Origin of the sequence: Mycobacterium sp. (assembly GCF_032159775.1) — a bacterium.
In the GTDB taxonomy this organism is placed as follows: Bacteria; Actinomycetota; Actinomycetes; order Mycobacteriales; family Mycobacteriaceae; genus Mycobacterium.
The window spans coordinates 1-55,895 of record NZ_JAVHWK010000180.1; the positions used below are offsets into that span (position 1 = coordinate 1).

Consider the following 55,895-nt stretch of genomic DNA (forward strand, 5'->3'; position numbering starts at 1 on the left):
GCGGCGATCGCGTCGGTCGGCAGGGCCCGCATCGCCGTCGCCGAGGCTGTGCTGGCCGTCGACAGGGCCCGACGTGACACCACCGGAACACCGGCCGTTGCGGGTCATCCGCTTCGTGCCGTCGTCACCTCACCGGTATGAAGCGCTATGACCTCAGCGGCCTGACCCTCTACCTGTTCTCCGTTGTGGTCGGCAGCGTCGTGTGCACCAATTCTCTGTGCTTTGAAGCCGAGCGAGTTCGCACCGCGCTGGCCGTCGGCCAACGGGTATGGCGCGTCCTGGTGGTGCAGAACATCGCGATGGCGGTTCTCATCACCATTGCCGGTCTCCCCGTCATCGCGGCCCTGACGTGGACGCGGGAAGCCAACCCCGTCGCGCTTGTCGACCAACTGGTGACGATGGTCTTCATCTGGCTGGGCGTCGGCAACGTGCTCTCGGTCCTCTACCCGTTGCGGCACGAACCGATGGCGGCGCGGTTGAAAGACGGTACGTGGAAGCCGTTCCTGTTCTCGTTCGTGTTGTCCTACGGCGTGGGGCTGACGGTCAACCTGATGATCTACTGGCGGCTGTGGGCGCGTCAAACAGCAAATGCCCAGATCACCGGTGGCGCCTGGGTGGCATTCATGCTGGTGCTCGCCAGCGCCATCCTCAGCTGGATGCTGCTGACGGTATTCGCTGTCGCGTGCAGCCAGCAGCCCATCGTTCGCCGCAAGCTGTCCCGCGAAATGATCGCCTACCGACAACCCGCTGACAGCTGAGTCCACTGTGGGGCACAGTGGTCGTTATGACCAGCCGAAGGACGCCGGGGCCCAAGGACATCAAGGCCGCCGGACGGGCAGCCGCAGAGACCGCGCAGTCGCTCGTCAGCGACGCTATGCGCCTCCCGCCGGCGAGCATCCAACTTGCCAGCCAGCTACCGGATTTGATCGAGAACATGGCGACCGCCACCGCACGCCTGAACGACGCGATCGATCGTGCCGAACGCTACCTGGCGCTTGCCGATCCGATGATTCGGACAATGGATCACCTGCTCCCCCAGCTCGAGAGGCTGGTCGCGACAGGCGACGAAGTGTTCAAAACCGTTTCGTCGCTTCCCGGTGTCTCGACGATCGGTCGATTCGCCGGTGGCCCGACGTCGTCAACACGAAAGCGTCCTCGCGCGAAGGGCACCGAGCCGCGCTCGAAGTGACTTTTCCACCGCCTGGGCCACGGGCGATAAAGCCCCTGCGCCCGTTCGTTGCCGCCGCCTGCGGTGCCGGTTACCTGGTCGCCGGAGAATGGCTGATTCGGCGGCTGTTCTCCACCTACGGCCCCATTGTGTCGATTCCGCTACCGGGCACCCCGGTGGTTCTCATCAAGGACCCCGATCTCGTCAAGCAGGTCTTCACCGAAAAGCCCGACATCTTGCTCGGCGGCAAAGGCGTGCGACCGTCAGCGCTCATCTACGGCACCGGCTCGATGTTCGTTCAAGAAGAGCCGGAACATCTTCGACGGCGAAAGCTTCTGACGCCGCCACTACACGGCAAAGCTCTCGAGAACTACCGACCGGTCATCGAGGACAGCACGCGCGAAGCCCTTGCGGGTTGGCCGAAGGACGAGCCGTTCACGATGATGCGGGCGGCGCGCGACCTCGCCCTCGACGTGATTGTCCGCGTGATGTTCGGCGTCGAGGACAAAACCGACCGGACCCGGCTCGGCCGCCCCTTCGAGGAGCTTCTGGATCTCGGGTCGTCGGAGCAACTGATCCTGCGCGTCGCCATGGCCTCGGTGGGCGGCTTGAAACGGTGGCCCAAGCTCGACCGCGCGAATCAGGGCATCGATGACCTGCTGTCGCCGATGATCGCCGCCAGGCGTCAGGACGCCGATCTGCACGAGCGCACCGACATCATGTCGCTGTTGCTGACCGCCCGCAGCGAGGACGGTGAGTACCTCACCGACAAAGAGATTCGCGACGACCTCGTCACCCTGGTGCTTGCCGGTCACGAGACGACGGCCACCACGCTGGCCTGGATGGTCGACTTGGTGCTGCACCATCCCCGCGTACTGGCCGAGGTACAGGCCGAGGCCGATGCGGGCGAGTCGACGGCCTACACGCAGGCAGTGATCAACGAAACGCTTCGCATTCGGCCGCCCTCCCCCTTTACCGGGCGCTACACCGGGGCCGACTATCGAATCGGCGGGTACACGGTGCCCGCCAGGACACGGATCGTGCCACACATCGGCGAGGTCAATCTCAACCCGCAGACATACGACCGCCCGCACGAGTTCCGACCCGAGCGGTTCTTGGACTCCAACCCGCCGACCTATGCGTGGATCCCGTTCGGCGGCGGTATCAAGCGTTGCCTCGGCGCGAGTTTCAGCCTCCTCGAGCTCACCGTCGTCCTCCAAACGCTGCTGCGCTGCGGCTCTTTTGAGGCCGTCCACGAGAAACAGGACAAGCAGGTTCGTCGCGGGATCGTGTTGCTGCCGCATCGGGGGGTTCCGGTCCGCTACCACTCCTAGCGGGTCATAATCTTGCGAGCGCTCGCCACACGACAAAGGAGTCCTGGATGGAGATCGACCCTGCCGCGACCGCTTGGGTCCTTGCCTGTACGGCGATGGTCCTGTTGATGACGCCCGGCCTGGCCATCTTCTACGGCGGCATGGTCCGCTCCACCGGCGTGCTCAACATGATCATGATGTGCTTCATCTCCATCCCCGTGGTGACGATCGTGTGGTTGCTCGCCGGATATTCGCTGGCGTTCGGCCCCGATGCCGGCGGCGGCCTGATCGGCAACCTCGATCACTTCGGACTGCTCGGCATCGACCCGACCACGGTTCGGTCCAACATTCCCGAATTGCTGTTCCTGACATTCCAGCTCGGCTTCGCCATCGTGACGGCGGCATTGGTGTCCGGCGCGATCGCCGATCGCGCCCGGTTCTCGGCATGGATGATCTACATCGCCGTCTGGACCGTTGCCATCTATGCGCCTGTGGCGCACTGGGTGTGGGGACCGGACGGATGGCTCGCATCGTTGGGCACTGTCGACTATGCCGGCGGGCTCGTCGTCGAGATCGTCTCCGGGGCATCGGCACTGGCGTTGGCACTCGTGCTGGGTCCGCGGATCGGCTTCAAGTCCGAGGCGATGCGGCCGCACAATCTTCCCTTCGTCTTGCTGGGTGTCGGCCTGCTGTGGTTCGGCTGGTTCGGCTTCAACGCCGGTTCTGCGCTCACCGCCGACGGCAAGGCGTCGGTCGTCTTTCTCAACACGTTGATCGCCGGGTGCCTCGGGATGCTGGGCTGGATATTCGTCGAACGCCTCAGAGACGGTAGGCCAACGACATTCGGCGCTGCCTCCGGCGTGGTGGCGGGCTTGGTGGCGATCACGCCATCGTGCGGATTCGTTGCGCCGCTCGGCGCATTCGTCGTCGGGTTGGCAGCCGGCGTGGTGTGTTCGTACGCGGTCGGCTGGAAGTTCCGGGCCGGCTACGACGACTCGCTCGACGTCGTCGGCGTCCACTTCGTCGGCGGCGTCGTCGGCACCTTCCTGATCGGACTGCTCGCCGCCGAAGTGGTGTCCGGAGGTGTCGAAGGCCTCTTCTACGGTGGCGGACTGTCACTGCTCGGCAAGCAGACCCTCGCCATCCCGGTGGTCGCGATATTCGCCTTCGTCGTGTCCTACATCATCGGCAAAGTCATCGACGTGACCTTCGGGTTCCGCGTCCAACGCGAAGATGAGATCTCTGGAATCGATTTTGCCCAGCACGCGGAAACCGCCTACACCGAAGGTGTGCACGGCGCACCGCAGAAACGTCCGGGGCTGAACTGATTCGTCACAGTGACATATCAGGCGCCACTGTCCGGTCCGTAAGTCCAATCATGCAGTGGCGACGGCCTTTACGGCCTCGATGCGCGCCGGCACGTGCTTGTGCCACGGTGTACCGGCATAGGCGTCTCGCCACTCGGTCGACGTGAGCGCATTCGGTGCGACACCCGGCACATGCGTCAGGCCATCGTCGTCGACGAAGTCAAGCCCGAGCCCGTTGGGCAACGACGCATGGCCGGCAAGCATCGTCTCGCTGATCTCGACGCTCGCCTCGGCGCTACCCGCCGCAGTGGTGATACGCGCACGTCCGCCTGCGACCAGGCCGAGAACCTGTGCGTCCTCGACGCTGACACGCAGTGCGCCTTCGGCATCGCGTTTACGCCAGCTGGGGTCTCGGAAGATGTCGTTGGCCGTATAGGCGCGGCGCTCACCCGCCGACAGCACGATCGGGAACTCCGGCGTCGTCAGCGCCGACGGGGCACCGGCCAATTTGCCTATCTCCTCAAGCATTTCGGGCATTGCCAGGGCGATCTTGTGATCGGCGTGAGCGATGAGCTCGAAGTCGTCCTCGTACTCGTGCACCGTGAATGTCACACCTGAGCGGCCCTGCAGGATCGCCTCGAACAGCGCATTGCCGTCGGTGTGGCCGGCACGCCGTACGGCCTCGGGGTACTTCATGGCCGCCTTCTGGGCCAGCCCCCACAACGCCGCGGCACCCTTGAGATGCGGGGGAAGCGTCGGGCCGAGCGTCTCGTAAAGGACATACGGTAGGGCCCGACTCATCGCTGCATTGGCGGTGACGGCCGCGAGGAACGCCTGTGTGTATTCCTGCAGCCCGAGATCGGCGGCCTCACGCAGCGGCGCGAGGTCGGCGTCGTCGACGACTCCGAGCGCCCGTACCAACCGCGCCCAGATCTCCGGTTCGGGCAACGTCCCCGGCAGCGGATCGAGAAGCGGATGACGTAGCTGGAATGTGTTGTGCGGGAACTCCAGATTGAAGAACGTTGCCTCCGGTTTCTCGAACTGGCTCGCCGCAGGCAGGACATAGTGGGCAAGGCGGGCCGTCTCCGTCATCGCAACATCGATGACCACCATCAGCTCGAGTGACTCAAAGGCCTTGCGGCAGGCAGCCGAGTCCGCCAACGAGTGAGCAGGGTTGCTGGTCTCGACGATCATCGCCCGAAACCGGTCAGGATGATCGGTCAAAATCTCCTGCGGCACAACGTTCGACGGCACAAGGCCGGAGATGACGGGCGATCCGGTCACTGGCGATCGCCCGACGCCGCCGAATGTGAACAGCGGGGCGAAGGCCGAATGCAGGTGCTGGCCACCGCGTTTGGCGAAGTTGCCGGTCAGAATCCACAGGAGCTTGTTCAGGTACGAGCACAGTGTGCTGTTGGGCGCCTGCTGAATGCCGAGGTCCTCGAATACCGCGACGCTGTCGGCGCGGGCGATGCGCCTGACCGCCGCCCGGATCAACTCCTCATCGACACCGCAGCGCTCCGCATAGTCGGCCACCGGCACCGCGCGCAGCACATCCCGAACGGCGTCGACACCGTGGACGTGTTCGGCCAGAAACTCTTCGTTGCAGAGGTTTTCCTGTACCAGCACTGCCGCCATCGCCGCCAGGCACCATGCGTCCGTGCCTGGCCGAACCCGCAGATGGAAGTCGGCCATCTTGGCCGTATCGGTGATCACCGGATCGATGACGATCATCGAGCGCCCCGGGTCCTTGGCGATCTCGTTGAGCACTGTGCGGGCACGCGGAAAGCTCTGCGACATCCACGGGTTCTTGCCCACGAAGACCGACACCTCGGCGTGCTCGAACTCGCCGCGGGTATGCCCGCCGTAGAGATACGCGTCGACCCAGGCTTCCCCGGTTTTCTCCTGCGCCAACGCATTCGAGCGGTACCGGGAACCGATGGACTTGAGGAACGCGCCTGCGTATCCGCCGCCCAGGTGATTACCCTGGCCCCCGCCACCGTAGTAGAAGATCTTGTCCCCGCCGTAGGCGTCTCGAATCTGTGTGAACCCCTCGGCGATCTCGGTGATGGCAGTGTCCCAGTCGATCTCCTCATAGCTGCCGTCGGGGCGCCGTCGCAGCGGCGAGGTCAGCCGGCCTGGATTGTTCTGGTAGTGATCGAGCCGCAGCGCCTTGTTGCAGGTGTACCCCTGCGACGCCGGGTGCTCTTTGTCGCCGCGGATCTTGGCGAGCGTGCGGTCCTCGAGCTGCACGATAATGCCGCAATTGCATTCGCAGAGGATGCAGGCCGTCGCTTGCCATTCACCGGTCATCGGGCTTCCTTTCGGGCGTCTGCACGGCCAGCAGCGAGCGCAGCTGACGCTGGACAAGGTCGATAGGTTTCACGTCGCGCGATGCCCGGGCGACGATGATCGCCCCCTCTATCGAGGTCGTGACGAGCATCGCGAGCTCTTCGGCTCTCGAGGCCTCGACACCTTCGGCAATCAGTCGTCGGCCGATCAGGTCGGTCCAGAGTGCGAAGGCGGCCGCGGCGCGCTCGATGACCTGGGTCGTGCGCTCGGCCTTGTCGGGATCGCCGGCTTCGACCGTCACCGCGACGATCGGACAGCCCGCCCGGAAGTCACTGCGGATCAACTGCTGGCGATACAAACCCGTCAGCTCGTCCAGCAGCTCCACAGCGCTCTCGGCGGCCGAGATCTTGTCCGCGATGAAGGCGCCCGCGTAGTCGGTCGCCTCTTCCAACAGCTGCATCCGACCGCCGGGGAAATAGTGATAGGCCGATCCGCGCGGCGCGCGGCTGTGCTTCAGCACATCGGAGATGGCAGTTGCCCGGGCGCCGCGTTCACGAATCAGCAGCGCTGCGGATATCACCATCCGCTCCCGCGGGTTACCGACCACGCTATATATGATGGCATACATAACGCCGGCCCGCGCGATCATGGCCCAATGTCATCCGGTCAGGATTTGGCTGGTTGCTTCTCGTGGTCTTCCTCGCCCGCCCGCTCCCCGGCATCTTCGGTATCCCGGCGACGCTCACGCAGCACGAATGCCGACAAGGCCAGGGCGAGGACCACCCCGGCCAGCACACCGATCTCGACGACCGCGCGCGAAAAGGCCGGACCCTTCTCCAGCAGGGTCGCCGCCTCGACGGACAACACGACGATCTCCTTGATGCCCGCCAGGATGCCGACGATCAGAAACGGCTCGGCGACGATCTCGTGCGACCGCAGACAGGCTCGCACGGCGTAGAGCAACTCCACGAAAATGAAGATGAGTAACAAACCGTCCAGGACCTCGAGCATCACAATCTTCGCGGGTGAATTGCGCAGCGTCAGCAGCGAGTGGAACTGGGAGATCAGCAGCGCGCCCGACCCAATGATCAGTACTAGCGCAATTCCCCAGTAGACCGCGTCTTCAAGCCTGCCCAGCACACGGTCGGCGAGGCGTTGGCGTTCTTCGTCCCCCTCCGATTCCGACTGCTGTGCCATCAACGGTTGGTCCAGATTCGGGTGCGGGGCATGGACGTTATTTAACCCCTCTGTCGCCGATGGTGTAGCGCGCCGTTGAGCTAGCGTGACACCGATGGCGGCTGCGTGGCGGGTGCGGGTAGGAAGCGTCGACGATCTGGACCTGATCGGACCGTTATGGGTCGCGGTGCATCACCGCCACTGCGAGAGCATGCCCGAACTCGCGCCCTACGTGGACGACGCCGAAACGTGGCGCGCCCGCAGAAAGCTCTACGAGGAGCTGCTGACCAAACCGGACACCCTGTTTCTGCTCGCCCTTGTCGATGGCGCGCCGGTCGGATACGGGTTGACACACGTGATGCCCGTTGCGGAGTCCTGGATTGAGGACACCTGGCAGACGGGCGGCCGGATCGGGGAAATCGAATCGCTCAGTGTGCTGCCCGAATACCGCGGCAGCGGGCTCGGATCCGAACTGCTCGACCGGCTGGAGACGCATCTGCGCGAGCGCGGCGTCGACGACTTCATGCTCGGCGCGCTCGCAGGCAACGCCGACGCGATCCGGTTGTATCAGCGGCGCGGTTACACACCCACGTGGCTCTACCTGTCCAAATTCGCGGGGCGAGAGCGCGACAGCCGATAGCCGCCGTAGAGCACCGCCGCGACGAGGAAGTTGACGAAGTAGGCGACGTCGGCGCCGTGCCATGCCTCGGCGATGGGACCGGTGAACAGCGAGGTGTTCATGAACGGTACGGCTGCGGTGTAGGCGAGCACGAATGCGACCACGGCCGCGACGGCGTCGCCGCGGTCGGTGTGTTCCTCGGCGGGGTTGATGGTGGGACGACCTCGTGCACGACGCGCCCAGTCGATGACGACCACGGCGACGAACGCCGGAATCCAATAGCTCACCAGCAGAAGGACGTGCTCGAACCGGGATGCGGTCTCGCCGGCGTGCAGCCACAGGATCAACGCGAACGCGGAGGCGGTGACGACGATCGCCGAGATCGGCCTACGCACCTGCACGCCGATGGTCTGCAAAGCGAGAGACCCGCTGTAGTCGTTCATCACCCCCGAGCCGATGGAGGCCAGCGCGATGACGAGCAGTGCCAGTGCCCCCAGGATGCCGCCGCCCATCACCGACCTGACGCCGTCGGCTGTATGTTCGGAAACCAGATCGCCCGCCGCGATGCCGATTCCCTGAACGAATATGTAGGCCAACACGATTCCGGCGAAGGTGAATCCGAAGACCCGGGCGCGCGACGAGTCGGCCGGCAGATAGCGGCTGAAGTCTGCCGCGTAGCTGGCCCATGAGATCGACAGGCTCAACGCAATGGTGACCTCGAGGACGAATGCGCCGACCAGGTCGGCACCCTGCACGGTCGCGGGCGTCACGACCTGGTGTCCGGCGGCGAGCTTGATGGCGAACACGACAAAGGTGACCAACAGGACCACCGTCAGCACGGCCTGGATGCGGTGGATCATCTCGTAGCCGAAGAAGCCGACCACACCCTGCACGCCCAGCACGATGATGACCGCGCTCCAAAACGGAATGCCGAGCAGCGTGGCGAGTGCCTCACCGCCGAACAAGCCGACCAGCGCGTCCCACGCGATCGACGAAAGCCATTGCAGCGCACCGGGAAGCACCACCCCACCGCCGAACGCCATCCGCGAGTTCGGCAGTTGGGCCGCACCGGTGCGCGGGCCCCATGTCGACAGGTAGCCCACCACCAGGGAGCCGAGCACCGTTCCGATCACCATCGCGAGCATGCCGAGCCAGAAACCAAGCCCCAGCGCGATCGCCAGGGCTCCGGTGAAGACACCCGTCATGTTGACCTGGGGCGCGAACCACACCGTGAACAGCCGCCGCGAGCTGCCGTAGCGCTGGTCTTCCCGGATCGGTGCGATGCCGTGCGTCTCGACGGATAGATCCCCGACGCCTGACGGCGTACGGCCACTGAACGTCGGCGACGTGAGCGCACTACCCGCTTGGCCCCCTGGTGTCATGGCCCCATTCGATCATGGCGACATAATCGGGTAGAACCGAAGATGGGCTAACGATCGGAGCGTGGAGTGGTCAGGGCGGAACCGACACGCTCTACGGCGAGCCATCGGCCGGTTCGGCGACCCGCGACATTGATCGTCAGCCTGAGCATCGTCGTCCTGACCGTCGCCATCCTGCAGACCGCCGTCGTTCCGGTGCTCGGAATCATCGCCGACCAACTCGACGCGTCGATCGTCGGTGTCAGCTGGGCGGTCACCGCGAACCTGCTCGCCGCCGCCGCGGCCACGCCGCTGATCGGTCGCCTCGCCGACCTGCACAGCAAGAAGCGCGTGTTGTTGTGGGTGCTCGCCATCGTGTTGGTGGGTTCGGTCCTCGCGGCCACCACATCGTCTCTGGCCCTTCTGATCCTGGCTCGTGTTCTGCAGGGTGCCTCGTTCGCGCTCTATCCGATCGGCGTCGCGATCCTGCGCGAGGAGCTCGCAGAGGACCGGATGGTGTCGGCGATGTCGGTGCTGTCGGCGACGCTGGGCTTCGGCGGCGGAACCGGACTGGTGGTCGTCGGCCTGCTGATGAACCACGGCGCCAACTACCACCGTGTCTTCTGGCTGACCACCGGCTTCACCGTCGTCGTCATCGCCGTCGTGGTCTTCGTGGTGCCCGCCCGGCCGCGCAGCACGACGGGTTCGATCGACTGGCTCGGCGCCGCGGGCCTCGGGGCCGGACTGTCACTGGTGCTGCTGGCCATCACCCAGGGCAACACCTGGGGCTGGACATCGCCGAGGACACTGGCGTGTGCGGCCTTGGGCATCGCCGTCGCGGTGGGCTGGTGGTTCTGGGAACGACGGGCCAGCCAGCCGCTGGTGTCGACGACGATGCTGAGCCGACGCCCGATCCTGCTCACCAATCTGGCCACCGTCTTCGTGGGCATGGGCCTGTACTTCGCGTTCCTCGGCTTGACGCAATTCGTCCAGATCCCGCGCGAGGCAGCCGGTTACGGCTTCGGGGCGACCGTGCTCGAGGCCAGCGTCGTCTACCTGTTGCCCGGTGCGATCACCGGATTTCTCGTTGCGCTGATCAGCGGTAGGTTCATTGACCGCTATGGCGCCCAGCCGGTGCTCATCGTGGCGGCCGCGGCAGGTATCACCGGCTTCGGTTTCATATCCTTTGCGCACTCCGCGCCGTGGCAGGTCATCGCGGCCAGCATCCTGGCCAACGTGTACATCAGCCTGGGCTACGGCGCACTGCCTGCGTTGGTGGTCAGCGAGGTCGCCGCAGGCGAAACCGGTGTCGCCACCGGCATGAACGCGATCGCCCGCACGATAGGCAGCTCAATCGCCGCCGCGCTGGTCGCCGTGGAGTTGGGGCGAACCGCGAGCGGCACCTCTGTGCCGATGGAGGGCAGCTTCGTCGCGGTCTTCATCGGCGGGGCCGCGACCGCCGCGTTGGCGATGGTGCTGATCGCACTGTCCCGGATCCGGGCCCGGCGCATCGATACCGTTGAGGCGCGGTACGAATCCCGCGCCATGAACCACGAGTGGGGTTAGCGCAACGCGGCGAGGTTGGTCACCGACTGCTGAACCTCTGACTTGACGAATCGAGCCACCAGCCGACCTACCGGCGTGCTGAGCACACCGCCCGAGAGGTCGGCGACGACACGAAACCGGGCGCCCTCCTTCTTGGCCTGGACCTCGATCGTCAAGCTGATCCTGATTCCGCCGCGGCCGGCACCGCTCATCTCGATCAGCTTCGGCTCGTCGTATCGGGTCACCCGCCAGTGGATGACGTTGCGGACGCCCTTGAGTCTGATGCACGCGGAAACACAGGTCCCGACCTCGATTGCAGGCGGCACGTCGCTGCGCCAGCCACCGAAGATGGTCAGCCACTCGTCGAAGCGGCGTAGATCGGAGGCCAGCTCCCAGGCGCGCTGGGGCGCCAAGTCGGTTGATACCGCAACATCGGTTGTCGCCATGTCGCTGTCGTACCCCCGACAGAGGGGTGACGAAACTAAGCTGACAGGTCTCGCGCCATCGGCAGCGCCAAACCGGCTGCCGATAGTCAGCCGCGGCCCAGAGCTGGCCCCTGCCGCGAAATCTGCCTGTAGGTGGCCGCTGAGACGAGCGATTCCATTGTCGATATGTAAATTCGTTGCGGAATCGCTTGCGAAGGACGACGGAATCCGCGATTGTTTACCCGAAAGCTACGGGGGCTTTAGGGAGGACTCGCCCTGACCGGCACACATACCACCGCCGCAGATCAAGCGACGGGACGAGACGAGGCCGCTAGCGCCAAGGGCGGTCCGGTTGTCGAGATCGACAACGTCACGAAGCGTTTCACCGACTACGTGGCGGTCAACGAAGCAGACTTCTCCATTGGCTCCGGCGAGTTCTTCTCGCTGCTGGGACCATCGGGCTGCGGCAAGACCACCACCCTGAGGATGATCGCTGGATTCGAGACCCCGACCGAGGGCGCCATCCGGCTCGAGGGCCGCGACGTCTCGCGGGTGCCACCGCACAAGCGCAACGTCAACACGGTTTTCCAGCACTATGCGCTGTTTCCCCACATGACGGTATGGGACAACGTCGCGTACGGTCCGCGCAGCCTGAAGAAGGGCAAGGCTGAGGTCACAAGGCGCGTCGACGAACTGCTCGAGATCGTGCGCCTCACCGATTTCGCGAAGCGCAAGCCCGCACAGCTCTCCGGAGGCCAGCAGCAGCGCGTCGCGCTGGCCAGGGCGCTGGTGAACTATCCGAGTGCGCTCCTTCTCGACGAACCGCTCGGGGCGCTGGATCTCAAGCTCCGGCAGGTCATGCAATTCGAGCTCAAGCGAATTCAACGCGAAGTCGGAATCACATTCGTCTACGTGACGCACGACCAAGAGGAAGCGTTGACGATGAGCGACCGCATCGCGGTCATGAATGCGGGCAACGTCGACCAGATCGGCACCCCGACCGAGATCTACGATCGGCCTGCGACCGTGTTCGTCGCCAGCTTCATCGGCCAGGCCAACCTGTGGGCGGGTCGCCAGAGCGGCCGCGCCAACCGAGATTTCGTTCAGGTCGACGTTCTTGGCACCTCACTGAAGGCCAGGCCGGGCGACACCACCATCGAACCCGGCGGCCAGGCGACCTTGATGATCCGGCCGGAACGCGTTCGGGTGTCGATGGACCCACCGACAGGCGATGTCGCGACCGTGGCCGCAACAATCACCGACCTCACCTTCCAGGGGCCTGTCGTCCGGCTGTCGCTCGCTGCTCCGGACGACTCGGCGATCATCGCGCACGTGGGACCCGAGCAGGACCTGCCGATGCTTCGACCGGGCGACCAGGTGCACGTCAGTTGGGCGCCCGACGCCTCGCTCGTGCTTCCGGCCGCCGACATACCCACCACCGAGGACCTCGAGGAGATGCTCGACGACTCGTGACGGAGCGTCTGTCAACCCGTCCTCTCTCCCCCAGCAATCCAACGAAAGGCACAGTCGCCATGCCACGAGAAATCGACCCCCGGCTCTTCGCACGACTCGCGTCGAATCCAACGTCTCGCCGACGCTTCATCGGTGGTGGCGCCGCGGTTGCGGCCGCCGCTGTCCTTGGGCCGTCCTTCCTTGCCGCCTGTAGCAAGAGCGACAGCGGCGGAGGCGAGCAAGCCGCGTCCGGTTCGCTGCGCATCTCCAACTGGCCGGCTTACATGGCCCCCGATTTCGTCAAGGGGTTCCAGGACAAAGAGGGCATCACGGTCGACTACAAAGAGGATCTCAACGACAATGAGGAGTGGTTCGCCAAGATCAAGGAGCCGCTGTCGCGCAAGCAGGACATCGGCTCAGACCTCGCCGTGCCGACCACCTTCATGGCGGTCCGGCTTCAACAGCTCGGTTGGCTCAACGAGTTGAACCACGGCAACATCCCGAACATCGAGAATCTGCGGCCCGATCTGCTGGAGGCCAGCGTCGATCCCGGGCGAAAGTTCAGCGCGCCCTACATGTCCGGGTTCGTCGGTCTCGGCTACAACCGGGCGGCGACCGGCAGGGACATCAAGAGCATCAACGATCTCTGGGATCCCGCCTTCAAGGGCCGGGTCAGCATGCTCTCCGACACCCAGGACGGGCTCGGGATGATCATGCAGTCGCAGGGCGCGTCGCTCGACAAGCCAGACGAGGCGAGCGTCCAGAAGGCCGTCGACCTGGTCAAGGAGCAGAAGGACAAGGGCCAGATCCGCCGCTTCACCGGCAACGACTACCTCGATGATCTTGCGGCAGGCAATCTTGTTGTCGCCCAGGCATATTCGGGCGACGTCGTGCAGCTGCAGGCAGACAATCCCGACGTGCAGTTCGTGGTTCCCGAGTCGGGCGGAACGACGTTCGTCGACACCATGGTGATCCCTTACACCACCCAGCACCAGGACTGGGCCGAGAAGTGGATCAACTACATCTACGACCGCGCCAACTACGCGAAGCTGACCGCGTTCGTTCAGTACATCCCGGTGCTGTCCGACATGACCGACGAGCTCGCGAAGGTCGATCCGGAGGCCGCAAAGAACCCCTTGATCAACCCGTCACCGGAAGCGTTGAAGGCAGTGCACGGCTGGCCGCCGTTGTCAGACGAACAACTGCAGAAGTTCAACACGATCTACGCCACGGTCACCGGCGCCTGACCGATGGCCGGTGTAGCCGCCAGCAGTCGACAGCGGAGCAAGATCGCCCCGTACCTGATGATCGCGCCAGCGCTCATTTACCTCGGGATCTTCTTCGTATGGCCGGTCATCTCGCTGGCGATGACGTCTTTGTCGACCGCCGGCGGCTCGGTATTCCTGCCGACGATGGAGTTCGCCTGGAAATTCAGCAATTACAGCGAGGCGTTCAGCAAGTATCAGGACCAGATCCTGCGGTCGTTCGGATACGCCATCGTCGCCACAATCGTGTGTCTACTGTTGGCGTACCCGCTGGCGTATGTCATCGCATTCAAGGCGGGTCGGTACAAGAACCTCATCCTCGGGCTGGTGATTCTGCCGTTCTTCGTCACGTTCTTGATTCGCACCATCGCGTGGAAGACGATCCTCGCGGACGACGGCTGGGTGGTGAGCGCCCTCGACTCGGTCGGCCTGCTGCCCAGTGACGGCCGGCTGCTGTCCACCAGTTGGGCGGTGATCGGCGGCCTGATCTACAACTGGATCATCTTCATGATCCTGCCGCTGTACGTGAGCCTCGAGAAAATCGATCCCCGGCTGATCGAGGCGACGAAGGATCTGTACTCGTCGAACACGCGCAGCTTCACCAAAGTGATCATGCCGCTGTCGATGCCGGGCGTCTTCGCAGGCAGCCTGCTCGTGTTCATCCCCGCCGCGGGCGACTTCATCAACGCCTCATACCTTGGCAGCACACAGACCACGATGATCGGCAATGTCATCCAGCAGCAGTTCCTTGTCGTCAAGGACTATCCGGCGGCCGCCGCGCTTTCCATGGTGCTGATGGTGATCATCCTCGTCGGTGTCTTGGCGTATACCCGCGCGCTCGGCACCGAGGACCTGGTATGACAACCCAAACGGGTGCCGCGGTGTCGCCCGCGGCCAAAGATGCCGACAAAGCGCCGAAAACCGTTAAGGGCAGCCCCAAGTGGGGCGACCTCGTACTGCGGATCGTCGCCGGCTTGGTGCTGCTCTATCTGTTCCTGCCGATTTTCGTGATCATCCTGTTCTCGTTCAACAACCCGAAGGGCAAGTTCAACTACAGCTGGCAGGGCTTCACGCTGAAGAACTGGCTCGACCCGTTCAAGTATCCCCCGCTCACCGACGCACTGCTACTCAGCATCAACGTCGCTGCCGTCTCGACCGTTATCGCCCTGGTGCTGGGTTCGTTGGTGGCCGTCGCCCTTGTCCGGCAACGGTTTCGGGGCAGTCAGACCGTCGACACATTCCTTGTGCTGCCGCTGACCGCTCCCGAGGTCGTGATGGGTGCGTCCCTTCTGGTGCTGTTCCTCGACCTGGGCTGGGCCACCGGGTACGTCACGATTCTGCTGGCGCACATCGCCTTCGAGGTGAGCTTCATCGCGATGACCGTACGAGCCCGTATGCGCGGTTTCGACTGGACGCTCGAGGACGCGTCGATGGATCTCGGCGCGAATCCGACGCGCACGTTCTTCAAGGTGACGCTGCCACTGATCGTCCCCGGCATCATTGCCGCGGGGATGTTGTCGTTCGCCCTCTCGCTCGACGACTTCATCATCACCTATTTCGTGAGCGGGTCCTCGGTGACGTATCCGCTCTATGTAAACGCGTCAGTGAAAGCCTCGGTGCCACCGCAGATCAACGTGCTCGCCACCGCGATCCTGCTTATCAGCCTGCTCTTGCTCGGCGTGGGAACGCTCTACCGGCGCAAGAGGTTAGACGCCTGATCGGCAAACCGTCACAAGCGCCCTGACCGGCTGTTAGGCTCGCGCCGTGGCAAATTCCGGTGGTCGAATGTCCTGGTGGCAGATCGTCGCGATCTTGATTGCGGTCGGGGCCGTGGTGGGTCTGGTCATCGGCCTGCTCAGCGCTGCACTGGGCTTTTCGACCTCGTGGAGTGCCGCCGGTATCGGCGCCGCCATCGGCGTTGTCGGCGTGGCTCTTGTCAGTCGGCGCAACCAGGCAAACCCCGAAGCGCCGAAAGCCCGCTAGCTCACTGGCGACCGTCGAGGCGTACGGTTACCGAAACCCGGCCTCGGGCATCCCGTTTCGCGACCGCGTGGCCGTTGCGATCCTTGCCGTTGAAATTCACGAAGGTGATCGGTGCGCCCTCTCCGAGGAAATTGCGCCACCAGTTCTTCGCGTCCGGCGCGCTCACACCGATGACGAAGCTGCCGCCGGACCGCCGGTAACCGACCGGAATCTCGAACGTCGTCCCAGAGCGCCTGCCGACGTAGCGGATCACGACCAACCCTCGGCCGATCAGCCGGCCGACCACCGGCGCGTTGATCAGGAACACCGCGGCGTCGTTGACGATGCGGACGACGGGCGAATTGAACACACCTCGACTCATCAGCCGAGAGTAGCGACCTCAGCCGATCTCGGCGGGGACGGCCGTTGGCCTGCGCGCCCCGGTGCGCGCGGCGCCGACACCCGCGGCGACGACCAGGCAGATGCCGACGACGCCTGCCGAACCCGGCACCTGATCCAGGATGATCAGACCGACGATCATCGCGAATGCCGGTTCCAGCGCCATCAGCGTCCCGAACGCGGCCGTCGTTAGCCTGCGCAGCGCCAGCATCTCCAGCGCGAACGGCACAACCGGCAACATGATCGCCAGACCCACGCCGATCAGCAGGATCTCCGGCGTCATTCGCTCGAACACGCTGGGGCCGACGACGATCGTGGCCACCACACCGGCGACCGGCATCGACACCGCCAGGCCTTTGATGCCGGCGACCTCGTCGCCGACGCGTTGAGTCAGCAGGATGTAGCACGCCCAGCATCCGGCCGCGGCGAGCGCATAGAGCACTCCGACCGGATCGACCGTGCCCTGCCACGGCTCGGTGAGCAGGATGACACCGAGCGCCGCAAGCCCGGGCCACACCAGACGGGCACTGCCCTTGCCGTGCACGACCGCAACGCCCAACGGCCCGAGGAACTCCAACGCGCTCGCGGTACCCAACGGAATTCGATCCAGCGCCGCCATGAAGAGCATGGTGACCGACGCGGTCACCACCCCGAGCGCCACGCAGGCCAGGAAGGTCGACCGGGTGAACGCGGCCGGCCGGGGCCGGACGATGATGAGCATGAGGACCCCGGCCCAGGCCAGTCGCAGCCAGGCGGCGCCCTCGACGCCGACGCGGTCGATCAATGTCACCGCGATCGCGAGCCCGACCTGTACGGACAGCATCGACCCCATCGCCATGAAGGCGCCGGTGCGGGCCTGGTTCTCGCTCACATCTGCATTGAACGCGACGGTGACCGTTCACGTCCACGTGACTTTTGTGGACATACCGTTCGGTAATCATGAACGATAGACGATATGGAGATGTGGGAACCAGTCGTTCGGGAGTCGGTCCGGCAGACGCTGGCCGACTACACCGCGGCAACCGACCGCAACCGAATCGCCGACGTCGCGGCCTGCTTCGCACCGGGCGGGACTCTCACGTTCACCGGCGGCGACCCGATGGTCGGCCCCGAGGCCATCGAGGCGGCGCTGCGCACACAGGTGAATCGGTTCGCAGCGGGCCCGGTTCCCCTGACCCATGTGCGCCACCACGTATCGAGTGTCCGGTTCGGCGCGGTGAATCCCGACCGAGTCGAGGTGAGCAGCTACTTTCTCGCACTGACAAACATCGGCGTAGACCACTGGGGGCGGTACCGCGACGTGCTGGTGCCCGTGACCGGCCGCTGGTTGTTCGCGTCGCGCGAGGCGGTCGCCGACGGCTTCTCGCCCGAAAGCCTGATGCGGTAGTCATGGACACCCGACGACTTGCGCTGCTTCTGGCCCTGTCCCGGCTGGGTTCGATGCGCGCCGTCGCCGAGGTACATCACCTCACCACGTCGACTGTGTCCCAGCAGATCGCAGCGCTCGCAAAGGAAACCGGCGCCCGGCTGATCGAGCCGGAAGGCAGACGGGTCCGCCTGACGCCTGCCGGGCAGCGTCTCGCAGACCACGCCGTGACGATTCTGGCCGCGGTCGAAAGCGCGCGGGTGGACCTCGACCCGGACGCCGAACCCGCCGGGACGGTTCGGGTCGGCGGCTTCGCCACCGGGGTTCGCGTGTCACTCCTGCCGATAGTCGCCGAGCTCGCGACGCGTTATCCGAACGTCGAATTCGTCATCAGCGAGTACGAGCCGATCGAAGCGTTCAAGCTGCTCGCCAACGACGACCTCGACCTGGCGCTGACGTACGACTACAACCTCGCGCCCGCCTCACCCGGACCAGGTCTCGAGACCGCACCGCTGTGGTCGGTCGACTGGGGACTCGCGGTGCCCGATGATTCCGCCGCAACGACGGACATCGGCGCGTATGCGGATCAGACGTGGATCGTCAACTCCCGCAACACTGCTGACGAAGACGCCGTGCGAACCTTGGCTTCGCTGGCCGGCTTCACGCCGCAGATCGCCCATGAGATCGACAGTCTCGATCTGGTCGAGGATCTGATCGTCGCCGGATACGGCGTCGGACTGCTGCCAATCGGCAGGCCGACACACCCCGACGTCAGGGTGCTGCACCTGTCGGATCCGAAGGTCGTGATGACCGCCTACGCCGCGACGCGACGGGGTAGATCAACGTGGCCACCACTGCGCGTGGTTCTCGATCGGCTCAGCCCGCCACGGGGCGTGCCGTTGCCGCGACCCGACTGGCCGCGGCCATTCGCGTGACCAGTCAGGCGGCCCTGCGCTGCCGCATGGCCCGTCGGCGGGTGTCCGTCGACCACAGGTAGGCACAGGTCGGGCACTGCATGTGCACCAGCGTGCCCTGATTGCTGAGCAGGTATTGCCAGTGCGTTGCACAGTTCGCGTGGCTCTGGCAGACAGCGCAGGCCCGGCCGTGCTCGCAACGGGGGCATTCCAGCCAGGCCCGACGGGCCCGGTCCGCGGTCGGATCAATCGGTAACACGATCGCCACCTCGTTCGGGCAGCACTCCCGCATCGACCAGTTCGTCGTAGATGCGCTGCTGCTCTTCGTCGAGGTCGGCGTAGAGCATGTCGTACGCCCTGTCCTCCTCGGCGAGCACCGCTACCGGGTCCCAGTCGTCACCGATGGCCTCGAGGACTGCGGTGCGTCGGCGGGCCTCGTCCAGCGTCATGTCGTAGGCAAAGTCGAGGTCGGCCATCGGGCACCTCCCGTCATTCAATCGTGCGGTAACCGAGGTTAGGGTGCCCTGCTCAATACCCAGCGGACAAGGAATTACGTCACATCAATAGTGCGAAATAGGTCACACTCGGCCGCGCAGCCATTCCTGTTGACGCCGCACGAAGCGGGCGTCGACGACTGCGCCGTGGCCGGGAACGAATATCGCGTCGGACCCGCCCGCGTCGAGCACCCGATCAAGCGTCGACGGCCAGGCTTTCAGGTCTGAGTCTCGCCCGAAGGCGGGATCGCCGGACTCCTCGACACGATCGCCGCAGAACACGACAGGAGCCTCGGCGTCCACGACGATGATCAGGTCGTGACGAGTGTGTCCTGGACCCGGATGGCTGATCGCCGCAGTCGTGCCGCCGAGATCGACGTCTGCTCGGCTGATCGGGTTTTCGGGCGTCCGAAGCGCCGAAATGGCGTTCGCCACCTGTCGGCCTTGACCGCGGTTGCCTCGGTCAACGTCGTTCCGGTGTCGATCAGCAGTGTGCCCGTCGCGCCGTGTACCAGACCGATCGTGACGTCGAGGAACGGCAGACGGCAACGATGAACTGTGTCGCTCAGCTGTTCCCAGACGAAGTTCACAACTCAGGTCTGGCCCAGCGTCAGCGGCTGCGCCAGCCGATACCGGTCGAGCACCTCGGGTGTCGGGTCGGCGGCGAACATCCTGGTGATGCCGAACGACCATCCTGGCGGCGAATCCGATTGCGAGAGCGCCCAAGCCGCCTGCCGGGCCGCGCCAAGCGCGACGTACTCCGCGGGTGTGGGCACCAGCACCGGCTTGCCGAAAATCGCAGGCGCGACAACGCGTACCGCCTCGGAGCGCGCCCCGCCGCCGACCAGGATGATGCGCTCGGCCTCGACGCCGTGTGCCGCGATCTTGTCCAGGCAGTACGCCAACGAACACAGCAGCCCCTCGACGCCCGCTCGTGCGATGTTGGCGGCGGTGAGGTTTCGCGCCGTCATGCCGTGCAACGCACCCGTGGCGTTTGGCAGGTTAGGAGACCGTTCGCCCTCGAGATACGGCACCAGGACCAGCCCCCCGGCGCCGGCAGGGGCCGACAATGCCAGCCGGTCGAGGTCGTCGTAGTCCACCCCGAGCATGGCCGCGACGGCGGCCAGCACCGGTGCGCCGTTGAGGGTGCAGACCAGTGGCAGCTGGCGTCCTGTCGCATCGGCGAAGCCGGCCACGATTCCCTCCGCGTCGTGTGGCGCGGCATGCCCGACCGCGCTCACCACGCCGGAAGTGCCGAGCGACACGATGCAGTCGCCGGGTTTGGCGCCGAGACCCAACGCGGCGGCCGCGTTGTCGCCCGCACCAGGACCGAGCGTCGCTCCGCTCGGGGTCTGGCCGGCGCTGTCGTGTGGGCCGAGCACCGTCGGCAGCAAAGGTCGCCGCCCCCGCATCGCCAGCTCGAGCAGATCGTCCTGGTAGGTGTCGGCCTCAGCGGAGAAGTACCCGGTGCCGCTGGCGTCACTGCGATCGGTGCACAGCGCGCTCACATCGGAGTCTCCGCGCAGCCGCCACGTGAGCCAGTCGTGCGGCAGGCACACCGCGGCGGTCGCGGCGGCGTGTTCAGGTTCGTGTTCGGCGAGCCAGCGCAGCTTGCTCACGGTGATCGCGGCGACGGGCACAACGCCGATGCGTTTCGCCCACTCAGCTGCCCCGCCGAGTTCGCCGACGAGTTCGGTGGCCGCATCACTGGAGCGAGTGTCGTTCCACAGCAACGCATCCCGTATTACCTCACCCGATTCATCCAGACACACCATGCCGTGCTGCTGCGCGCCCACCGACATGGCGGCGACGTCGTCAAGTCCACCGGCTTTCTCGATGGCGGTCTGCAGCGCGGCCCACCACAGTGCTGGGTCGACCTCGGTGCCGTCCGGGTGCGGCGCCGTGCCCGAACGCACGGTCTCGCCGCTGTCCGCATCGCACACGAGCACCTTGCACGACTGAGTTGACGAGTCGACGCCGGCGACGAGGGACACTCTTGCGAAACTACCCCGAACCGGGCGATTAGTTCACCCACGCCGTGAAGTCATCACAGGTATGCGAAGACTCGTCATCACTCAGAACGTCACGCTCGACGGATCGATCGAGATGCTCGACGACTGGTTCGACCCTCAGAGCCAGGACGAGGAGCTGCTGGCCGAAACACACCGCCAAGATGCCGAATCTGACGCGTTGTTGTTGGGGCGCCACACGTTCGAAGACTTCCGCGGTTACTGGCCGCACCAGGACGACGACCAGACCGGAATCTCCGCCTACCTCGACGACGTGGCTAAATACGTGGTCTCGACGACGATGTCCGACCCGGGGTGGAAGAACTCGACGGTGATCGCTGGCGACCCGGTGTCGCTGGTATGCGAGTTGAAGGCGAAGTCGGGCAAAGACATCGTGCTCACCGGCAGCATCAGCCTCGCGCACAAATTGATTAGGGCGGATGTGGTGGATGAGTACCGGCTGTTGGTTCATCCCGCTGTTCAGGGCCGTGGCCGTCGACTGTTCCCCGACGGCGTGTCGATGTCGAAGCTGACTTTGGCCGAGGCGCCGAAGTCATTCCCGTCCGGCATCACGCTGCTGCGCTACGCGGCCGACTGAAAACGACGATCGGCCCAGCCACGCCGACACCCCTGCGACAATGAGCCCCGTGCACATGAAGCAGCCGGGAGCGGAAGAGCGTTGGGATGCGGACCGCAACGAGACGGAAGCCCAACGGCTGGACCGTAACTGGTCAAGCCTCCTGCAAGAGTTGAGAGTCACCCAGACGGGTGTTCAGCTGCTCACCGGCTTCCTGCTGACCCTGCCCTTCCAGACCAGGTTCACCCAGCTGGACGGTCTGATGCGCACCGTCTACCTCTTCACCGTCGCGTGTTCGCTCGGGGCGACCGTGTTGCTGGTTGCGCCTGTCGGCATGCACCGCATTCTGTTCCGTAGACACCGGCTGGACGCCCTCGTGTCGGCTGCGCACGCCTGCGCGATCGCCGGACTGGTCCTGCTCGGCCTGGCGCTCGCAGGCGTCGGTGTCGTCGTTTTCGACACGGTCGTCGGGCGGACGGGTGCATGGATCGCGGGTGGCTGCACACTGACGGCTTTCGTCACCCTCTGGTTCCTGGTACCACTGCCGCTACGCCGAAGGACTGACAGTTCTTACTAGGGTTTGTGATCCCCTGACCAAGGGAACACCTGGCCCATGCTTATTCGACGAATTGCACGCCCCCTACTTTCAGTGGCTTTCATCGGGCAAGGGGTGGATGCCCTTCGTAACCCCAAGCCCGCCGCAGACGCGGCCCGCCCAGCCCTCGATGGGATGCGCCAGCTTCCCGACCCCATCGGCCCGAACGTCCCAACCAACGCCGAGACCTTCGCCCGGGCCAACGCCGCGGTGCAGATCGGTGGTGGTCTGCTACTCGCGACCGGCAAACTGCCGCGACTGGCTTCTGCGGCGCTGGCGTTCACCGTCATCCCCGGCAGCGTCGGCGGACACATGTTCTGGAACGAGACCGACGCACAGCGCAAGGCCGACGAGCGTCGCGCCTTGATGACCGACCTCAGCCTCCTGGGCGGGCTGATCATCGCCGCAGTCGACACCGAGGGCAAACCGTCGCTGGGATGGCGCGGCCGCCGTGCGGCCCGCAAGGTATCCGAAGCTGTCAGCTCCGCCCTGCCGGTCGGCGCGGCGTCCGGCGGTGCTCTGGCCGACAGCGCGTTCGCCGAGAAACTGGGACACGGCCTGCAGGCTGCTCGAGAACGAGGTGCAGAGCTGGCCGACGTCGCCCGTGACCGGGCACCTGAAATCGCCGAAGCCGCCCGCGAACGTGCAGCGGTTCTCGCTGAGATCGCCCGCGAACGCGGACCCGAGATCGCCGAAGCCGCCCGCGGTCGTGCACAGGAATTCGCCGAGGTGGCACGCGAACGCGCACCTGAGTTCGCCGATGCAGCCAGGGGACGCGCCGCTGAGTTTGCCGAGGTGGCACGCGATCGTGCGCCCGAACTCGCCGATGCGGCGCGTGAACGCGCCGAGGCCGCCCGTGACCGGGCAGGCGACCTTGCGGTGACCACGCGGAAACAATCGAAGAAGCAGGCCAAGAAGCAGCGTCGCCGCTTGAGCTGAGCCAGCCCACGTCCGCGGGCCGGTCGGTAGATTGGGCAACCATGACAACCGATCCGGCGCAAGGACCGTATGGCAGTGATCCGCGGGGCTATCCTCCACCGTTTCCTGCGAACCTCGAGCCGGGCGGTCTGCTCGTCCGGTTCCTTGCCCGGCTGATCGATGGCATCCTAGTCGGCGTCGTCAGCCTTCTGCTGTTCTTCGTCACCGACACCCTGTCGAACTACTGGGTGACCGGCCTGTTCACCGGGTTGCTCACGTTCATCTACTTCGTCGCGTTCGAGACCACCCAGGGCTGGACGCCCGGCAAGAAGGTGCTCGGTCTGCGCGTGCACGGCCCCGGAGGCGCGCCGAAGCCGACCTTGCAACAGTCGGCAATCCGTAACGCGTGGACGCTTTTTCCCATCATCCCGATCATCGGCGGCCTTCTCGGCGTCATCGCCATCGTCGTGATCGCGCTGACGATCAACGGCAGCCCGACAAAGCAGGGCAAGCACGACGGTCTGGCAGGCGGTACCCAGGTCGTGAAGGGCTGATCGGCGTCAGATAAAGATCCCGAGCACCAGCACCAGCACCAGGCCGGTGACCGACAGCACGGTCTCCATCATCGACCAGGTCTTGATCGTCTGACCGATGCTCATCCCGAAGTACTCCTTCACGAGCCAGAAGCCGGCGTCGTTGACATGGGAGAAGAACACCGACCCGGCGCCGACCGCAAGCACGATGAGCGATATCTCGCCGGTACTCATCCCCTCGACCAACCCGAGCATGAGGGACGAAGCGGTGATGGTCGCCACCGTGGCCGAACCCGTGGCGAGCCGGATCAGCACCGCCAGCACCCAGGCCAGCAGAATCACCGAAATGTGGGCGGCCGTCGCCCATTCCGCGAGTTTCGTGCCGATACCGGTGTCAACGAGCACCTGTTTGAACCCGCCGCCGGCGGCGACGATCAAGATGATGCCCGCGACGGGCGGCAGGGACGTCTCGAGACACTTGGCGATCTGGTCGCGGGTCATGGCGGCGCCCCTGCCGAGGGTGAACATTCCGACCACCACGGCGATCAGCAAGGCCATCAGGGGCCGACCGATGATGTCGAACGTCTGCCGCAGCAGGTTGTTCTCATCGTCGATGAAGATGTCGACGAGTGCCTTGCCCATCATGAGCGCCACGGGAAGCAGAACCGAGAAGAGCGTCACGCCGAATGACGGGCGTTGACGCTGCGTGCGCGTGGCGGTTTGCGTCGCGGCTCCCGATCCGCCTGCTTCCACCTCGCCCGCGGCGGCCCCTGCTCCGCCGTTGCCGGAGAAGTCGTCGGCGTCGAAGCGGTCCGGCACATCGAGGACCACCCAGCGGCCCGCGAGCTTGCCGAACAGCGGACCGGCCACGATCACGGTCGGGATCGCGACGGCGACGCCCAGTGCAAGGGTGATGCCCAGATCGGCGCCGAGCAGGTCGATCGCGGTCAGCGGTCCGGGGTGCGGCGGCACCAGGCCGTGCATGGCGGAAAGGCCTGCGAGCGCGGGGATTCCGACCGTGACCAGAGACAGCTGAGAGCGCCTCGCCACCAGGTAGATGACCGGCATCAGCAGCACCAAGCCGATCTCGAAGAACATCGGCAGGCCAATGATCGCGCCCACAAGGGCCATCGCCCACGGCAGCGCCCGCGGTGACGCATGGCCGACGATGGTGTCGACGATCTCGTCGGCGCCACCGGAGTCGGCGAGCAGTTTGGCGAACATCGCGCCGAGCGCGATCAACACACCGACCCCGGCCGCGGTCGTGCCGAATCCATCGGCGAAGGATTCGAGAACATCACCGATGTTCACCCCCGCGACGATGCCGACGGTGAGACCGCCGAAAATCAGCGCCAGGAACGGGTGCAGCTTCGCCACCGTGATCAAGACGACGATGAGCGCAATGCCTGCGAGTGCGGCGAGCACCAGCTGCCAGCCCGCCGCGACGGGCTCGGCCAACTCGGTATCGGCCGCCAGGACGGTGAGTGCCGGGGTCATTTCGTCTCCTGTTCGGTTGTGCGCGGGGCAGATAGAGCGAGATACGTTTCAATGATCGAGTCGATGTCTTGGTCGACGTCGATGGTGACGCCGCGCTCGTCGGCCCCGAGCGGCTCGAGCGTCGCGAACTGTGAAGCCAGCAGTGAGGCGGGCATGAAATGGCCGGGCCGACTGGCCTGCCGCTTGCCGATCACCTCCGGCGAGCCCGCGAGGTGAAGGAAGATGACGTCGGGACAGTGTCGCCGCAACTGTTCGCGGTACCTGCGCTTCAGCGCCGAACAGCTCATTACGCCGCCATCGCCGCAATGGCCGCCCAGCCACACACCGATAGCGTCGAGCCACGGGTGCCGGTCGTCGTCGTCGAGCGCCTGTCCCGACGACATCTTCTCGATGTTGGCCGGCGGATGAAAATCGTCGGCGTCGGCGAACGGCACCCGCAGCCGCTGACCCAGTGCGGCGCCCACCGTCGATTTACCGGACCCGGATACGCCCATGACGACGATCGGTGACCCCATCCACTCCACCTACCCTTTTGTGCTTGGTGTCACACAGCATGCATCAATAGGCATACGATTTCAACTGTGTCACGAAAAGATATGTTCTAAGTCGCCTCCAGCAAACGTATGACAAGATGTATAGATGGCTGCGCCATCAAACGTCGGCGCCTTACACCGCAATCTGCTGGAGGCGCTGGGCACCGCGATTGCGTCGGGGCACTATCCGGCAGGTGAGGTGCTGACACTTGACGGCGTCAGCGCCGAACACGGCGTCTCCCGCAGTGTCGCTCGTGAAGCGATCCGGGTGCTCGAATCGATGGGCATGGTCGCGTCCCGCCGGCGGGTCGGCCTGACGATCCTGCCGTCCGAGAAGTGGAACGTCTTCGACCCGTTGGTCATTCGCTGGCGACTCGAATCCGACAACCGTGCAGCGCTTTTGGTCTCGCTCTCCGAGTTGCGGCGCGGCTTCGAACCCGCCGCCGCGGCGTTAGCCGCCCGTCGGGCCGATCCACACCAATGCCGAATCATGGCGGCGGCGGTGTCAGACATGGTGATTCACGGCCGATCCGGTGACCTCGAGTCATACCTGCTGGCGGACAAGGTATTTCATCGCACACTTCTCGAAGCCAGCGGCAACGAGATGTTTCGTGCGCTCAACGACGTGGTTGCCGAAATCCTGACCGGCCGGACTCATCACCACATGATGCCGTCGAATCCGAACCCGGTCGCCATCGAGTTGCATGACGAAGTCGCCCGTGCGATACGGCTCCGCGACGAGGCCGCCGCGGAACGCGCGATGCGCGCAATCATCGACGAGGCGGCCGCTGCGGTGTCCGACGAGTTCGCCTCCGACCTCGATCAGCGCCCGTCGTCAGCTTGACGGTCGGACCGGCCTCAACCGCGTGCGCGCTGGATCCACCTCGAGATCCATCATCAGTCCGTTGACGCCGGAAACCCCGATGATGCGACGTGCCAGGAGGCCGGCGGCCTCGACGTCACAGTTCACCGCCGCCCCTACCCTTCCGTCGATCCCCGACTCGCACGACACCGCCGTGACGCCACGCGTTCCGGAATCTGAGATGAGCCTTGCGACCACGCCTTCGAGTTGTCGCCGCGATACCGCAGGCATCATCTCGTAGTCGACCGCCGACCCGTCGACGGCGGTGACCGTGACTATCGGCTCGAAGTTGTTCGTCGCGCTCACCACGACGTCGCAGCGGGCCGTCGCGCCCACTTCACCGACGAGATCTTGTTTGCACGTCACCGACTCCGGCTTTTCTCCAGCATCGGCCAGTCGGTGCGCGATGTCCTGCTGCAAGGCGGTCCTGGAGACCCTGGGTAGATTTGTTCCGCCGCCGTTCGCGATGCAGCCGGACAGCACGCAGCACACCAGACCGGCCGCAGCAACAACGGCCGTCGACCGACCCATCCGCCCTCCTGATGTTTGCTGTATTTACGTACGATGTAAGTTTTGGGAGACCATATCAAGATATTGACGAGTGGAGTACTTAACTATGAGAGAACCACGACTGGCGCGTCGCTTCTTCGACCGTTTCGAGCCGGTGCACGCCGTCACCTACTTCTCGCCGGAAAGTCGGGCCGCATCCGACGCGCTGGGCTTCCGCGGCTTCTGGATGGGTTACTTCGCGGGTCGCTCCGCGCCGCTCGGAGTCGTCCCACCTGAAGTCGTGACCGCGATGTTCTACAACTTCGCTCCCAGCCGAGTCGCCAAGGCGCTGCCCGCCGCGTGGGACGTCGCCACCCCCACCTCGGCCCTGCGCGCCCGCGAGGACTCCGCGGTCGCCACGCTGCGGCGGTACGGGCTGAGCGACGAGCGCGCCGGCGCGGCCGCGGACCTTGCCGCCAAGGCCGCGCGGCATGCGCCGCTCGACGGCAGGCCGCTGTTCGCCGCGAACGCCGCGCTCCCCTGGCCCAGTGACCCGGTCGCTCGGCTGTGGCATGCGACGACCCTGCTCCGCGAGCAGCGCGGCGACGCGCACGTGGCGGTCCTGGCCTCGTCGGGGTTGTCGGGGCGCGAATGCAACGTGCTACATGCGGCGGCGGGCCGGGTGCCGGCCGAGATGATCATGCGCAGCCGCGATTACGACGAAGAGCAGTGGCGTGGGCATCAGAATCAGCTCACCGAACGCGGTCTGCTCGACGGGCACGGCGCACTCACCGACGCGGGTCGCGCACTCAAGCAGCACATCGAGGACACCACCGACGCGCTGTCGCTCAGCGCTCTGGACGCACTCGACGACAGCGAAGTCGAGGCGCTGTTCCGCGCTCTGACACCGATCACCAGAACGGTGGTCGCCGCAGGCGATGTACCCGCCGCCACGCCGATGGGCTTGTGCCGGGACGACCTCGACGACGACAGTGCCCACCTCGGCTGAGGTGGGCCGGCTATTTCGTCGGGTCGTGGCCCCAGTTCATCAGTGAGTAGCGCCAGTCGGTTTCCTTGATGTCGCCCGAAGGGCGCTGCGCGAGATGGCGTTTCGTGTAGCCGACGACCTTGCGCATATGCGCGTAGTCGTTGTCGGACAGGTCCGACTTCTTCGCCTTCAGGATCTTGACGATATGTCGACCGCTCTCGTGGCCGGTGGACTCCCCGCCGCCACCCGGCTTCTGGCCTACCGACTTCGAATCGTCGGTTCCCAACCACTTCTCGAGTTCTGAGGCCGTCATGTTGACCGCGTCGTCGAACTCTTTCTTGGTGTCATCGTTGTGGCCGGACATCGCCGGTCACTTCTTCTTCAACGCGTCAGGCTTGTGCACGGCGTCACCGCCGCTCTTCTCGCTGCGAACCTTGTACTGCGGCTCATCGGAGGAGGCGCGCACCTTACGACCCGCCTCCTCGGTGTCCGACGTGATCTTCTTCTCGACCTTGCCCTCGGCGGTGCTGCCGTGGCTCTGCCACGTCACCTTGTCGCCCGTCTTGAATTCCTTGCTCATGCGCGGGGTCTACCCCTTGCCCATCAAAAAATGCACGGCCCCGCGGGTGACCGGAAAATGTCACTTTTTGGCGGATCACCGTTGGTTGCGATTCCACTCCAGCCAGCCGACGCCTTCGCGGCCGTCGGCGGTCGTCACGGTGGCCCAGGCGCGCGGAAACTGGCTCACCCGGCCGTCGGTCGCGGTCAGCAACACCGGTGCATGACCTCTGATCTCGGCGGTGGCGGTGATTTCCCCGGGGGCGAGCGTCAGCTCGGTGGTTACCGGCAGATCGTTGTCGCCGAACACTTCCTGCGCCGACACCGACTGCAGTTCGACGAGCGCAGCCCCCGGCGACTGGATGTAGCCGACGCCTATCGGCGGCGCTCCTGGGATGCGCAGGTCGACGCCGTGCAGATGCGTTCCGTCCGCCAGGTGCAGCGCGCTCCACACCCAATCCATGCTCCACCAGTCCCGCACTCCCCACGAATGGTCGCGCTGGCCCGGCACCGCCGCGATATCGAGCACGCGTCCATCGGCGACCACCGTCCCCGACACGGCGCACGGGATCTCGTACCTGGGCGTCAGGCGGTACTGGTAAGGGGTGCCGGTCGTGGTCCAGGTGAGATCCATGGACAGCTCGACCGCTCGGCCGGATTCTCCCCGCAACAGGGCTGAGGGGTCGTCATACGCGTGACCCACACCGCGCAGTGTCACGTGGTAGGTCTGCAGAGGCTCGGTGGCCCCGTGGGTGAGCTCGATCTGATCCGTGCCGACCACGGCGGCGTCGTCGGGCAGTGCCACCTCGAAATCGTTCGCGGCCACCGTGGGGATGCCGGGTCCGCACAGCAGCGCGTTGACCCACGCCCTGTTCTCGTTGGGGATCAAGCCGAGCCGGAACCAGCCGCCGACACCCTGCGCCTCGTCGACGAAGTCGGCGTACCAGCTTTCGCTCCACATCGGCTCGGCGCCGGGTTCATGCGCCCCCTCGTCAACGGCGGACGGGCGTAACGGTTCTGGAGCAGCCGGTCCGGGCAGCGTCGCCAACGCGTCGGTGTCGATGACATGCTGGCTGTGCCTACGCAACATCGTCATGAACATCTCGTCGCCGCGCGCGGTGCGCTGCACGAGCATCGACGAGACGATCGCCATCATCACGCCGAAGAATGCCTGCCTTCGAACGCCTTCGCGGACGTCATCGAGCCGCAGAGCGGCAGCAGGACCGAGCGCGTCGTGATAGCTGCCGAGCAGCGCGTCGTAGTTGTCGCGCCGGATGTCGTCGGCCAGTGCGCAACCCAGGAAGTAGGCGACGTCGGTCGTGGCCGGGCCCCAGGTCACGGTCTGCCAGTCGACCACGGTCAGCGGTCGGTCGGCCCCCTGCTGCCCGAACAGCATGTTGTCCAGCCGGTAGTCGCCGTGCACCAGACCGTGAATGCGATCCGCTGCCGCCTCTTGTGCGAGGTATGCGTCGAAGCCGCCGACCAGCCGCTCGCACACCTCGCGGTGCGCGGGCGCGATCTGGTCGCCGTACCGGTCGATGAACCCGGTGTACAGCTGGGCGATCACCGCCTGGTTCATCGGGGACTCGCGGTTGAGCCACTCCACGTCGGCCATCGCCGATTGTCCGAGAAGTGGCGCGTGCAGCCGCCCCAGCTCGGCCACCGCCAGAGTCGCCTGTTCCACTGTGGCACCACGGATCTCGTCACCGACGACCGCGGGAGCGGCATCACCGAGCAGAAGATGGAACACGCCGCTTTCCGCGGCGAACGCGGCGCTGTAGCACGGAGCGACAGGCCCACCTACGCGCGGCGCGATGTCGGTGTAGAACCGCACCTCGCGTTCGTAGAGACCCAGGGCAAGGCCCGTCTGCCGACTCGCCGGATCGGAGGCCGCGACCTTGAGCACCACCGACCCGGGGCCGGCAGCCCCGCCTGCGTACGTCAAGGCGACGCGGTAACACTCGCTCATCTGGCCGGTGCCGATCCGCTCCGTGCCGAACCGTTCGACGGTGCCCGCGCCGATCGCGGTCGTGAGCCAGTCGGCGGTCAGGTCCTCTGGCCGCTCGATGTCAGTGACCGGCACTCGTGCTGTCCGTGTGGCAGGTGTCCGGCGGAGTGCCGACGACGTCGAGTGCGGGATTCCGGTCGAAGAAGCCGTAAGGCTTGAGCCAGAACGACACCACGTCAACCGGCATCACCGGCCAGTCCTCCGGTCGGGTGATGTGGTGGATACCGAACACATACCAGAGCACGACGTCGGTGTTCTCGATTTTCCTGTCCGCCTTCGTCCATTCGGCGAGTCCGGTGTCCTTCGAGGACTGATTGATGAATTCGCCTGCCGGCCAGCGTTCGTCGGGGCTGTTCGGTGTCACCCACAGTGTGTGTCCGATGACGGTGGCACGCTGGAAGACCGGCGATGCCGGGTCGAACATCGCCGGGATTGCGCCACTGGGCACCAGTTTGTACGACGGGTTCGTTCCGAGACCGTTGACGACGTTCGTGTTGACGACCTTCCACGCCCGCTGGGTCGCGAAGTTGACGTCCTGTTTGCCTTCGCTCTCGGTCTTCAGCGGGACGTTGCGCAGCACCACGGAGAGCCCGTACGGGTTGTCCGGTCCGATCGGCTCGGCGTAGGACTCCGACATGTAGACCGTGTTGTCGGCACCATCGACGTCCATATCCAGCCGGGCCACCAGAAAGTGTTGGTGGAACGGTGCATACGTGCGTTCGTCGACCAGCGTTCCGTTCGGATGTGGCTGACCCTCCGCAACCGGCGTGGTCACCATGATGCCGGTGGCCCGGATCTCGCATTCGATATTGCCGTCCTGATAGAACCGCCAGTAGACGAGGTACTCATAGTTGGCGACTGTGACGTGGAACGATATCGTCAGCCTGCGCATCCGCCGCACCTCGGCGCCGGCGTCATGGTCGACGTGCTTCCACAGCACCGCGTTGTCTTCCTCGTGGATGCAGACGGCGTTGGTGATGGTGTACGGCTCGCCCTTGCTGTTGTGCAGCACCGCATCCAGATAGCGGATCTCGCCGAGACAGTCGCAGCCCAATTCGAGCGACGTCGTCATGAACCCGAGGCCCCACTCGCCGATGTCGAAAGCGGTGCGCCGGTAGTGGTCCTCCGACGAGTCGCGGTAGGGCACGATCATCTCGGCGAGCGAGATCCGGTGTGCCACAGAACGGGTCCGGTCACCGTCGCGATAGTTGATGGTGTGCAACGTCATTCCCTCGCGGTGGTTGAACCCGACCCGCAGCGACCAGTTCTGCCAAGTGAGTAGGTTGCCGTCGAGGGTGAACGACACACCTTCTGGCTGGGTGAGGTGCAACGGCTTGAGCGGCTCGCGCCGCGAAGCCGCGCGGATCCGCTCCGGGATGTGCTTGGGCACATACTCGCCCATCACGTTCGGCTCGTCGACCCCGCCGTTGTCCTCGACCCGCAACACCTCCATCGAGTTGACGTCGATGACACAGTGCAATCCGCTGATCGGGTGGGCGTAGGGACTCTGGCCGGGGCCGTCCTTGCGCCAAGTGTCAGACCAGCCGAGGCGACGGTCGCGGAACTCGGGCGGCGCGACCGCATCGCCGTAGGTCCAGGTGTCCACGAACACCAAATCCAGATCGGTGATGCCGCGTTTGGTGAGGGCCGCGATGAACTCCGGATGCTCGCGCACCAGCTCGTCGCACTCGAGGAACTCGTCGACGGTGAAGTTCGCCTGCACGCCGGGAATGTGGTCGAACGACTCGACCCGGCCGCCGTCGAGAGACACCACGCCTTTGTAGGTGGCGTTGTCGGCGCGCTGCAGGCAGATCACCTGGGCGCGCCGGGCAGGCGGTTCTCCCCCGCCGTCGAACACTGCCAGTTCGGCCTTCGTCGGTTCAATCAGGTCGATGGAGGCGATCCGCCAGCCCAGCTCTGATGTCGCCGGCCGTCCGGCGCCCAGGTCTGATGTCGCCGGCAGTCCGGCTCCCAGGTCTGATGTCGCCGGCAGTCCGGCTCCCACCCCCACCCCTTGCTCGCGACCCACGATCTCTGCCACCGCGGTGAACTCGTCGGCCGATAGCGGATCCAAGGGGTGGTTCACCCGATCACGCAATCACATCAGCCGATTGCGCGTGGTCGGTTTGGGTGACCCGGATCAGCGCTCCGCCAACGTGAAGCCCTGCCACGCCTCGCGGCGTTCGGCGTGCGGGTCGTACGCGACATGTGACCGGCGGTCGAACACCATCACCGCACGGTCGGCGTGCGTGTAAGCGGGCCAGTCGTCGCCGGGCACACCGGTGCGGCTGAACTCGCGCCAGCGGGTCTGCACGTCGTCGCTGACCCGGCGCGCGGATCGCCCGTCGGCGGCTGCAGTGAGCAACGAGCCGAACCTCGTGCGGTACACGTCGAAGACGGCGAAGAGTTCTGTGCCGTGGGTGGCACCCAGCCCCGACCAGTTGAAGGTTCGTGGTGCGTAGTCGTAGCGGTACCGATAGGTCGGTGCGTGGGTGCTGTGCGCCTCGGCGATCTGCCAGGCCGCCGTACCGAACGCGAAGTCGCCCCCGAGACGGATGCAGGCGCCTTCGTCCGGATAGCCCGGGTATGCCGAGGTGATTCGTTCCCGCTGTTCGACTTCGAGGCCACCGAGCAGGCCTTCGATCATCGCCTCGTTCGTCGGCAGCAGCTTGAGCCATCGGGTGAACAGCCGACCCTCGTGGGCGTTGTTGCCGACGATCAGGGGCACGGGGTGTGCGGCACCGGTCTGCATCGCCTCGACCGGGTCGAGCGGCAGGTAGTCGGTGCCACTGGTCGGGCCGACCGCGAAGGCGCCGAGCATGCCCGTCTGGGCATTCTTGATCAGCGCGTCGAGGGTATTCACCAGTTCGGCAGGCTTGGCGGCCAGCAATGCCGTGGCCGCATCCTTCCTCTGCGCACCGAGCAGGTGGGCGAACTGGTCCGCGTAGGACGCTCTGACGTCGGGGGTGCCCACCAAGCCGCTGGCCGGGCTCTCCGAGATCGCATGCGCGAAAAGGCCTTTCGCGGCAGGCACCGCGAGCAGTGTTGCCACGGCCTGCGCGCCGGCACTCTCGCCGAAGATCGTGACGTTGTCCGGGTCACCGCCGAACTCAGCGATGTTGTCACGCACCCATCGCAACGCCATCACAAGGTCCCGCAGGAACAGGTTGTCCTCGATGGTGACGTCCCGGGTGGACAGCGACGACAAGTCGAGGCATCCCAACGCCCCGATCCGGTAGTTCACCGAGACGTACACGCATCCCTTGCGCGCCAACGCCGCGCCGTCGTAGATCGGCGTGGCGGAACTGCCGAGAAGGTAACCACCGCCGTGAATGAAGACCATCACCGGCATCGGCTCGTCACGTCGCCGTCTCGGCGTGGTGACGTTCAACGTCAGGCAGTCCTCGCCCATCGACTGGTATTTGCCGACGCCCAGTGCGGTGTACATGCGCTGCTGTGGAGCGCAGTTGCCGAACCCGTGGCAGTAGCGCACACCCCGCCATGGCTGCACAGGCCTCGGCGCCTGATACCGCAGCGGGCCGACCGGGGGTTGGGCGAACGGAATCGACCGCCACCGGTGCACGCCGTCACGCGTGAAGCCCTCGACGGTGCCGGCGCCGGTCGTCGCTCGGACGACATGTTCGTGCATGAAACGACCGTAGCGAACGAACTCACCGCCCGCGCCTCGCCGGTATCGGGTCGTCGGCCCGCTAGCCTGGCCGATATGCGGATTGCTGTGCTGATTGCGGCGTCTGTGCTGGTCGGGGGTTGTTCGCAGGGGGTCGGCCCAGAAGCTGAGCAGACGCAGACCTCGCCTGCGGCTCCGACCAGGACGACGATGTCGACGCCGCGCACGACCACCCCGACGTCGATGACGCCGGCCAAGCCGCCGGAAGCCGGCTCCGACATCGCCGACGTGATCGCCTTCGTCGAGTCTGGCCAGTCCGCCGATGCCGGCCAGTTCCATTCGGCGACGCGCGACGGGACGACGACACAGTTGGGCGACGACGTCGCCTTCACCACACCGTCGGGCAAGTCGAACTGCATGACCGACTCGAAGAACTTCGGCGGCGCGCTCGCGTGTCTGGTTGATCTGACCATTCCGCCGCTGCAACCACCCGACGTGTATGGCCAGTGGAAGGGAAATTGGGTCGACTTCGGCGGTCCAAGCATCGAAATCGGTTCTGCGCACGGCGATCCCGGCCGGTTTGTCAACGGCACGGGCCCAGAGTTGCCGTACGGCGAGGTCCTCTCCTTCGGCGACTACCGCTGCCGGTCCGATCCGGCAGGGCTGTACTGCGTCAACTACGCCCACCAGTCGGCAGCGCGATTCAGCGACGCGGGCGTCGTCCCGTTCGGCTGTCTGCAGAAGGCGACACCTCCCGCCGACATCGGCGAGAAGTACAGCTGCTGAGCCGATCTCAGGCGACACCCTTCTGGCGGAGCAGAGGCAGCACACCCTCGGCGAACCAGTACGCCTCTTCCAGGTGCGGATAGCCCGACAGGATGAACTCGTCGAATCCGACCGAGTGGTATTCGTAGACCAGGTTGGCGACTTCTTCGTGGCTGCCGACCAGGGCGGTGCCTGCCCCGCCTCGAACCAACCCGACACCTGCCCACAGGTTCGGGTAGATCTCCAGTCGATCCACCCGGCCGCCGTGCAGCGCCGTCATTCGACGTTGCCCTTCGGACTCCGAACTGGCGTGCAGCTGCGTCTGTTTCGCGATCTGCTCCGGTGACAGCTCGGCGAGCAGCTCGTCGGCGACCGCCCATGCGGCGGCGGACGTGTCGCGGCTGATGGTGTGCAACCGAATTCCGAATCGCACCTTGCGACCGCGCTCTTCGGCAAGTTTGCGCACCCGCTCGATCTTGGCGGCCGCCGTCTGAGGTGGCTCCCCCCAGGTGAGATAGACGTCGACGTGCTCGGCGGCGATCGGAAGTGCGGCGGCCGACGACCCGCCGAAATAGATCTCCGGTAGCGGGTCCGGCGGTGAGGACACCCGAGCGTCCTCGACGGTGTAGTACTTGCCTTCGAAGTCCAACGAGTCCTGCCGCCACAACGCGTTCACGATGTGCAGAAACTCGCCGGTGCGGGCGTATCGCTCGTCGTGGTCCAGCCAGTCGCCGAATCGGCGCTGCTCGACGTCGTCGCCGCCGGTGACGATGTTCAGCAGCACCCGGCCTTCCGAGAACCTCTGCAGTGTCGCGGTCTGCTGGGCGGCCAGCGTCGGCGGTATGAGGCCGGGCCGGAAGGCCACAAGGAACTTCAGCCTCTCCGTCTCGGCGAGCAACGCCGACGCGGTCAGCCACGCGTCTTCGCACCACGTGCCCGTCGGCGTCAGCACCCCTTCGTAGCCGAGCCGGTCAGCCGCACGTGCGATCTCCGCCAAATACCGGCGCGAGGGCGCTCGATAGTTGGCGGGGACGACGTGGTGCGACGACGCGTGCGAGGCTCCGACGATCGAACGGCTGTCACCGTTGGTGGGCAGGAACCAATGGAACTTCGCCGGCGAAGTCGGCGGTTGAGCCTGAGTGGGCACATCGCTCCTAACGATTGATCAGCAGCGGGTTGAGCACGTCGCTGTAGCGGCGGTCGACCCAATTGTCGAACTTCGGGGCGTCCGCAATCTGCTTGGACTCGGCGAACAGGTCAGCGAGCTCCTGTTCGGATCCGACCAGCTCGTCGGAAAGCGCGGTGGGCAACCTCAGGCTGCGCGCCTGCGATGCCGCGGCGACCTGCGGGTCGAGGCCGACGGCGGCGGCGTAGTCCCGTGCCCATCTATCCGGATTGTCCTTCGCCCACCGCACTGCCTTGGCATAGCGAACCAGCAGATCGCTCAGTGCGGTACTGCGTTTGGGATCGGCCAGCGCTTCGTCGGATGCGATACCGAAGCCGGCGCCGTTGGTGACGCCGGTCGCCTCGACGATGCTGCGAACCGAAATATCGGCTTCGGCTTGCGCGGTGTACGGATCCCAGATCGCCCACGCGTCGACCTGGCGTTGGGTGAAGGCGCCCAGCGCGTCGGCGGGCTGCAGAAAGACCAGCGTGACGTCGGACGGCGAAAGCCCAGCCCGGTTCAATTGAGCCAGCACGTTGCCGTGGGCCGAGCTACCCTTGCCGACCGCGATCCGCTTACCGCGCAGATCTGCCACACCGCGAATCGACGAGTCGGTGTGAACCAAGATTCTGTCGCCGCGGCCGCTTCCGTCGTAGGCGGAGACCACCTTCACCTTCGCGTTGGACGCCGCACCGAAGATCGGCGGCGTGTTGCCGGTGATCGCGAAGTCGATCTTTCCTGCGGTTGCCGCCTCGATCTGCGGGGGGCCGGAAGTGAACGTGGAGAACGCGATCTTGTACGGCAGCCCGTCGAGTGCCCCGGCCGCCCGCAGCAGCGATTCGGTGCCACCCTTCTGATCACCGACTTGCAGTGTCAGACCGGCTAAATCGGACAACGGGACGGTCGCGGGCGCCTGCTTGGCACCGGAGCTGTCCTCACGCGATACGCAGGCGGTCAACAGCCCCATCAGGATGGCGGCAACGGCGAGGCGAAGCGCCATCGGCCGTCGTGATGTCGACATCAAAAATCCCTTTCAGCAGTCGTCTTCATGTTTGTCAGAGGTGCACGCCGAGCTTGTCCAGCAGGTCGGTCCGGTAACGCTCGGCCTCGGCGGCGCCCTGTCCCGCGCCGGGCCGCGGCTCATCGATCCTCAGCGTGTGGATCACCCGGCCCTCGTCCAACACGACCACCCGGTCGGCGAGCGCGACGGCTTCCTCGACGTCATGTGTCACAAGCAGCACGCCGAATCCGTGCTCACGCCACAGGTCGAGCAGCAAGCGGCGCATCGTCAGCCGGGTCAGCGCATCCAGCGCGCCGAACGGTTCGTCGAGCAGCAGTAGCTCCGGTTCGGCGACCAATGCGCGCGCGAGCGAAACCCGTTGCGCCTGACCACCCGACAGTGTCGAGGGCCATGCGTCCCCCCGGTCTTCGAGGCCGACGTCGGCAAGCGCCGCTTGAGCCCGAGACCTGGCCTCCTCTCGACCGAGCTTGCTCCGATTGAGCCCGTAAACGACGTTTGTGCGCACGTCCCGCCAGGGGAACAGGCGTGGCTCCTGAAAAGCCAACGCTGGTGAACCGGCCACGGTGCGATCTCCGGTGTGGTCGGTCGACAGGTCGGCGAACACCCGAAGCACCGTGGATTTACCGGAACCGCTTCGGCCGATCAGCGCGACGATCTCACCGCGGTTGATCGCGACGGAGACGTCGGTGAGAACCCGGCGCTCGCCGTACCACTTGCTGACGGCCCGCAGTTCACCAGCGAGGTCGGTCCGCCGGTCGATGATGACAGTCATGTGCGATACCTCAGTGCTCGTCGTTCCAGGGCGCGGACGATGGCGTCGGTGCCGATTCCGAGCAGTGCGTAGACGATCAGTCCGAAGATGATGATGTCGATACGCAGAAAATCCCGCGCGTTGTTGATCAGGTAGCCGATTCCCTTGTCCGCGTTGATCTGTTCGGCAACGATCAACGTCAACCAGGCGATCGCCAGTGACTGTCGCAACCCGACCAACACCTGTGGAGCGGCGCTCGGGACGATGATGGTGCGGAACCGCTGCCAGAACGAGAAGCCAAGCACCTGAGCCGTTTCGAAGAGTTTCCGGTCGACCTGGCGGATCGCCGAGAACGTGTTCAGATACAGCGGGAAGCTCACGCCGAGCGCGACGAGAAGGACCTTCGGCAGCTCGCCGATGCCGAACCAGATGATGAAGAGCGGGATGAGGCCGAGGTGCGGTAACGCTCGAACCATCTGCATCGGGGGGTCCACGGTGGCCTCGAACCACCGCGACAACCCGACCGCGACGCCCAGTGCGACCCCCAGCACTCCCCCGAGCAACAGCCCCTCGACCACTCGGACGCCTGACACTGCGAGGGCGTCGCCGAGTTGCCCGTTCTCGATGAGTTCGACGCCGGCCTCGGCAATCAGGGACGGCGCAGGGAGCACCGCCTGTGGGATCAGGCCCAGCGCGCTACCCAGCTGCCACAGCGCAAGGAGCACCAACGGCGACGACCATCGGATCAAAGTCCACGTGCGATCGCTTCGCCGTGCGGGGGTGGCGCGGGCAGGCGCCAGCTCTGTCGGTGTCGTCACGGTGCCCCAAACGCTATGGCGCACCCGATCAGGAGTGAAGGTTTGAACTCTGCGTGAAGATAACGGACCCTGCCGGGGCAAGCGTCGAAACGCTCACTCCGGCAGGGCCGTTGCGCTGCGGGTTAGGTGGTTGTGGTCACAACCGGAAGTTGCCGTCGACGACGACCGGCGTTACGTCCTGGCCGTTGATCGTCGAGCGTGCCGAGCGGTTGGCCAGCACCTGAATCTGCTGGGCCTGCTGCAGCTGCCGCTTGTTGCGCACGCTGTTGCGGAACTGCAGTTCGTTGAGCTGCTGCAACTCGGCCTGCTCGAAGTCGCGGCCGCTGATACCGCCGTTGAACTGCACGCCGGTGGCGCTGCCGTCAGGCCGGACCACCCACGATGCGCGCACGCCGTTCAACTCGGCGGTGTACATCCCGGCGGGCGCGGGAACCGCGGGAGCGCTGAACGTGAACGCGACCCCGTTCATGGTCAGATCGCCGAACACGTCCTTACCGTCGAACTCGGCCTGCAGCGTGTCCTTGAAGCGGGAGGTGATGTTGATTTTGCCGTCCTTCTGATTGCCGAAGAACCACGCCTCGTCGTCGGTGCCGTTGCAGGCGTACGCGGCGATCTCGGTGCCGTCGACGGCGATGCCGATGACCATCGGCTTGCCGTCGGCCGACTTGACGTCGGCGATGTACTTTGCCGACTGCGGAAACGGTGATGCGGTAGCGGGTGCGGGGGCGGCGGAAGTGCCGGACGCCTCAGAGGTGTCCGTCGCTTCTTTCGTGCCGCTCGAGCATGCGGTCAGAGTGCCGAGCGCGAGGATCGCGACGACACCCAGCAGCAGGATGCGGATGTGCTTTTTCATGTGACCAGCATGGATGGCTCACAGCCGACGCACATGAAGAATGTATGGAGATTAGGTGGAGATCTCAGCGCGCCATCGCGCAACGTCGTGGCGTCAATCCGCGAGGAATCGCTCCACTTCGTGGAGGAACACCCGCCATGCGGGTTCGGCCGCCGTCAACAGGTGGTTGTTGCTGTCGAGCGCGACCAGGCGCGCAGCGGGTATCAGCGCGGCGAGTTCCTCAGCGGCGGGCAACGGCTGCCGGTGATCGTCACGCGAGTGCAGAATCAGCGTCGGGCAGGACACCTGGCCGGCCTCGTCGCGCACATCGATACGACCGAACTCCTCGAGGAATCGCACGGCGTTCTGTGCCGTGCGGCGTAGGCGACGGCCACGGCGGCACCCTGGGACACCCCGAGCAGCGGGAAGCGCTCCAATCCGAGCGCCTCGACAACGGATTCGAGGTCGCTGACCCAGTCATCGAAACTGAAATCGGTGACGCTCCAGTCGGATAGGCCGCAACCCCGTTCGTCGTAACGGATGAAAGTGTGTCGCGACGAGAGGTCACGCACCCAGTGCCGCCACACCGGACTTTCGATGTCGTAACCGAGGTGCGTCATCCAGTTGGCGGCACGCGTCAGCGGCGGACCCTCCCCCGCAACCGCGTACGCCAGCCGCACGCCGTCAGCCGCCCGACAGAACGCGATGTGCTGTCGCGGCGGGGGCGGTTCGTCCTGCGGTGTCGGTGCGTCCGGCGCCGCCGGTGTGTCGTCTGCGACGGTGGCAACGAACTGGTACCCGCGACCGCGCACCGTCCTGATGAAGCGCTGCGATTCGCCGTCGTCGCCCAGCGCCCGCCTGGCCGCCTTGATCCGGCTTGTCAGGGGCGCCTCGCCGACGAACCGTCCGCCCCAGACCGCGTCGAACAGCTCTTCCTTGGTGACGCAGCGCTCGCGGTTGCTGACGAGCTGGGTCAGCACGTCGAACACCTGCGGCTCGACACGGACCACCTCGTCACCGTGGCGCAACTCGTAGCGCTGGGTGTCGAGGACGAATCCCTCGAAGCGCCACAACTCGGGGGCCCCTATCGCCAGCCGTCGGCCGCCTTGGCCGCGCGGATCAGAGCGTCGCACAGTTCTCGCAGCTCTGTGGGTGCAGCGCCCTCATCGACCGCGGTCGCCACGTCCTCCGCGGCGCACCGAACCTGGTAGACGCGGTCGGACAGCTGGGCCGCCTCTTCGGCGCTGAGCACCACCGAATCCGGAGAAAGCGTGGTGCCCTTCACCTGGGCGCGCTGCTCGTAGGCGCGCTGCCGACACGACTGCCTGCAGTACTGTCGGCGCCGCCCGAGTCCTGCGTCGTCGACGTCTCGACCACACCATCGACAGGGTTGCGTGCGAGCTCGCCTTCTGGTGATGGTTTCCACGAAATCAGACCTTAGACCGGGTATGGCCTCGATCCCGGTATCATGGGCGGTCGAGTCGGGAACTTCTTTGCGCGCCATCGCGTTGCTATTCCGGACCAAAAGCTGTGAGGAGTGTTGACGAAATGGCTGATCGGGTTTTGAGAGGTAGTCGCCTCGGCGCCGTGAGCTACGAGACCGACCGCAACCATGACCTGGCGCCGCGTCAGGTCGCCCGCTACCGCACCGACAACGGCGAGGAATTCGACGTCCCGTTTGCCGACGACGCCGAGATCCCCGGCACCTGGCTGTGCCGCAACGGCATGGAAGGCACCCTGATCGAGGGTGACGTGCCTGAGCCCAAGAAGGTCAAGCCGCCGCGTACCCACTGGGACATGCTGCTCGAGCGCCGTTCCGTCGAGGAGCTCGACGAGCTGCTCAAGGAGCGCCTCGACATCATCAAGACGCGGCGTCGGGGTAGCTGACCGGCTGCTAGCGCACCACGCCGCGGGCGCGATCGAGGCGTCCGCGGACGCCCCACTCCGCAACTTTGAGCATCGCCTCGCGGATGTTTGACCCGCTCATCTTCGAGACACCGAGCTCGCGCTCGCTGAAGGTGATCGGTACCTCGACGACGACGAACCCGTTGTTGATGGCGCGCCAGGTCAGGTCGATCTGGAAGCAGTACCCCTTCGAGTCCACGGCGGCCAGGTCGATCTTTTCGAGCACCTCGCGCCGATACGCGCGATAACCCGCGGTGATGTCGCGTACGCCGACGCCGAGCAGCACCCGCGCGTAGGTGTTGGCGGTCTTGGACAGGGCGAACCGGCGGCGCGGCCAGTTCCGGATGGCGCCGCCCGGCACATAGCGCGATCCGATGACCAGATCGGCGCCCCCGCCAACCGCGTCGAGCAGGCGGTGAAGCTCCTCGGGCGCGTGACTGCCGTCGGCGTCCATCTCGACCAGCACAGAGTATTCGCGCCCCAGTCCCCAGGCGAAGCCCGCCAGGTATGCCGCTCCGAGCCCATCCTTGCTCGCGCGGTGCATCACGTGCACCCGGTCCGGGTCGGCCATCGCCAGATCGTCGGCCAGCTCACCGGTGCCGTCGGGGCTTCCGTCGTCGACGACGAGGATGTGCACCTCGGGCTGGGCGTCGTGCACACGGGCGACGATCAGCGGCAGGTTCTCCCGCTCGTTGTAGGTGGGGATGATGACCAGAGTGCGCTGACTCGGGCGTTCTGCTGGCCCAGGGCCGCTCATGTGCTTCCTCTTTCGGTGCCGTCCTGGTCGGACGGTGTGGCTCTGCCGCTGGCGTCGGTCACCGGCCGGCGAAGACGCACGAACCTTCCATTCTGCATCATCGCGACGATCAGAGCCCCGACCCCGACGGCGACCAGCAGGCCCTGCACAAGCGGACCCCATCGTGTCGCCGCGGTGAGCTGCGTCTTGAGCCGGATCGGCATGTCGAGGTAAGCGGGTTCGAAGAACTCGGTGCGGGCAAGCACACGACCGTCGGGCGCAATGATCGCGCTGATCCCGGTGGTGCCCGCAACGATGACGAAACGGTTGTGCTCGACGGCCCGCAGCCTGCCGAACGCGAGCTGCTGGGTGCTCATCGACTCGTTGAAGGTGGCGTTGTTGGACGGCACGGTCAGCACCTGAGCACCGTTTCGCACCGACTCCCGCGGCGACCGGTCGAAGATGACCTCCCAACAGGTAGACACGCCGATCGGCACGCCCGCCGCATCGACGACGCCGGTACCGGTGCCGGGCACGAAATATCCGGCCCGATCGGCGTATGACGAGAAGTGTTCGAAGAAGCTCCGCCACGGCAGATACTCACCGAACGGCTGGACGATTTGCTTGTCGTGCCGGTCGCCGGGGCCGGTTTCGCGATTCCACACGATGACCGAGTTGGTCGATACCGGGTTGTCGCGGGTGTACCCGGGCGCGGCCAGCACACCGCCGACGAGAATCGGCGCCCTGATCGCGTCGACGGCGACCGCGATCTGGTCGGCGGCGTCCTGGTTGGCGAGCGGGTCGATGTCTGATGAGTTCTCCGGCCACACGACGAACAACGGCTGCGGCGCCCGGCCGGCCCGCACATCCTCCGACAGCCGCATCGTCTCCCGAACATGGTTGTCGAGCACGGCCCTGCGTTGAGCGTTGAAATCCAGCCCGAGCTGAGGCACGTTTCCCTGAACGGCTGCGACGTTGACCGACGGCTCGTCGGCTGCGCCGGCACCTGATTGCCGGACCGCGGGCGAGATCGCCGCGGCGGCGATCAGCACGAGGCTGATGCATGCACCGGGCAGCACGACCGCGGGCCGCGCATTGGTGTGTGGGCCGTCGCCGCCGCGTCGCCACCAGGTGAAGATCTCGACGACCAATGCGGCAAGGCCGAATCCGAGCAGGGTGGCCGCGAACGAAACCAGCGGCGCTCCGCCGATCTGGGCCAGTGGCAGCAGCGGACCATCGGTTTGGCCGAAACCGACGACACCCCAGGGGAATCCGCCGAACGGCACCGTCGACTTCGCCCACTCGGTCAGCGCCCAGAGACCGGCGAACCAGATCGGCCACCCGGTCAACCTGCGCGCCACGAAGACGGCCGCCGGCCCGAACAGCGCGGGGAACACCGCCTGCAGCAGCGCAAGTGCGAGCCACGGCAGGAGCCCGACCATGACGCCGGTCCACGGCAGCAGCGGAATGTTGAACGCCGCCCCGAAAAGAAAGCCGTAGCCGAATCCGCCGACGAGTGTGGTGGCATCCCGCGTCAGCACCCAAGCCAACAGTGCGAACGCGACGATCCCCGCATACCACCAGCCGAACGGCGGGAAGCTGAGGCAGAGCGCCATCCCGCCGAGGATGACGGCGGACAGCCGCGGCAGCCGGGCCACCACCGCGTCGCCGAACCGCTTGACCCATGCGGGCACTTCCCGCTCGGTGGCGGTCGTGACAGCCGGCGTCGCCTCGTCGTCGTCGACCGGGGCGGCCTCTTCGTCGCGGGCACCCGCGACGCCGGGACCGGTTTCATCATCGGAGGCGTGCTCGTCGACCTGATCGGCGGTCAGCACCGGTAGGGAGTCGGTGTCGTCGTCGGCGCGACCCCAGTCGCGCAATCGCCTAGCCATGGATGACGGCACCCCGGTGAACCGTCTGAACGCAGTGGGGCAGCCGGTCGTCGGGGCCGAGTCGGGGCAGCGCGGGTACCCGCGACCGCGGGTCGGTCGACCAGCGTGCCACCGCGTCGCCGGGGGCGCTGACCTCAAGCTGGTCGGTCTGCCACACCGCGTATGACGCGGGCGCGCCCGGCACGAGCGTCCCGGTGACACCGTCGCGCACCCCGCCCGCGCGCCATGCGCCACGCGTCGCCGCCGAGAAGGCCGCCCGCATCGACACCGAACTCGTCGGTGTCTGGTGCCGGGTTGCGGCGCGGACGGTCGCCCATGGATTCATGGCCGTGACCGGCGAATCAGAACCGAAGGCGAGTGGCACGCCTTGGGATGCTAACAGCGCCAGCGGATTCATCCGGAGGGCTCTGTCCCGGCCGAGGCGCTGTGCGTACATCCCGACTTCACCTCCCCACAGCGCATCGAAGTTCGGTTGCACGCTGGCGATGACGCCCCATTCGCCCAGCCGTGCCGATTGCTCGGGGGTGACCATTTCGAGGTGTTCGAGCCGGTGCCCGCATCGGGCGACGGCCTGGGTGCCGAGCCGGTCGGCCACGTTCGCCAGGGCGTCGACGACGGCGCCGACCGCGGCGTCTCCGATCACGTGGAAGCCTGCCGGGATTCCGGCTTGGGTGCAGGCGCGCAGGTGCGCGGTGATGGCGTCCGGATCGAGATAGGTGTTGCCGCAGCGGTCCGGGGCGTCGGTGTAGGGCTCGCGAAGCCAGGCCGTGCGCGATCCGAGGGCGCCGTCGACGAACAGATCGCCCGCAAGCCCACGGGCGCCGGTCATCTCGATGAGGGACTGCGCCTGGACTCGATCGGCGACCGCTTCACCCCAGTACCCGACGATCTCGACGCCGTGGTTGGTTCGGCGCAGTTCCTGCCAGTCGTCGAGGCCACCGATGTCGGGACCAGCGCATTCGTGGACGGCGACGATCCCGTTGGCCGCCGCCAGGTCAAGGGTGGCGGCACGGGCGCGGGCCCGCTGATCGGGTGTCAGCCGGTCACGGGCGGCTGCGCGGACCATGTGGTGGGCGTCCGCGGTCAGCGGGCGCTGCGGGTCGAAGCCCCGCGCGGCAGGCAGGCCTGGCGTCAGCCGCCGAAGCGCCGAGGACGCCGCCGCGGAATGGACGTCGACGCGCGCCAGGTAGACAGGCTGGTCACCGGCCACGGCGTCCAGGTCATCGGTGCTCGGCGGCGTCGCTTCCGGCCAGCCCGACTCGTCCCAGCCGTGCCCCCAGACGAGGCCGTCGGGGTGGGCCTGGGTGAACTCGGCGACGAGCGCAAGGCAGTGCCGCATCGAGGAGGCGGCTCGCAGATCGAGGCCCGAGAGCATGAGGCCGGTGGCGGTGACATGCATGTGGCAGTCGACGAAAGCAGGTGCGACGAACGCGCCGTCGAGATCGATGACGGCGGCGTCGGGGAATTGAGCGAGGCCGATGTCGTCGCTGCCGAGCCAGGCAACGACGCCATCGCGGACGGCCATCGCGGTGGCGTCCGGCATGGCCGGACTGTGAATCCGGCCGCCGAGAAGCAGAGTGGTCAACTCAGTCGCGCTTGGGAGGCAACGCCGGGGGTTCGATGTCCACGACGTCGACGATGTCACCGTCGACGTCACTGTCGACGACATCGATGACCTCACCCTCGATATAGTCCCCGCGTCCGGCTCCCCTGCGGCCCGCAGCGGTGCCCGCGACGGTGATCAGCGGCATCCGGCGGGCGGCCATTGCCGTCAGCACCGGGCGGGCGACGGCGCGGGTCGGTGGTATCAACAGCAGCAGGCCGGCAGCCGTGGTGACCAGCCCCGGGATGAAGACCAGCACGGTGCCCAACGCGACGAGGGCGCTGTCGGTGACGGCACCCTGCGGGGTGGTGATTCCGGACTTCAGTCGACGGATATGCCTCTTGACCTGCGAGCCGGCCAGGACGAACCCCGCGATGGATGCACCGAGAAGCGCCAGCACGGTCCAGCCGAAGCCGATCGTCGAGATCAGGGCCACAACGACCGCCAGTTCGACGACCAGATAGATCAGGAACAGCCGCATCGCCATGATGTGCCAACGCTCCGCGGGGCGCCAGGGTTCCTGTCCGTCTCGAACCCTAGGCGGGTGCGGTGACTTCGATGGCCGCGTGCACCTTATCGACGCCGCCGCGGAAGATCGCCTGCGGAACCCACCACCACGCATGCCACCAGTAGCGCTTGGTGACCTTCGCGAAGACTTCCCGCGTCTCGGATTCGGGCAGGATGCGCGCGACGGCCTCTACCGGCTCACCCTTGACCTTGCCGAGCGCACCGGCCTTCTGGATGGTCACGCGCGGGGTGTTGTTGATCCGCTTGGTCTTCCAGGACCCGTCGTCGGTGATGATCAGCAGCTTGTCGCCCTCGGGCACCCCCCACACCGTGGTCGGCTTGGATCTTCCGTCCTTGGTGAAGGTCGTCAGCAGCAGATACTTCTCGTCGTAAACGTCTGTGAAACTCGGGGCCATGCCGATCAGTTCACCGGTTTCAGCTCGATCGAAACGTTGTTCTTCATCCCGCCGCGCAGCTTCGAGAACAGGTTGAAGGTCCTGCCGAGCAGGCCGTACCGCTTGCCGATGGCATCATAGGTGGCGCCGTTGGCGGATTTGTCGAGGATGCGCGCAACGGCCTCGACCGCCTCACCCTTGGGGTTTCCGCTTCGGTCGCATTTCGCGATGGTCACCCGGGCGGTGTTCCGGATTCGCTTGACCTTCCACGACTTCTCCTGCGTGATCACCACGAGGCCGTCCCCGTCGGGTGCTGCCCAGATCGCTGTCGGCTTGGGTCGGCCGTCCTTGGTGAAGGTGGTCAGCAGGATGTATTCGCTTTTCGCGACGTCGGCGAAGGTGACAGGCACGTCAGCCAACTTAGCGGGATTCAGCCCTCGAGGTCGCCTTCGGTTTCCAGCAGCACGTGCCGCAGACCGTTGAGGGTGTCGGCCTCCGGCTGTGCCCACATGCCCCGGTCCGCCGCCTCGAGCAGGCGCTCGGCCATGCCGTGCAGCGCCCACGGATTGGACTCGGCCATGAATTTGCGGTTTTCGTCGTCGAGCACATAAGCCTCGGTGAGCCGTTCGTACATCCAGTCGGCCATCACCCCTGCGGTGGCGTCATAGCCGAACAGGTAGTCGACGGTCGCCGCCATTTCGAATGCGCCCTTGTAGCCGTGCCGACGCATCGCGGTCATCCAGCGCGGATTGACCACCCTGGCGCGGAAGACCCGCGTCGTCTCCTCCGACAACGTGCGGGTACGCACGGCGTCCGGCCGGGTGTTGTCGCCGATGTAAGCGGCGGGGGCCTTGCCCGTGAGCGCGCGAACGGTGGCCACCATTCCGCCGTGGTACTGGAAGTAGTCGTCGGAGTCCGCGATGTCGTGCTCGCGGGTGTCGGTGTTCTTGGCGGCCACCGCGATGCGGCGGTACTGCCGGCTCATGTCGTCGGCGGCCGGCGCCCCGTCGAGACCGCGTCCGTATGCGAACCCGCCCCAGGCCGTGTACACCTCGGCGAGATCGGCGTCGTCGCGCCAGTTGCGGCTGTCGATCAACTGCAGCAGCCCCGCGCCGTAGGTGCCTGGTTTCGAGCCGAAAACCCTTGTGGTGGCGCGACGCCGGTCACCGTGCTCGGCGATGTCGGCGTCCGTGTGCGCGCGCACGTAGTTCGCATCGGCAGGCTCGTCGAGGTTCGCGACGAGCGCCACCGCGTCATCGAGCATGGTGACGACGTGCGGAAAGGCGTCCCGGAAGAAGCCGGAGATCCGCACAGTGACGTCGATACGCGGCCTGTCGAGTTCGGCCAGCGCGATCGTCTCCAGGTCGATGACGCGGCGGGATGCATCGTCCCACACGGGCCGAACCCCCAGCAGCGCAAGCACTTCGGCGATGTCATCGCCCGACGTCCGCATCGCCGACGTGCCCCACACCGAAAGGCCGACCGACCGTGGCCAGCTGCCGTGGTCGGCGCGGTAGCGCGCAAGCAGCGACTCGGCCATCGCGCTGCCGGTCTCCCAGGCTAGCCGCGACGGCACGGCCTTCGGGTCGACGGAGTAGAAATTGCGCCCGGTGGGCAACACGTTGACCAGTCCCCGCAGCGGGGAGCCGGAGGGGCCAGCGGCGATGAACCTGCCGTCCAGGGCCCGCAGGATCTGATCGATTTCTCCCGCGGTGCCCGCAAGCCGGGGCACCACCTCGGTGCACGCGAACCGCAGGATGGCCGCGACGTCACCGTCATCGGTCAAGCGCTCGACCGCCGCCGCGTCCCAGCCGGCCCGCTGTAACTCGGCAAGCAGTGCGCGGGCACGGGTTTCGGCGTCGTCGACCGCGCCCCGTTCGTCGGTGCCGTCCTCGGCGAGACCGAGCGCCTGCCGCAGCCCCGGCACCGTCTGCTCACCGCCGAACAGCTGTCGCGCCCGCAGGATCGCCAGCACCAGGTCGAGCTCGGGCTCATCGGACGGCGCCTGACCGAGGATGTGAAGCCCGTCGCGGATCTGCACGTCCTTGATCTCGCACAACCAGCCGTCGACGTGCAGCAGCATGTCGTCGAACGAGTCGTCCTCGGGACGTTCGGCCAGGCCGAGATCGTGGTCCATTTCGGCGGCGCGCATCAGCGTCCAAATCTGCTGGCGGATCGCGGGCAGCTTGCCGGGGTCGAGCGCGGCGATGTTGGCGTGCTCATCGAGCAGCTGCTCCAACCGCGCGATGTCCCCGTAACTTTCGGCGCGGGCCATCGGCGGGATGAGGTGGTCGACCAGTGTGGCGTGCGCGCGCCGCTTGGCCTGGGTGCCTTCGCCCGGGTCGTTGACGAGGAACGGGTAGATCAGCGGAAGGCTGCCGAGCGCCGCGTCGGACCCGCACGCCGCGGACATGCCGAGCGTCTTGCCGGGCAGCCACTCCAGGTTGCCGTGCTTACCGAGATGCACGACCGCGTCGGCGCGGAATCCACTGTCCAGCCAGTGGTACGCCGCCAGATAGTGATGGCTTGGCGGCAGGTCTGGATCGTGGTAGATCGCGACGGGGTTCTCCCCGAAACCCCGCGGCGGCTGCACCATCAGGACGACGTTGTCTTCCTGCATCGCGGCTATGACGATCTCGCCGTCCGGATCTGTCGAGCGGTCGACGAACAGGTCGCCCGGCGGCGGTCCCCAGTGCTTTTCGACACCCTCGGTGAGCTCGGCGGGCAGCGTCGCGAACCAGGTGCGGTAGTCCTTGGCAGACAGTCGAATCGGATTGCCCGTCAAGTGTTCCTCGGTGAGCCAGTCCGGGTCCTGACCACCGCGCTCGATCAGCGCGTGGATCAACGCGTCGCCGTCCTGTGCGGCGACGCCGGGGACGTCACCTATCCGGTAGCCTGCGTCGCGCATGGCGCGCAACAGTGCGACCGCACTCGCCGGGGTGTCCAAGCCGACCGCGTTGCCGATCCGGGCGTGTTTGGTCGGGTATGCCGAGAACACCACCGCGACACGCTTGTCCTTCGGTGCGACGGCGCGCAGTCGCGCATGGCGCACCGCGAGACCCGCCACCCTGGCGCAGCGTTCGGGGTCGGCGACGTAGGCGATCAGACCCTCGTCGTCAATCTCCTTGAAGGAGAACGGGACAGTGATGATGCGGCCGTCGAACTCCGGCACGGCCACCTGGGTTGCGACGTCGAGCGGGCTCATACCGTCGTCGTTGTCGTGCCATTGTGACCTCGAGCTGGTCAGGCACAGACCCTGCAGTATCGGAATGTCCAGCGCTGCAAGGTGTGCCACATTCCAGGCGTCGTCGCTGCCACCCGCTGTGACGGTGGCGGGAACCGCGCCGCCCGCGGCCAGCACGGTGGTCACCATCGCGTCGGCGGATTTCAGCAACTCGAGCATATCGGGCTCGGCGGTGCGCAGCGAGGCGCAGTACACCGGTAGTGCGCGCCCTCCCGCCTCTTCGATTGCGCTGCAAAGCGCTTCGACATAAGCGGTGTTGCCCGCCAGCTGCTGCGCCCGGTAAAAGAGCACCGCGATCGTCGGGCCGTCGTGGCTCATCGACTGACGTTGCAGGACACCCCAATTCGGGACGGCCGCAGGGGGTGCGAAACCGAACCCGGTCATCAGCACGGTGTCGCACAGGAATGCGTGCAGCTGGTGAAGGTTCACCACGCCGCCCTGGGCGAGATACACGTGCGCCTGCAGGGCCACGCCGGCCGGGACGGTCGAATAGCTCATCAGGTCTGCGTCAGGTGCCTGCTCGCCACTGACCACCACGGTCGGCACGCCGCTTCCGACAACGGTGTCGATGCCGTCCTGCCAGGACCGGTAGCCGCCGAGAATCCGCACCACGACCAGGTCGGCGCCCTCGAGTTGCTCGTTGAGCTCACCGTCGACGAGCCGCGACGGGTTGGCCCACCGGTAGTGCGCTCCGCTGGCGCGGGCGGTGATCAGGTCGGTGTCGGAGGTCGACAGCAAAAGAACGGTGGGCGCTTGCACCCACCATTCTTAGCGCAGGCGGTGGTCAGTCGCCGAAGCGGCCGTGCCAGGTCTGCGGATATGGCAGTCCGGTCGCGGCGACCAGGACGACGAGAACAGCACCGAAAACGATCAAGGAATACATCGTTGGTCCTTCCGTTCCTTGTTACACACAAGTGCAACTGCGAGAACCGTACGACGAAACCGGCGATAAACCACCACCGTGTGGTTGACGGAACTACCAGGTCAAGTATGTGACAACCGTCACGTCGGGTTCTGCTCCCGCTGCGTAGAACCCTGGCGCGCGACCGCGTCAGGGTCCAGCTTGGGCGGATGCACGTGGTCAAACTCGGAGCCAACATCGGTGCCCGTATCGACGGCATCCGCCTTGCTGGACGCCTCGACAGTTCCACCGCAGCGCAGATCAATACGGCACTGCTCGAGCACAAGGTGATCTTCTTCCGCGGACAGCACGACCTCGACGATGACGGTCAGCTGGCGTTCGCGCGCAGGCTGGGCACGCCAACAATTGCGCACCCGACGGTGACGTCGCGCGGAGCCCGGCTGTTGCCCATCGATTCGCGCTACGACAAGGCCAACAGCTGGCACACCGATGTCACGTTCGTCGACCGGATTCCCAAGGCCTCGCTGCTGCGCGCCGTCACGCTGCCCGCTTACGGCGGGACGACGACCTGGGCCTCGACGGAGGCGGCGTACGACCAATTGCCCGCACCCCTTCGCGTTCTGGCCGAGAACCTCTGGGCTGTGCACACCAACCAGTACGACTACGCCTCGCCTCGGGAAGCCGCCACCGCCGAGGAACGCCAGTACCGCGACGAGTTCGTCTCCGACTACTACGAGACAGAGCACCCGGTGGTGCGCATCCACCCCGAAACCGGCAGGCGCGTGCTGCTGCTCGGTCATTTCGTCAAGCGGTTCGTCGGGCTCGGTTCCGGCGAGTCCGCCGCGCTGTTCAACTTGCTGCAGTCTCGAATCACCAAGTTGGAGAACACTATTCGCTGGGACTGGCAGCCAGGCGATCTGGCGATCTGGGACAACCGCGCCACCCAGCACTATGCCGTCGCGGACTACGACGACCAGTTCCGCATGCTCAGCCGGGTGACGCTCGCCGGTGATATCCCGGTGGCTGTCGACGGCAAGACCAGCCGCGTAGTCGAAGGCGACGCCTCGCACTACTCAGATGTGGTGGATCCGATACCGCTGGCCAGCTGACGGGTCAGCGCGACTAGAGCCGGTCCATTTCCCGCGACATGGCGGACTGCTCCAGATAACTGAACCGCTGCGGGTGGTGCCGTGGTGCTCGCACCTTCTCGGGCCGCGCAAACAGCGCACGCACCGACGTGGCGAACTCGTAGGCGACGTTCCGATGTCGCGCAGGCACAACTGCGGGTGCCAGCGCCGCCGCCGACGCGAACAGCACCTGCTGTTCGGTGATCAGCGCAGTCGTGTCGGTGGACTTCTCGACGATCGGCGCCGGCGTGCTTTCGATTGTCGGTGTCTGGTTCGGCGTGCCAGCCGTGGTGTCCAACGTGGTCATTTCGGTACTCCAACCGCCCCAACGTCCCGTGCTCTACTGCCGCGGGCTCCCTGATGTTTGAAAACTAAATTCCGCGGCCTATTGACGCACGCGTAGTTCACTACTCCAATTCGACTTCGTCGCGGCTACGGGTACCGTGAATGTGGTGGCTCGGACCCGTGACCAGGACGAATGCCCCGGCGCCTTGCAGATGCACTCGGCAGCCGACGGCGCGCTCGCTCGTGTCCGGCTGCCCGGCGGGATGATTGAGCCGCGCCAGCTTCAGGCGCTGACGCATGCGGCCAGCCGGTTCGGCTCCCCGGCGATGGAGTTGACCTCGCGGGGCAACATCCAGATCCGCGGCATCCGCGATGACGAGGCAGCCACCTCGCTCGCCGACGCGGTCGCCAATGCAGGACTGCTGCCGTCGCCGACGCACGAGCGGGTGCGCAACATTGTCGCCTCCCCCCTCTCCGGTCGGGTGGGCGGCAGCGCCGACGTGCGGGAGTGGGTGCGGCGGCTCGACACCGCGATCTGCGCCGCGCCCGACCTCGCCGCGCTGCCCGGCCGGTTCTGGTTCAGCATCGACGACGGCCGCGGTGATGTGTCCGGCCTTGCCGCCGACGCGGGGGTGCAGGTGACCGGTGACTCCGTCGCCCTCCTGCTGGCCGGCCGCGACACGGGCGTTCGATTCACCCCGGCGGACGTCGTGCCCGCGCTGGTCTCGGTCGCGCAGCGCTTCCTCGAGATTCGGGGCGACGCGTGGCGCGTGGCAGAGCTCGCGGACCCCTCTGCGCTGATCGACGGTCTTGCCCGGTCCGCCGAGCCCGGGGCGACCTGGCCTCCTGCCGGCAGGCCGCCGGTCGGCTGGATCGGCCAGGACGACGGCCGGATCGCGCTCGGTGCAGGCGCACCGCTTGGTGTGCTGCAGGCGCGCGTCGCCGAATACCTGGCGGCCATCGACGCCCCGATGGTCATCACGCCTTGGCGCTCGGTACTGGTCTGCGACCTCGACGAGGGCGTCGCGGACACCGCGCTACGCGTGCTCGCTCCGTTCGGCCTGGTGTTCGACGAGGGTTCGCCGTGGCTGGATGTGAGCGCCTGCACGGGCAGCCCGGGGTGCGAACACTCCGTGGCCGATGTTCGTGCGGACGCGGCGCGCGCCGTCGGCGACCACAGCACGACGCACCGGCATTTCGTGGGATGCGAACGGGCCTGCGGCAGCCCGGCGGCAGCCGATGTGCTGATCGCCACCGGAGAGGGATACGTGCTGCGCACAGCGTCCCCGTAGGGTGAGCGGGTGCTCGACTACATCCGCGACGCTGCCGAGATCTACCGGCAGTCGTTCGCGACGATTCGGGCCGAAGCCGATCTGTCCCGATTCCCCGACGACGTCGGCCGCGTGGTCGTGCGGTTGATCCATACATGCGGTCAGGTCGACATCGCCGACCACGTCGCCTACAGCGAGGACGTGGTCGCCAAGGCGCATGCCGCACTCGCCGCGGGCGCTCCGGTGCTGTGCGATTCCTCGATGGTGGCGGCAGGGATCACCCGGTCACGGCTGCCCGCCGACAACGAGGTGGTGTCGCTGGTCGCCGATGCCAGGGCCGCCGACCTGGCTGCCGACATGGGCACCACCCGCTCAGCCGCGGGCGTGCAGTTGTGGGCCGACCGGCTGAGCGGTGCGGTGCTGGCCATCGGCAACGCACCGACTGCTCTGTTCCGGCTACTGGAACTCGTCGACGACGGCGCACCGGCTCCGGCTGCCGTACTCGGCGGCCCGGTCGGTTTCGTCGGGTCGGCTCAGTCAAAGCAAGAGCTCATCGACCGACCGCGCGGCATGTCCTACCTTGTGGTCACCGGTCGGCGCGGCGGTAGTGCGATGGCCGCCGCCGCCGTCAACGCGATCGCCAGTGGCGCCGAATGATGAACGCCGACGAGACGCGAAGGGGAACCCTATGGGGAGTCGGGCTTGGCCCCGGCGACCCTGAGCTGGTGACCGTCAAGGCCGCCCGGGTGATCGCGCAAGCCGACGTCGTCGCCTATCACAGCGCCAGGCACGGAAGAAGCATCGCGCGCGGCATCGCCGAGCCCTATCTGCGCGGTGACCAGATCGAGGAGCACCTGGTGTACCCGGTCACCACCGAGACCACCGAACATCCGGGCGGATATGCCGGTGCGATCGATGACTTCTACCGCGAGGCCGCCGACCGCATCGCCGTCCATCTGGACGCGGGCCGAGATGTCGCGCTACTCGCCGAGGGCGATCCGCTGTTCTACAGCTCGTACATGCACATGCACACGCGGCTGACCGAGCGCTTCGACGCTGTGATCGTGCCGGGGGTGACCTCGGTCAGTGCGGCATCTGCGGCCACCGCCACTCCCCTAGTCCAGGGCGACGAGGTGCTGACGATAATTCCGGGCACCCTGCCCGTCGACGAGATCAAGCGCAGGTTGGCAGACACCGACGCCGCAGTGATTCTGAAACTGGGTAGATCTTATCCCGCTGTGCGAGAAGCGCTTTCGTCGGCGGGTCGGCTCGGCGAGGCGTACTACGTGGAGCGCGCGAGCACGCCGCAGCAACGGGTGCTGCCGGCAGCCGAGGTCGATGGCGACAAGGTGCCGTACTTCTCGCTCGCCATGCTGCCGGGCGCCCCTGCCAGGCAGGCTCCTGCGGGCAGCGTCGCCGTCGTCGGTCTCGGGCCGGGTGACATCGATTGGATGACGCCCCAGAGCCACCGCGAACTCGCCGCGGCGACCGACCTGATCGGGTACGGCCCGTACCTCGATCGCATCCGGCCGCGCGACGGACAACGTACGCATCCCAGCGACAACACCGACGAACCGGCACGCGCCCGGTTGGCGTGCACGCTCGCCGAGGAGGGCCGCGCCGTCGCCGTCGTATCGTCCGGCGACCCAGGCGTCTTCGCAATGGCAACGGCCGTCCTGGAAGAGGCCAAGCAGTGGCCTGGCGTGACGGTCCGGGTGATTCCGGCGATGACCGCCGCGCAGGCCGTCGCGAGTCGGGTCGGGGCGCCATTGGGCCACGATTACGCGGTGATCTCGCTGTCCGATCGACTCAAGCCGTGGCAGGTGATCACCGAAAGACTCACCGCCGCAGCACAATCCGACCTCGTGCTGGCGATCTACAACCCCGCGTCCAAGACGCGCACCTGGCAGGTCGGCGCGATGCGAGATCTGCTGCTCGAGCACCGCGATCCGGGCACTCCTGTGGTGATCGGCAGGGATGTGTCCGGTCCGCACGAAGACGTGAAGGTTGTGCGGCTGGCCGACCTCGACCCCGCTGAGGTCGATATGCGGTGTCTGCTGATCGTCGGATCGTCGCAGACCCAGTGGTACGACGATCGGGTTTTCACACCGCGCCGCTACCCGACGCTTTGATACTGTCGCCGCAGCGATGACCATTCCACGTGGACCTGACGATGTAACGCCGGCGTGGCTCGGCTCCGTATTGGGTGCCGACGTTGCCGACGTCGACGTCACTGCGATCGGCACCGGCCAGACGGGTGCGACGTACCGCGTGGCGGCGACGTACTCGGACGAGCAGTCCAGTGCACCAACGTCATTCGCGATCAAACTGAGTGCACAGGACGACGCCGTCCGCGAGCGAGTGGCCCTCGGCTACCGCTCGGAGGTCGAATTCTATTCGCGGATCGCCGATGAGATGCGGATCCCCGTTCCGCATAGCTATCACACCGAGATCTCCGACGACGGC

57 protein-coding genes and 2 pseudogenes (1 of these 59 running past the window's edge) are annotated in these 55,895 nt (G+C 66.2%); 26 read left to right on the forward strand and 33 right to left on the reverse strand.

Annotated elements, in window-relative coordinates:
• The first annotated feature begins 137 nt into the window (after positions 1-137).
• From QOJ24_RS23425 to QOJ24_RS23440, 4 genes are read left to right on the forward strand one after another with little or no spacing between them, the layout of a single operon-like run.
• A complete protein-coding gene (locus QOJ24_RS23425; RefSeq protein WP_526265644.1) occupies positions 138-758 on the forward strand; it encodes a hypothetical protein in 621 nt (206 codons plus the stop codon).
• Positions 759-784: 26 nt separating this feature from the next.
• Positions 785-1,189 (forward strand): hypothetical protein, encoded by a 405-nt coding sequence (locus QOJ24_RS23430; protein ID WP_526265646.1) that lies wholly within the window; start codon positions 785-787, stop codon positions 1,187-1,189.
• A complete protein-coding gene (locus tag QOJ24_RS23435; RefSeq protein WP_526265648.1) occupies positions 1,186-2,502 on the forward strand; it encodes a cytochrome P450 in 1,317 nt (438 codons plus the stop codon). The genes QOJ24_RS23430 and QOJ24_RS23435 overlap by 4 nt, the downstream gene beginning before the upstream one ends.
• A gap of 47 nt (positions 2,503-2,549) precedes the next feature.
• Entirely contained in the window at positions 2,550-3,809 is a 1,260-nt protein-coding gene (locus tag QOJ24_RS23440; protein ID WP_526265650.1) for an ammonium transporter, read from the forward strand.
• 48 nt (positions 3,810-3,857) lie between these two features.
• Here the strand turns inward: QOJ24_RS23440 and QOJ24_RS23445 are convergent, their stop codons facing one another.
• The 3 genes from QOJ24_RS23445 to QOJ24_RS23455 are packed head-to-tail and all read right to left on the reverse strand — an operon-like array spanning position 3,858 to position 7,277.
• Positions 3,858-6,101, reverse strand: a complete 2,244-nt coding sequence (locus QOJ24_RS23445) for a molybdopterin-dependent oxidoreductase (protein ID WP_526265652.1) — start codon at positions 6,099-6,101, stop codon at positions 3,858-3,860.
• The gene (locus tag QOJ24_RS23450) at positions 6,091-6,729 is read right to left on the reverse strand and encodes a TetR/AcrR family transcriptional regulator (protein WP_526265654.1); all 639 of its coding nucleotides are present in this window, start codon (positions 6,727-6,729) and stop codon (positions 6,091-6,093) included. Before QOJ24_RS23450 ends, QOJ24_RS23445 begins: the two co-directional genes overlap by 11 nt.
• 17 nt (positions 6,730-6,746) lie before the next feature.
• Positions 6,747-7,277: a phosphate-starvation-inducible PsiE family protein gene (locus QOJ24_RS23455; protein ID WP_526265656.1), complete on the reverse strand. Its 531-nt coding sequence runs from the start codon at positions 7,275-7,277 to the stop codon at positions 6,747-6,749.
• 94 nt (positions 7,278-7,371) lie between these two features.
• Between QOJ24_RS23455 and QOJ24_RS23460 the strand changes: the two genes are divergently transcribed.
• Positions 7,372-7,896 (forward strand): GNAT family N-acetyltransferase, encoded by a 525-nt coding sequence (locus QOJ24_RS23460; RefSeq protein WP_526265658.1) that lies wholly within the window; start codon positions 7,372-7,374, stop codon positions 7,894-7,896.
• Here the strand turns inward: QOJ24_RS23460 and QOJ24_RS23465 are convergent.
• Positions 7,854-9,257: a purine-cytosine permease family protein gene (locus QOJ24_RS23465; protein WP_526265660.1), complete on the reverse strand. Its 1,404-nt coding sequence runs from the start codon at positions 9,255-9,257 to the stop codon at positions 7,854-7,856. The two genes, QOJ24_RS23460 and QOJ24_RS23465, sit on opposite strands and share 43 nt — an antisense overlap.
• A gap of 66 nt (positions 9,258-9,323) precedes the next feature.
• Here QOJ24_RS23465 and QOJ24_RS23470 point away from each other — a divergent pair, with 66 nt between their 5' ends.
• Positions 9,324-10,799 (forward strand): MFS transporter, encoded by a 1,476-nt coding sequence (locus QOJ24_RS23470; protein WP_526265662.1) that lies wholly within the window; start codon positions 9,324-9,326, stop codon positions 10,797-10,799.
• Here QOJ24_RS23470 and QOJ24_RS23475 read toward each other — a convergent pair.
• Positions 10,796-11,224: a type II toxin-antitoxin system Rv0910 family toxin gene (locus QOJ24_RS23475; protein WP_526265664.1), complete on the reverse strand. Its 429-nt coding sequence runs from the start codon at positions 11,222-11,224 to the stop codon at positions 10,796-10,798. The two genes, QOJ24_RS23470 and QOJ24_RS23475, sit on opposite strands and share 4 nt — an antisense overlap.
• A gap of 372 nt (positions 11,225-11,596) precedes the next feature.
• Here QOJ24_RS23475 and QOJ24_RS23480 point away from each other — a divergent pair, with 372 nt between their 5' ends.
• The 5 genes from QOJ24_RS23480 to QOJ24_RS23500 are packed head-to-tail and all read left to right on the forward strand — an operon-like array spanning position 11,597 to position 15,903.
• Positions 11,597-12,676, forward strand: a complete 1,080-nt coding sequence (locus QOJ24_RS23480) for an ABC transporter ATP-binding protein (RefSeq protein ID WP_526265666.1) — start codon at positions 11,597-11,599, stop codon at positions 12,674-12,676.
• 59 nt (positions 12,677-12,735) lie between these two features.
• A complete protein-coding gene (locus tag QOJ24_RS23485) occupies positions 12,736-13,902 on the forward strand; it encodes a polyamine ABC transporter substrate-binding protein (protein WP_526265668.1) in 1,167 nt (388 codons plus the stop codon).
• A 3-nt stretch (positions 13,903-13,905) separates the two neighbouring features.
• The gene (locus QOJ24_RS23490) at positions 13,906-14,781 is read left to right on the forward strand and encodes an ABC transporter permease (protein ID WP_526265670.1); all 876 of its coding nucleotides are present in this window, start codon (positions 13,906-13,908) and stop codon (positions 14,779-14,781) included.
• Positions 14,778-15,638, forward strand: coding sequence for an ABC transporter permease (locus tag QOJ24_RS23495; RefSeq protein ID WP_526265672.1), 861 nt, complete (start codon positions 14,778-14,780; stop codon positions 15,636-15,638). Before QOJ24_RS23490 ends, QOJ24_RS23495 begins: the two co-directional genes overlap by 4 nt.
• 46 nt (positions 15,639-15,684) lie before the next feature.
• On the forward strand, positions 15,685-15,903 hold the full coding sequence (locus QOJ24_RS23500; RefSeq protein WP_526265674.1) for a hypothetical protein: 219 nt from the start codon (positions 15,685-15,687) through the stop codon (positions 15,901-15,903).
• Position 15,904: 1 nt separating this feature from the next.
• Here the strand turns inward: QOJ24_RS23500 and QOJ24_RS23505 are convergent, their stop codons facing one another.
• Together QOJ24_RS23505 and QOJ24_RS23510 are read right to left on the reverse strand one after the other, a co-directional pair.
• Complete coding sequence (locus QOJ24_RS23505; protein ID WP_526265676.1) at positions 15,905-16,264, reverse strand: nitroreductase/quinone reductase family protein; 360 nt, start codon at positions 16,262-16,264, stop codon at positions 15,905-15,907.
• Between the two features lie 18 nt (positions 16,265-16,282).
• On the reverse strand, positions 16,283-17,152 hold the full coding sequence (locus QOJ24_RS23510) for an EamA family transporter (protein ID WP_526265678.1): 870 nt from the start codon (positions 17,150-17,152) through the stop codon (positions 16,283-16,285).
• A gap of 90 nt (positions 17,153-17,242) precedes the next feature.
• Here QOJ24_RS23510 and QOJ24_RS23515 point away from each other — a divergent pair, with 90 nt between their 5' ends.
• Positions 17,243-17,668 carry a nuclear transport factor 2 family protein gene (locus tag QOJ24_RS23515; protein ID WP_526265680.1) on the forward strand — a complete coding sequence of 142 codons (426 nt, stop codon included), beginning with the start codon at positions 17,243-17,245 and terminating at the stop codon, positions 17,666-17,668.
• Between the two features lie 2 nt (positions 17,669-17,670).
• Positions 17,671-18,582 (forward strand): LysR family transcriptional regulator, encoded by a 912-nt coding sequence (locus QOJ24_RS23520; RefSeq protein ID WP_526265682.1) that lies wholly within the window; start codon positions 17,671-17,673, stop codon positions 18,580-18,582.
• 224 nt (positions 18,583-18,806) lie between these two features.
• Here the strand turns inward: QOJ24_RS23520 and QOJ24_RS23525 are convergent, their stop codons facing one another.
• The 3 genes and pseudogenes from QOJ24_RS23525 to xylB form a co-directional block, all read right to left on the reverse strand.
• Positions 18,807-19,037: a DUF6400 family protein gene (locus QOJ24_RS23525; protein WP_526265684.1), complete on the reverse strand. Its 231-nt coding sequence runs from the start codon at positions 19,035-19,037 to the stop codon at positions 18,807-18,809.
• A gap of 102 nt (positions 19,038-19,139) precedes the next feature.
• Positions 19,140-19,645: pseudogene (locus QOJ24_RS23530) on the reverse strand (MBL fold metallo-hydrolase).
• Positions 19,646-19,648: 3 nt separating this feature from the next.
• On the reverse strand, positions 19,649-21,049 hold the full coding sequence (xylB, locus tag QOJ24_RS23535; RefSeq protein ID WP_526265685.1) for a xylulokinase: 1,401 nt from the start codon (positions 21,047-21,049) through the stop codon (positions 19,649-19,651).
• Positions 21,050-21,110: 61 nt separating this feature from the next.
• Between xylB and QOJ24_RS23540 the strand changes: the two genes are divergently transcribed.
• From QOJ24_RS23540 to QOJ24_RS23555, 4 genes are read left to right on the forward strand one after another with little or no spacing between them, the layout of a single operon-like run.
• Positions 21,111-21,662 carry a dihydrofolate reductase family protein gene (locus QOJ24_RS23540; RefSeq protein ID WP_526265687.1) on the forward strand — a complete coding sequence of 184 codons (552 nt, stop codon included), beginning with the start codon at positions 21,111-21,113 and terminating at the stop codon, positions 21,660-21,662.
• A gap of 40 nt (positions 21,663-21,702) precedes the next feature.
• Positions 21,703-22,218 carry a DUF6328 family protein gene (locus QOJ24_RS23545; protein WP_526265689.1) on the forward strand — a complete coding sequence of 172 codons (516 nt, stop codon included), beginning with the start codon at positions 21,703-21,705 and terminating at the stop codon, positions 22,216-22,218.
• Between the two features lie 36 nt (positions 22,219-22,254).
• The gene (locus QOJ24_RS23550) at positions 22,255-23,175 is read left to right on the forward strand and encodes a DoxX family protein (protein ID WP_526265691.1); all 921 of its coding nucleotides are present in this window, start codon (positions 22,255-22,257) and stop codon (positions 23,173-23,175) included.
• 41 nt (positions 23,176-23,216) lie between these two features.
• A complete protein-coding gene (locus tag QOJ24_RS23555; protein ID WP_526265693.1) occupies positions 23,217-23,708 on the forward strand; it encodes an RDD family protein in 492 nt (163 codons plus the stop codon).
• A 6-nt stretch (positions 23,709-23,714) separates the two neighbouring features.
• Here QOJ24_RS23555 and QOJ24_RS23560 read toward each other — a convergent pair whose 3' ends face one another.
• Entirely contained in the window at positions 23,715-25,184 is a 1,470-nt protein-coding gene (locus QOJ24_RS23560; RefSeq protein WP_526265694.1) for a GntP family permease, read from the reverse strand.
• Positions 25,181-25,699 (reverse strand): gluconokinase, encoded by a 519-nt coding sequence (locus QOJ24_RS23565; protein WP_526265696.1) that lies wholly within the window; start codon positions 25,697-25,699, stop codon positions 25,181-25,183. The genes QOJ24_RS23560 and QOJ24_RS23565 overlap by 4 nt, the downstream gene beginning before the upstream one ends.
• Before the next feature lie 124 nt (positions 25,700-25,823).
• Between QOJ24_RS23565 and QOJ24_RS23570 the strand changes: the two genes are divergently transcribed.
• Positions 25,824-26,561 carry a FadR/GntR family transcriptional regulator gene (locus tag QOJ24_RS23570; RefSeq protein WP_526265698.1) on the forward strand — a complete coding sequence of 246 codons (738 nt, stop codon included), beginning with the start codon at positions 25,824-25,826 and terminating at the stop codon, positions 26,559-26,561.
• Here the strand turns inward: QOJ24_RS23570 and QOJ24_RS23575 are convergent.
• Positions 26,553-27,110 (reverse strand): DUF4333 domain-containing protein, encoded by a 558-nt coding sequence (locus tag QOJ24_RS23575; RefSeq protein ID WP_526265700.1) that lies wholly within the window; start codon positions 27,108-27,110, stop codon positions 26,553-26,555. The genes QOJ24_RS23570 and QOJ24_RS23575 overlap by 9 nt on opposite strands.
• Before the next feature lie 85 nt (positions 27,111-27,195).
• On the opposite strand from QOJ24_RS23575, the gene QOJ24_RS23580 reads away from it, so the two are divergent.
• A complete protein-coding gene (locus tag QOJ24_RS23580) occupies positions 27,196-28,077 on the forward strand; it encodes an SCO6745 family protein (RefSeq protein ID WP_526265701.1) in 882 nt (293 codons plus the stop codon).
• Between the two features lie 10 nt (positions 28,078-28,087).
• Here QOJ24_RS23580 and QOJ24_RS23585 read toward each other — a convergent pair whose 3' ends face one another.
• From QOJ24_RS23585 to QOJ24_RS23605, 5 genes are all read right to left on the reverse strand, one after another.
• Positions 28,088-28,420, reverse strand: coding sequence for a DUF3140 domain-containing protein (locus QOJ24_RS23585; RefSeq protein ID WP_526265703.1), 333 nt, complete (start codon positions 28,418-28,420; stop codon positions 28,088-28,090).
• Between the two features lie 6 nt (positions 28,421-28,426).
• On the reverse strand, positions 28,427-28,636 hold the full coding sequence (locus tag QOJ24_RS23590; RefSeq protein WP_526265705.1) for an HVA1 family protein: 210 nt from the start codon (positions 28,634-28,636) through the stop codon (positions 28,427-28,429).
• Positions 28,637-28,711: 75 nt separating this feature from the next.
• Positions 28,712-30,697: a DUF7064 domain-containing protein gene (locus tag QOJ24_RS23595; RefSeq protein ID WP_526265707.1), complete on the reverse strand. Its 1,986-nt coding sequence runs from the start codon at positions 30,695-30,697 to the stop codon at positions 28,712-28,714.
• Entirely contained in the window at positions 30,684-32,708 is a 2,025-nt protein-coding gene (locus tag QOJ24_RS23600; protein WP_526265709.1) for a primary-amine oxidase, read from the reverse strand. Before QOJ24_RS23600 ends, QOJ24_RS23595 begins: the two co-directional genes overlap by 14 nt.
• A gap of 54 nt (positions 32,709-32,762) precedes the next feature.
• Positions 32,763-34,271, reverse strand: coding sequence for a carboxylesterase/lipase family protein (locus QOJ24_RS23605; RefSeq protein WP_526265711.1), 1,509 nt, complete (start codon positions 34,269-34,271; stop codon positions 32,763-32,765).
• Positions 34,272-34,346: 75 nt separating this feature from the next.
• On the opposite strand from QOJ24_RS23605, the gene QOJ24_RS23610 reads away from it, so the two are divergent.
• Entirely contained in the window at positions 34,347-35,036 is a 690-nt protein-coding gene (locus QOJ24_RS23610; protein WP_526265713.1) for a hypothetical protein, read from the forward strand.
• 7 nt (positions 35,037-35,043) lie between these two features.
• On the opposite strand, the gene QOJ24_RS23615 is transcribed toward QOJ24_RS23610, so the two are convergent.
• The 7 genes and pseudogenes from QOJ24_RS23615 to QOJ24_RS23645 form a co-directional block, all read right to left on the reverse strand.
• Positions 35,044-36,162, reverse strand: coding sequence for an LLM class flavin-dependent oxidoreductase (locus tag QOJ24_RS23615; RefSeq protein ID WP_526265715.1), 1,119 nt, complete (start codon positions 36,160-36,162; stop codon positions 35,044-35,046).
• A 7-nt stretch (positions 36,163-36,169) separates the two neighbouring features.
• The gene (locus QOJ24_RS23620) at positions 36,170-37,201 is read right to left on the reverse strand and encodes an ABC transporter substrate-binding protein (protein ID WP_526265717.1); all 1,032 of its coding nucleotides are present in this window, start codon (positions 37,199-37,201) and stop codon (positions 36,170-36,172) included.
• A gap of 34 nt (positions 37,202-37,235) precedes the next feature.
• Entirely contained in the window at positions 37,236-37,973 is a 738-nt protein-coding gene (locus QOJ24_RS23625) for an ABC transporter ATP-binding protein (protein ID WP_526265719.1), read from the reverse strand.
• Positions 37,970-38,752: an ABC transporter permease gene (locus tag QOJ24_RS23630; RefSeq protein ID WP_526265761.1), complete on the reverse strand. Its 783-nt coding sequence runs from the start codon at positions 38,750-38,752 to the stop codon at positions 37,970-37,972. The genes QOJ24_RS23625 and QOJ24_RS23630 overlap by 4 nt, the downstream gene beginning before the upstream one ends.
• A 154-nt stretch (positions 38,753-38,906) precedes the next feature.
• The gene (locus tag QOJ24_RS23635; RefSeq protein ID WP_526265721.1) at positions 38,907-39,623 is read right to left on the reverse strand and encodes a hypothetical protein; all 717 of its coding nucleotides are present in this window, start codon (positions 39,621-39,623) and stop codon (positions 38,907-38,909) included.
• Positions 39,624-39,716: 93 nt separating this feature from the next.
• Positions 39,717-40,675, reverse strand: a pseudogene (locus tag QOJ24_RS23640) (alpha/beta hydrolase).
• Positions 40,676-40,686: 11 nt separating this feature from the next.
• Positions 40,687-41,019: a hypothetical protein gene (locus tag QOJ24_RS23645; protein WP_526265763.1), complete on the reverse strand. Its 333-nt coding sequence runs from the start codon at positions 41,017-41,019 to the stop codon at positions 40,687-40,689.
• A 131-nt stretch (positions 41,020-41,150) separates the two neighbouring features.
• On the opposite strand from QOJ24_RS23645, the gene rbpA reads away from it, so the two are divergent.
• Complete coding sequence (gene rbpA, locus QOJ24_RS23650) at positions 41,151-41,489, forward strand: RNA polymerase-binding protein RbpA (RefSeq protein WP_123025754.1); 339 nt, start codon at positions 41,151-41,153, stop codon at positions 41,487-41,489.
• 7 nt (positions 41,490-41,496) lie between these two features.
• On the opposite strand, the gene QOJ24_RS23655 is transcribed toward rbpA, so the two are convergent.
• From QOJ24_RS23655 to cobN, 7 genes are read right to left on the reverse strand one after another with little or no spacing between them, the layout of a single operon-like run.
• Positions 41,497-42,264, reverse strand: a complete 768-nt coding sequence (locus tag QOJ24_RS23655) for a polyprenol monophosphomannose synthase (RefSeq protein WP_526265723.1) — start codon at positions 42,262-42,264, stop codon at positions 41,497-41,499.
• The gene (gene lnt / locus QOJ24_RS23660) at positions 42,261-44,135 is read right to left on the reverse strand and encodes an apolipoprotein N-acyltransferase (RefSeq protein ID WP_526265725.1); all 1,875 of its coding nucleotides are present in this window, start codon (positions 44,133-44,135) and stop codon (positions 42,261-42,263) included. The genes QOJ24_RS23655 and lnt overlap by 4 nt, the downstream gene beginning before the upstream one ends.
• On the reverse strand, positions 44,128-45,720 hold the full coding sequence (locus QOJ24_RS23665; RefSeq protein WP_526265727.1) for an amidohydrolase: 1,593 nt from the start codon (positions 45,718-45,720) through the stop codon (positions 44,128-44,130). Before QOJ24_RS23665 ends, lnt begins: the two co-directional genes overlap by 8 nt.
• Before the next feature lies 1 nt (position 45,721).
• On the reverse strand, positions 45,722-46,225 hold the full coding sequence (locus QOJ24_RS23670) for an FxsA family protein (protein WP_526265729.1): 504 nt from the start codon (positions 46,223-46,225) through the stop codon (positions 45,722-45,724).
• Between the two features lie 49 nt (positions 46,226-46,274).
• On the reverse strand, positions 46,275-46,661 hold the full coding sequence (locus QOJ24_RS23675) for a PPOX class F420-dependent oxidoreductase (protein ID WP_526265731.1): 387 nt from the start codon (positions 46,659-46,661) through the stop codon (positions 46,275-46,277).
• Between the two features lie 5 nt (positions 46,662-46,666).
• Positions 46,667-47,050 carry a PPOX class F420-dependent oxidoreductase gene (locus QOJ24_RS23680; protein ID WP_526265733.1) on the reverse strand — a complete coding sequence of 128 codons (384 nt, stop codon included), beginning with the start codon at positions 47,048-47,050 and terminating at the stop codon, positions 46,667-46,669.
• 20 nt (positions 47,051-47,070) lie between these two features.
• A complete protein-coding gene (cobN, locus tag QOJ24_RS23685) occupies positions 47,071-50,643 on the reverse strand; it encodes a cobaltochelatase subunit CobN (RefSeq protein WP_526265735.1) in 3,573 nt (1,190 codons plus the stop codon).
• A 312-nt stretch (positions 50,644-50,955) separates the two neighbouring features.
• Here cobN and QOJ24_RS23690 point away from each other — a divergent pair, with 312 nt between their 5' ends.
• Positions 50,956-51,855, forward strand: coding sequence for a TauD/TfdA dioxygenase family protein (locus QOJ24_RS23690; protein WP_526265737.1), 900 nt, complete (start codon positions 50,956-50,958; stop codon positions 51,853-51,855).
• Between the two features lie 13 nt (positions 51,856-51,868).
• Here QOJ24_RS23690 and QOJ24_RS23695 read toward each other — a convergent pair whose 3' ends face one another.
• Positions 51,869-52,180, reverse strand: coding sequence for a hypothetical protein (locus QOJ24_RS23695; protein WP_526265739.1), 312 nt, complete (start codon positions 52,178-52,180; stop codon positions 51,869-51,871).
• A gap of 145 nt (positions 52,181-52,325) precedes the next feature.
• On the opposite strand from QOJ24_RS23695, the gene cobG reads away from it, so the two are divergent.
• The 4 genes in view from cobG to QOJ24_RS23715 are tightly spaced (at most 16 nt apart) and all read left to right on the forward strand, a layout consistent with a single transcriptional unit that may run on beyond the window.
• Positions 52,326-53,450: a precorrin-3B synthase gene (cobG, locus tag QOJ24_RS23700; protein WP_526265741.1), complete on the forward strand. Its 1,125-nt coding sequence runs from the start codon at positions 52,326-52,328 to the stop codon at positions 53,448-53,450.
• Between the two features lie 9 nt (positions 53,451-53,459).
• Positions 53,460-54,086, forward strand: coding sequence for a precorrin-8X methylmutase (locus tag QOJ24_RS23705; protein ID WP_526265743.1), 627 nt, complete (start codon positions 53,460-53,462; stop codon positions 54,084-54,086).
• Entirely contained in the window at positions 54,086-55,561 is a 1,476-nt protein-coding gene (locus tag QOJ24_RS23710; protein ID WP_526265765.1) for a precorrin-2 C(20)-methyltransferase, read from the forward strand. Before QOJ24_RS23705 ends, QOJ24_RS23710 begins: the two co-directional genes overlap by 1 nt.
• 16 nt (positions 55,562-55,577) lie before the next feature.
• Positions 55,578-55,895, forward strand: partial view of a phosphotransferase family protein gene (locus QOJ24_RS23715; RefSeq protein WP_526265745.1) — the beginning only. 750 nt of this gene lie beyond the right edge of the window; only the first 318 of its 1,068 coding nucleotides appear in the window; the start codon lies at positions 55,578-55,580; its stop codon lies off the right edge, out of view.

Excerpts from the sequence above, each read along its gene's own strand:
- QOJ24_RS23425 (WP_526265644.1), top strand. The coding sequence starts at position 138 with ATGAAGCGCTATGACCTCAGCGGCCTGACCCTCTACCTGTTCTCCGTT.
- QOJ24_RS23430 (WP_526265646.1), top strand. The coding sequence starts at position 785 with ATGACCAGCCGAAGGACGCCGGGGCCCAAGGACATCAAGGCCGCCGGA.
- QOJ24_RS23440 (WP_526265650.1), top strand. The coding sequence starts at position 2,550 with ATGGAGATCGACCCTGCCGCGACCGCTTGGGTCCTTGCCTGTACGGCG.
- QOJ24_RS23445 (WP_526265652.1), bottom strand. The coding sequence starts at position 6,101 with ATGACCGGTGAATGGCAAGCGACGGCCTGCATCCTCTGCGAATGCAAT.
- QOJ24_RS23450 (WP_526265654.1), bottom strand. The coding sequence starts at position 6,729 with ATGATCGCGCGGGCCGGCGTTATGTATGCCATCATATATAGCGTGGTC.
- QOJ24_RS23455 (WP_526265656.1), bottom strand. The coding sequence starts at position 7,277 with ATGGCACAGCAGTCGGAATCGGAGGGGGACGAAGAACGCCAACGCCTC.
- QOJ24_RS23460 (WP_526265658.1), top strand. The coding sequence starts at position 7,372 with ATGGCGGCTGCGTGGCGGGTGCGGGTAGGAAGCGTCGACGATCTGGAC.
- QOJ24_RS23465 (WP_526265660.1), bottom strand. The coding sequence starts at position 9,257 with ATGACACCAGGGGGCCAAGCGGGTAGTGCGCTCACGTCGCCGACGTTC.
- QOJ24_RS23475 (WP_526265664.1), bottom strand. The coding sequence starts at position 11,224 with ATGGCGACAACCGATGTTGCGGTATCAACCGACTTGGCGCCCCAGCGC.
- QOJ24_RS23485 (WP_526265668.1), top strand. The coding sequence starts at position 12,736 with ATGCCACGAGAAATCGACCCCCGGCTCTTCGCACGACTCGCGTCGAAT.
- QOJ24_RS23490 (WP_526265670.1), top strand. The coding sequence starts at position 13,906 with ATGGCCGGTGTAGCCGCCAGCAGTCGACAGCGGAGCAAGATCGCCCCG.
- QOJ24_RS23495 (WP_526265672.1), top strand. The coding sequence starts at position 14,778 with ATGACAACCCAAACGGGTGCCGCGGTGTCGCCCGCGGCCAAAGATGCC.
- QOJ24_RS23505 (WP_526265676.1), bottom strand. The coding sequence starts at position 16,264 with ATGAGTCGAGGTGTGTTCAATTCGCCCGTCGTCCGCATCGTCAACGAC.
- QOJ24_RS23515 (WP_526265680.1), top strand. The coding sequence starts at position 17,243 with ATGTGGGAACCAGTCGTTCGGGAGTCGGTCCGGCAGACGCTGGCCGAC.
- QOJ24_RS23520 (WP_526265682.1), top strand. The coding sequence starts at position 17,671 with ATGGACACCCGACGACTTGCGCTGCTTCTGGCCCTGTCCCGGCTGGGT.
- QOJ24_RS23525 (WP_526265684.1), bottom strand. The coding sequence starts at position 19,037 with ATGGCCGACCTCGACTTTGCCTACGACATGACGCTGGACGAGGCCCGC.
- QOJ24_RS23540 (WP_526265687.1), top strand. The coding sequence starts at position 21,111 with ATGCGAAGACTCGTCATCACTCAGAACGTCACGCTCGACGGATCGATC.
- QOJ24_RS23545 (WP_526265689.1), top strand. The coding sequence starts at position 21,703 with ATGAGCCCCGTGCACATGAAGCAGCCGGGAGCGGAAGAGCGTTGGGAT.
- QOJ24_RS23550 (WP_526265691.1), top strand. The coding sequence starts at position 22,255 with ATGCTTATTCGACGAATTGCACGCCCCCTACTTTCAGTGGCTTTCATC.
- QOJ24_RS23555 (WP_526265693.1), top strand. The coding sequence starts at position 23,217 with ATGACAACCGATCCGGCGCAAGGACCGTATGGCAGTGATCCGCGGGGC.
- QOJ24_RS23560 (WP_526265694.1), bottom strand. The coding sequence starts at position 25,184 with ATGACCCCGGCACTCACCGTCCTGGCGGCCGATACCGAGTTGGCCGAG.
- QOJ24_RS23565 (WP_526265696.1), bottom strand. The coding sequence starts at position 25,699 with ATGGGGTCACCGATCGTCGTCATGGGCGTATCCGGGTCCGGTAAATCG.
- QOJ24_RS23570 (WP_526265698.1), top strand. The coding sequence starts at position 25,824 with ATGGCTGCGCCATCAAACGTCGGCGCCTTACACCGCAATCTGCTGGAG.
- QOJ24_RS23575 (WP_526265700.1), bottom strand. The coding sequence starts at position 27,110 with ATGGGTCGGTCGACGGCCGTTGTTGCTGCGGCCGGTCTGGTGTGCTGC.
- QOJ24_RS23580 (WP_526265701.1), top strand. The coding sequence starts at position 27,196 with ATGAGAGAACCACGACTGGCGCGTCGCTTCTTCGACCGTTTCGAGCCG.
- QOJ24_RS23585 (WP_526265703.1), bottom strand. The coding sequence starts at position 28,420 with ATGTCCGGCCACAACGATGACACCAAGAAAGAGTTCGACGACGCGGTC.
- QOJ24_RS23590 (WP_526265705.1), bottom strand. The coding sequence starts at position 28,636 with ATGAGCAAGGAATTCAAGACGGGCGACAAGGTGACGTGGCAGAGCCAC.
- QOJ24_RS23605 (WP_526265711.1), bottom strand. The coding sequence starts at position 34,271 with ATGCACGAACATGTCGTCCGAGCGACGACCGGCGCCGGCACCGTCGAG.
- QOJ24_RS23610 (WP_526265713.1), top strand. The coding sequence starts at position 34,347 with ATGCGGATTGCTGTGCTGATTGCGGCGTCTGTGCTGGTCGGGGGTTGT.
- QOJ24_RS23620 (WP_526265717.1), bottom strand. The coding sequence starts at position 37,201 with ATGTCGACATCACGACGGCCGATGGCGCTTCGCCTCGCCGTTGCCGCC.
- QOJ24_RS23625 (WP_526265719.1), bottom strand. The coding sequence starts at position 37,973 with ATGACTGTCATCATCGACCGGCGGACCGACCTCGCTGGTGAACTGCGG.
- QOJ24_RS23635 (WP_526265721.1), bottom strand. The coding sequence starts at position 39,623 with ATGAAAAAGCACATCCGCATCCTGCTGCTGGGTGTCGTCGCGATCCTC.
- rbpA (WP_123025754.1), top strand. The coding sequence starts at position 41,151 with ATGGCTGATCGGGTTTTGAGAGGTAGTCGCCTCGGCGCCGTGAGCTAC.
- QOJ24_RS23655 (WP_526265723.1), bottom strand. The coding sequence starts at position 42,264 with ATGAGCGGCCCTGGGCCAGCAGAACGCCCGAGTCAGCGCACTCTGGTC.
- lnt (WP_526265725.1), bottom strand. The coding sequence starts at position 44,135 with ATGGCTAGGCGATTGCGCGACTGGGGTCGCGCCGACGACGACACCGAC.
- QOJ24_RS23670 (WP_526265729.1), bottom strand. The coding sequence starts at position 46,225 with ATGGCGATGCGGCTGTTCCTGATCTATCTGGTCGTCGAACTGGCGGTC.
- QOJ24_RS23675 (WP_526265731.1), bottom strand. The coding sequence starts at position 46,661 with ATGGCCCCGAGTTTCACAGACGTTTACGACGAGAAGTATCTGCTGCTG.
- QOJ24_RS23690 (WP_526265737.1), top strand. The coding sequence starts at position 50,956 with ATGCACGTGGTCAAACTCGGAGCCAACATCGGTGCCCGTATCGACGGC.
- QOJ24_RS23695 (WP_526265739.1), bottom strand. The coding sequence starts at position 52,180 with ATGACCACGTTGGACACCACGGCTGGCACGCCGAACCAGACACCGACA.
- QOJ24_RS23710 (WP_526265765.1), top strand. The coding sequence starts at position 54,086 with ATGAACGCCGACGAGACGCGAAGGGGAACCCTATGGGGAGTCGGGCTT.